Annotated in this window: 55 protein-coding genes and 1 riboswitch (2 of these 56 running past the window's edge); of the genes, 51 read left to right on the forward strand and 4 right to left on the reverse strand. The window is 35.2% G+C overall.

Translation table 11 applies throughout. From position 1 onward, the window contains the following. Window positions 1-394: the 5' portion of a DeoR/GlpR family DNA-binding transcription regulator gene (locus Q2T76_RS04655; protein ID WP_302084361.1), read on the reverse strand. 356 nt of this gene lie to the left of the window's left edge; the window shows 394 of its 750 coding nt (coding positions 1-394); it begins with the start codon at window positions 392-394; its stop codon lies beyond the left edge, outside the window. A gap of 182 nt (window positions 395-576) precedes the next feature. On the opposite strand from Q2T76_RS04655, the gene obgE reads away from it, so the two are divergent. The 6 genes from obgE to Q2T76_RS04685 all read left to right on the forward strand — a co-directional run bounded on the left by obgE (window position 577) and on the right by Q2T76_RS04685 (window position 5,775). Then, window positions 577-1,848 (forward strand): GTPase ObgE, encoded by a 1,272-nt coding sequence (gene obgE, locus Q2T76_RS04660; protein ID WP_302084362.1) that lies wholly within the window; start codon window positions 577-579, stop codon window positions 1,846-1,848. Window positions 1,849-1,862: 14 nt separating this feature from the next. Beyond that, window positions 1,863-2,795 (forward strand): ribonuclease Z, encoded by a 933-nt coding sequence (gene rnz / locus Q2T76_RS04665; RefSeq protein WP_302084363.1) that lies wholly within the window; start codon window positions 1,863-1,865, stop codon window positions 2,793-2,795. Window positions 2,796-2,799: 4 nt separating this feature from the next. Continuing rightward, entirely contained in the window at window positions 2,800-3,612 is an 813-nt protein-coding gene (locus tag Q2T76_RS04670) for an SDR family oxidoreductase (protein WP_302084364.1), read from the forward strand. Beyond that, a complete protein-coding gene (locus Q2T76_RS04675) occupies window positions 3,613-3,885 on the forward strand; it encodes a lipopolysaccharide assembly LapA domain-containing protein (protein ID WP_302084365.1) in 273 nt (90 codons plus the stop codon). Between the two features lie 83 nt (window positions 3,886-3,968). Next, window positions 3,969-4,151 carry a 50S ribosomal protein L32 gene (rpmF, locus tag Q2T76_RS04680; RefSeq protein WP_302084366.1) on the forward strand — a complete coding sequence of 61 codons (183 nt, stop codon included), beginning with the start codon at window positions 3,969-3,971 and terminating at the stop codon, window positions 4,149-4,151. A gap of 235 nt (window positions 4,152-4,386) precedes the next feature. Then, the gene (locus Q2T76_RS04685) at window positions 4,387-5,775 is read left to right on the forward strand and encodes a KxYKxGKxW signal peptide domain-containing protein (protein ID WP_302084367.1); all 1,389 of its coding nucleotides are present in this window, start codon (window positions 4,387-4,389) and stop codon (window positions 5,773-5,775) included. Here the strand turns inward: Q2T76_RS04685 and Q2T76_RS04690 are convergent. Beyond that, window positions 5,772-7,178 carry a hypothetical protein gene (locus tag Q2T76_RS04690; RefSeq protein WP_302084368.1) on the reverse strand — a complete coding sequence of 469 codons (1,407 nt, stop codon included), beginning with the start codon at window positions 7,176-7,178 and terminating at the stop codon, window positions 5,772-5,774. The genes Q2T76_RS04685 and Q2T76_RS04690 overlap by 4 nt on opposite strands. Before the next feature lie 75 nt (window positions 7,179-7,253). Next, a complete protein-coding gene (locus Q2T76_RS04695; RefSeq protein WP_367881610.1) occupies window positions 7,254-9,500 on the reverse strand; it encodes a hypothetical protein in 2,247 nt (748 codons plus the stop codon). 55 nt (window positions 9,501-9,555) lie between these two features. Here Q2T76_RS04695 and Q2T76_RS07920 point away from each other — a divergent pair, with 55 nt between their 5' ends. The 14 genes from Q2T76_RS07920 (at window position 9,556) to Q2T76_RS04760 (ending at window position 25,983) form a co-directional block, all read left to right on the forward strand. After that, window positions 9,556-10,053 carry an LPXTG cell wall anchor domain-containing protein gene (locus tag Q2T76_RS07920; protein ID WP_367881611.1) on the forward strand — a complete coding sequence of 166 codons (498 nt, stop codon included), beginning with the start codon at window positions 9,556-9,558 and terminating at the stop codon, window positions 10,051-10,053. 95 nt (window positions 10,054-10,148) lie between these two features. Continuing rightward, window positions 10,149-12,488 (forward strand): preprotein translocase subunit SecA, encoded by a 2,340-nt coding sequence (gene secA, locus Q2T76_RS04700; RefSeq protein ID WP_302084370.1) that lies wholly within the window; start codon window positions 10,149-10,151, stop codon window positions 12,486-12,488. 22 nt (window positions 12,489-12,510) lie between these two features. Continuing rightward, window positions 12,511-13,533, forward strand: coding sequence for a beta-1,6-galactofuranosyltransferase (locus Q2T76_RS04705; RefSeq protein ID WP_302084371.1), 1,023 nt, complete (start codon window positions 12,511-12,513; stop codon window positions 13,531-13,533). Window positions 13,534-13,543: 10 nt separating this feature from the next. Beyond that, entirely contained in the window at window positions 13,544-14,569 is a 1,026-nt protein-coding gene (locus Q2T76_RS04710; RefSeq protein WP_302084372.1) for a sugar transferase, read from the forward strand. 12 nt (window positions 14,570-14,581) lie between these two features. After that, complete coding sequence (gene gtfA, locus Q2T76_RS04715) at window positions 14,582-16,093, forward strand: accessory Sec system glycosyltransferase GtfA (RefSeq protein ID WP_302084373.1); 1,512 nt, start codon at window positions 14,582-14,584, stop codon at window positions 16,091-16,093. Further along, window positions 16,086-17,420: an accessory Sec system glycosylation chaperone GtfB gene (gene gtfB / locus Q2T76_RS04720; RefSeq protein ID WP_302084374.1), complete on the forward strand. Its 1,335-nt coding sequence runs from the start codon at window positions 16,086-16,088 to the stop codon at window positions 17,418-17,420. The genes gtfA and gtfB overlap by 8 nt, the downstream gene beginning before the upstream one ends. Continuing rightward, complete coding sequence (locus Q2T76_RS04725; protein ID WP_302084375.1) at window positions 17,417-17,599, forward strand: hypothetical protein; 183 nt, start codon at window positions 17,417-17,419, stop codon at window positions 17,597-17,599. Before gtfB ends, Q2T76_RS04725 begins: the two co-directional genes overlap by 4 nt. Before the next feature lie 24 nt (window positions 17,600-17,623). Next, complete coding sequence (gene secY2, locus Q2T76_RS04730; RefSeq protein WP_302084376.1) at window positions 17,624-18,877, forward strand: accessory Sec system protein translocase subunit SecY2; 1,254 nt, start codon at window positions 17,624-17,626, stop codon at window positions 18,875-18,877. Then, complete coding sequence (gene asp1 / locus Q2T76_RS04735) at window positions 18,877-20,457, forward strand: accessory Sec system protein Asp1 (RefSeq protein ID WP_302084377.1); 1,581 nt, start codon at window positions 18,877-18,879, stop codon at window positions 20,455-20,457. The genes secY2 and asp1 overlap by 1 nt, the downstream gene beginning before the upstream one ends. Before the next feature lie 4 nt (window positions 20,458-20,461). Beyond that, window positions 20,462-22,003: an accessory Sec system protein Asp2 gene (asp2, locus tag Q2T76_RS04740; protein ID WP_302084378.1), complete on the forward strand. Its 1,542-nt coding sequence runs from the start codon at window positions 20,462-20,464 to the stop codon at window positions 22,001-22,003. A 1-nt stretch (window position 22,004) separates the two neighbouring features. Beyond that, on the forward strand, window positions 22,005-22,433 hold the full coding sequence (gene asp3 / locus Q2T76_RS04745) for an accessory Sec system protein Asp3 (RefSeq protein WP_302084379.1): 429 nt from the start codon (window positions 22,005-22,007) through the stop codon (window positions 22,431-22,433). A 20-nt stretch (window positions 22,434-22,453) separates the two neighbouring features. Then, window positions 22,454-23,773 carry a hypothetical protein gene (locus Q2T76_RS04750; RefSeq protein WP_302084380.1) on the forward strand — a complete coding sequence of 440 codons (1,320 nt, stop codon included), beginning with the start codon at window positions 22,454-22,456 and terminating at the stop codon, window positions 23,771-23,773. 20 nt (window positions 23,774-23,793) lie between these two features. Next, on the forward strand, window positions 23,794-25,098 hold the full coding sequence (locus tag Q2T76_RS04755) for a hypothetical protein (RefSeq protein WP_302084381.1): 1,305 nt from the start codon (window positions 23,794-23,796) through the stop codon (window positions 25,096-25,098). A gap of 12 nt (window positions 25,099-25,110) precedes the next feature. Next, window positions 25,111-25,983, forward strand: coding sequence for a CatB-related O-acetyltransferase (locus Q2T76_RS04760; protein ID WP_302084382.1), 873 nt, complete (start codon window positions 25,111-25,113; stop codon window positions 25,981-25,983). A gap of 36 nt (window positions 25,984-26,019) precedes the next feature. Here Q2T76_RS04760 and Q2T76_RS04765 read toward each other — a convergent pair whose 3' ends face one another. Beyond that, complete coding sequence (locus tag Q2T76_RS04765) at window positions 26,020-26,208, reverse strand: YjzD family protein (protein WP_302084383.1); 189 nt, start codon at window positions 26,206-26,208, stop codon at window positions 26,020-26,022. Between the two features lie 122 nt (window positions 26,209-26,330). Between Q2T76_RS04765 and dnaE the strand changes: the two genes are divergently transcribed. The 31 genes from dnaE to topA form a co-directional block, all read left to right on the forward strand. Beyond that, entirely contained in the window at window positions 26,331-29,639 is a 3,309-nt protein-coding gene (dnaE, locus tag Q2T76_RS04770) for a DNA polymerase III subunit alpha (RefSeq protein ID WP_302084384.1), read from the forward strand. Between the two features lie 98 nt (window positions 29,640-29,737). Then, the gene (gene pfkA, locus Q2T76_RS04775; protein ID WP_302084385.1) at window positions 29,738-30,697 is read left to right on the forward strand and encodes a 6-phosphofructokinase; all 960 of its coding nucleotides are present in this window, start codon (window positions 29,738-29,740) and stop codon (window positions 30,695-30,697) included. A 31-nt stretch (window positions 30,698-30,728) separates the two neighbouring features. Further along, on the forward strand, window positions 30,729-32,501 hold the full coding sequence (gene pyk / locus Q2T76_RS04780) for a pyruvate kinase (RefSeq protein WP_302084386.1): 1,773 nt from the start codon (window positions 30,729-30,731) through the stop codon (window positions 32,499-32,501). Window positions 32,502-32,580: 79 nt separating this feature from the next. Further along, on the forward strand, window positions 32,581-33,042 hold the full coding sequence (locus Q2T76_RS04785) for a DUF441 domain-containing protein (RefSeq protein ID WP_302084387.1): 462 nt from the start codon (window positions 32,581-32,583) through the stop codon (window positions 33,040-33,042). A gap of 7 nt (window positions 33,043-33,049) precedes the next feature. After that, window positions 33,050-33,916 carry a S1 RNA-binding domain-containing protein gene (locus tag Q2T76_RS04790; RefSeq protein ID WP_302084388.1) on the forward strand — a complete coding sequence of 289 codons (867 nt, stop codon included), beginning with the start codon at window positions 33,050-33,052 and terminating at the stop codon, window positions 33,914-33,916. A 16-nt stretch (window positions 33,917-33,932) separates the two neighbouring features. Beyond that, a complete protein-coding gene (gene xerD, locus Q2T76_RS04795; RefSeq protein ID WP_302084389.1) occupies window positions 33,933-34,832 on the forward strand; it encodes a site-specific tyrosine recombinase XerD in 900 nt (299 codons plus the stop codon). A 9-nt stretch (window positions 34,833-34,841) separates the two neighbouring features. After that, the gene (locus tag Q2T76_RS04800) at window positions 34,842-35,216 is read left to right on the forward strand and encodes a RibT protein (RefSeq protein WP_302084390.1); all 375 of its coding nucleotides are present in this window, start codon (window positions 34,842-34,844) and stop codon (window positions 35,214-35,216) included. After that, on the forward strand, window positions 35,216-35,968 hold the full coding sequence (locus Q2T76_RS04805; RefSeq protein WP_302084391.1) for a ScpA family protein: 753 nt from the start codon (window positions 35,216-35,218) through the stop codon (window positions 35,966-35,968). The genes Q2T76_RS04800 and Q2T76_RS04805 overlap by 1 nt, the downstream gene beginning before the upstream one ends. Beyond that, entirely contained in the window at window positions 35,952-36,545 is a 594-nt protein-coding gene (gene scpB / locus Q2T76_RS04810) for an SMC-Scp complex subunit ScpB (protein ID WP_302084392.1), read from the forward strand. Before Q2T76_RS04805 ends, scpB begins: the two co-directional genes overlap by 17 nt. After that, window positions 36,538-37,269 (forward strand): pseudouridine synthase, encoded by a 732-nt coding sequence (locus tag Q2T76_RS04815; RefSeq protein WP_302084393.1) that lies wholly within the window; start codon window positions 36,538-36,540, stop codon window positions 37,267-37,269. Before scpB ends, Q2T76_RS04815 begins: the two co-directional genes overlap by 8 nt. Window positions 37,270-37,271: 2 nt before the next feature. Further along, a riboswitch (FMN riboswitch) is annotated at window positions 37,272-37,389 on the forward strand. 75 nt (window positions 37,390-37,464) lie between these two features. Further along, window positions 37,465-38,019, forward strand: a complete 555-nt coding sequence (locus Q2T76_RS04820) for an ECF transporter S component (protein WP_302084394.1) — start codon at window positions 37,465-37,467, stop codon at window positions 38,017-38,019. 80 nt (window positions 38,020-38,099) lie between these two features. Next, window positions 38,100-38,828: a LysM domain-containing protein gene (locus tag Q2T76_RS04825; RefSeq protein ID WP_302084395.1), complete on the forward strand. Its 729-nt coding sequence runs from the start codon at window positions 38,100-38,102 to the stop codon at window positions 38,826-38,828. A 66-nt stretch (window positions 38,829-38,894) separates the two neighbouring features. Then, entirely contained in the window at window positions 38,895-39,551 is a 657-nt protein-coding gene (gene cmk / locus Q2T76_RS04830; RefSeq protein WP_302084396.1) for a (d)CMP kinase, read from the forward strand. Window positions 39,552-39,614: 63 nt separating this feature from the next. Further along, a complete protein-coding gene (rpsA, locus tag Q2T76_RS04835) occupies window positions 39,615-40,814 on the forward strand; it encodes a 30S ribosomal protein S1 (RefSeq protein WP_302084397.1) in 1,200 nt (399 codons plus the stop codon). Between the two features lie 52 nt (window positions 40,815-40,866). Then, window positions 40,867-42,180: a ribosome biogenesis GTPase Der gene (gene der / locus Q2T76_RS04840; protein WP_302084398.1), complete on the forward strand. Its 1,314-nt coding sequence runs from the start codon at window positions 40,867-40,869 to the stop codon at window positions 42,178-42,180. Between the two features lie 181 nt (window positions 42,181-42,361). After that, entirely contained in the window at window positions 42,362-42,637 is a 276-nt protein-coding gene (locus Q2T76_RS04845) for an HU family DNA-binding protein (protein ID WP_244087419.1), read from the forward strand. 93 nt (window positions 42,638-42,730) lie between these two features. Further along, window positions 42,731-43,981 (forward strand): lipopolysaccharide assembly protein LapB, encoded by a 1,251-nt coding sequence (locus Q2T76_RS04850; protein WP_302084399.1) that lies wholly within the window; start codon window positions 42,731-42,733, stop codon window positions 43,979-43,981. A gap of 8 nt (window positions 43,982-43,989) precedes the next feature. After that, window positions 43,990-45,195, forward strand: a complete 1,206-nt coding sequence (locus tag Q2T76_RS04855; RefSeq protein ID WP_302084400.1) for a CCA tRNA nucleotidyltransferase — start codon at window positions 43,990-43,992, stop codon at window positions 45,193-45,195. 42 nt (window positions 45,196-45,237) lie between these two features. Next, window positions 45,238-45,699 carry a hypothetical protein gene (locus Q2T76_RS04860; protein WP_302084401.1) on the forward strand — a complete coding sequence of 154 codons (462 nt, stop codon included), beginning with the start codon at window positions 45,238-45,240 and terminating at the stop codon, window positions 45,697-45,699. 82 nt (window positions 45,700-45,781) lie between these two features. Continuing rightward, window positions 45,782-47,662: an ABC-F family ATP-binding cassette domain-containing protein gene (locus Q2T76_RS04865; protein ID WP_302084403.1), complete on the forward strand. Its 1,881-nt coding sequence runs from the start codon at window positions 45,782-45,784 to the stop codon at window positions 47,660-47,662. Between the two features lie 2 nt (window positions 47,663-47,664). Continuing rightward, entirely contained in the window at window positions 47,665-48,615 is a 951-nt protein-coding gene (locus tag Q2T76_RS04870) for a thymidylate synthase (RefSeq protein WP_302084404.1), read from the forward strand. 11 nt (window positions 48,616-48,626) lie between these two features. Then, on the forward strand, window positions 48,627-49,106 hold the full coding sequence (locus Q2T76_RS04875) for a dihydrofolate reductase (RefSeq protein ID WP_302084405.1): 480 nt from the start codon (window positions 48,627-48,629) through the stop codon (window positions 49,104-49,106). Between the two features lie 78 nt (window positions 49,107-49,184). Beyond that, window positions 49,185-50,027, forward strand: coding sequence for a DegV family protein (locus tag Q2T76_RS04880; RefSeq protein ID WP_302084406.1), 843 nt, complete (start codon window positions 49,185-49,187; stop codon window positions 50,025-50,027). Between the two features lie 55 nt (window positions 50,028-50,082). After that, window positions 50,083-50,892 carry an SGNH/GDSL hydrolase family protein gene (locus tag Q2T76_RS04885; protein WP_302084407.1) on the forward strand — a complete coding sequence of 270 codons (810 nt, stop codon included), beginning with the start codon at window positions 50,083-50,085 and terminating at the stop codon, window positions 50,890-50,892. Window positions 50,893-50,900: 8 nt separating this feature from the next. Next, a complete protein-coding gene (locus Q2T76_RS04890) occupies window positions 50,901-51,488 on the forward strand; it encodes a YpmS family protein (protein ID WP_302084408.1) in 588 nt (195 codons plus the stop codon). Next, complete coding sequence (locus Q2T76_RS04895; protein ID WP_302084409.1) at window positions 51,485-51,709, forward strand: YozE family protein; 225 nt, start codon at window positions 51,485-51,487, stop codon at window positions 51,707-51,709. Before Q2T76_RS04890 ends, Q2T76_RS04895 begins: the two co-directional genes overlap by 4 nt. An 11-nt stretch (window positions 51,710-51,720) precedes the next feature. Next, window positions 51,721-53,127, forward strand: coding sequence for a S41 family peptidase (locus Q2T76_RS04900; protein ID WP_302084410.1), 1,407 nt, complete (start codon window positions 51,721-51,723; stop codon window positions 53,125-53,127). 10 nt (window positions 53,128-53,137) lie between these two features. Beyond that, window positions 53,138-53,995 carry a ribosome biogenesis GTPase YlqF gene (gene ylqF / locus Q2T76_RS04905; RefSeq protein ID WP_302084412.1) on the forward strand — a complete coding sequence of 286 codons (858 nt, stop codon included), beginning with the start codon at window positions 53,138-53,140 and terminating at the stop codon, window positions 53,993-53,995. Continuing rightward, window positions 53,982-54,737, forward strand: a complete 756-nt coding sequence (locus Q2T76_RS04910) for a ribonuclease HII (RefSeq protein WP_302084413.1) — start codon at window positions 53,982-53,984, stop codon at window positions 54,735-54,737. Before ylqF ends, Q2T76_RS04910 begins: the two co-directional genes overlap by 14 nt. 35 nt (window positions 54,738-54,772) lie before the next feature. Then, window positions 54,773-55,552 (forward strand): DNA-processing protein DprA, encoded by a 780-nt coding sequence (gene dprA / locus Q2T76_RS04915; RefSeq protein ID WP_302084414.1) that lies wholly within the window; start codon window positions 54,773-54,775, stop codon window positions 55,550-55,552. Between the two features lie 92 nt (window positions 55,553-55,644). Continuing rightward, a protein-coding gene (gene topA / locus Q2T76_RS04920; protein ID WP_302084415.1) for a type I DNA topoisomerase crosses the window boundary here: on the forward strand, window positions 55,645-57,671 show its 5' portion. Its footprint extends 52 nt past the window's final position; 2,027 of the gene's 2,079 nt are visible here — the first part of the coding sequence; the start codon lies at window positions 55,645-55,647; the stop codon falls past the right edge of the window.

Raw genomic sequence — 57,671 nt, forward strand, 5'->3', positions numbered from 1 at the left:
CTGCCAAAATTTCGGCGTTGTCGATACTGTTGGTAACCACTAATAAATTGTTGAAGTTTGTTAAGAAAGGAACAATTTCTTTAGTAGAAGTACCTGAATCTAAGAAAATTACATCACCATCATGAACATATTCAACAGCACGTTTGGCAATCGAAATCTTTTGTGATTGATTAATTGTGGAACGATGTTTGATAGTGGTTTCTTCATTAACCGTAGATAACTTCTTAGCACCACCGTGAATTCGTTGAAGAAGATGTTGATTTTCTAATTCTTGCAGGTCACGTCTTAGTGTGGACTCGGAAGTATTCATGTCTTTCATAAGCTCTTGAATCTTCACAATTCCGTTTGTTTTTAGCTGATTTAAAATGTAATTGTAACGTTCTTCTGTAAGCATTTTCATCACCTCGAAAGATATGGTAACTTATTTATTCTTCAAAAACAACCATAAACATTTAAAAACGTTCAAAAACATTCAAATATAGGCAGAAAATATTTTGTAGAGTCGACTTCAAGCTTAGGAATTTGCCGATAACTGTGGTAAAATGCTTCCAGTGAGTTTTAATTGAGGAGACATAAATGTTTGTAGATAATGTAAAAATTTCCGTAAAAGCTGGTAGTGGTGGAAACGGATCAGTAGCCTTTCGTCATGAAAAATATGTTCCACTAGGCGGACCATCAGGTGGTAATGGTGGAAACGGTGGAAGCGTAGTTCTTGTTGTTGACGAAGGTTTGCGTACATTGATGGACTTTCGTTTTAAGCATAATTTCAAAGCACAGTCCGGTCAAAATGGTATGAATAAGCAAATGTACGGTCGTGGAGCAGATGATCTAGTGATTAAAGTTCCAGCTGGTACAACTGTATATAATGAAGATACTGGTAAAGTTATTGGAGATTTAACCGAGAAGAATCAGCACTTGGTAGTTGCTAGAGGTGGAAAAGGTGGACGAGGAAATATTCATTTTGCCAATTCACGTAATCGAGCTCCAGAAGTTGCTGAAAACGGTGAACCAGGACAAGAAGTAAACCTAAAACTTGAGCTGAAAGTAATTGCTGATGTCGGTCTAGTTGGATTCCCTTCGGTTGGGAAATCTACTCTATTATCAGTTGCTACTTCAGCTCGTCCTAAAATTGCGGCTTATCATTTTACAACTTTAGCTCCTAACTTAGGAATGGTTCAACTTGATAATGGTCAGGACTTTGTTATGGCTGACCTACCTGGTTTGATTGAAGGAGCTTCTAATGGTGTCGGTTTAGGAATTCAATTCCTACGTCACGTTGAGAGAACTAAAGTAATCTTACATTTAGTAGAAATGGATCCTTCAAGTGGACGTGATCCAATCGATGATTATCATAAAATTCGTGAAGAATTAGCTAGTTATGATGAGAAGATTTTACAAAAACCGGAAATTATTGTCCCAACCAAGATGGACATGCCAGGTTCTGATGAACTATTGACTGAATTTAAAGAAGAATTGAACTTAAGTGATGAAGATGTTTATCCAATTTCAAGTGTTCAACAAAAAGGTGTGACTGAGTTATTACGTCATGCTGGTCAAGTTCTTGATGAGTATGTAGAACCAGAGATTGAAACAACCGAAGAAGTTAAAGAGTATAACTTTGAAGAAGAAAAACCTGCCTTTGAAATTGAAAAGACTGAAGATGGTTTTGTGATTTCAGGAGAAAAGGTCGAGAAGTTATTTAAGATGAGTAATCTAGATCATCAAGATGGAATCATGCGCTTTGCAAGACAACTTAAGTCATTAGGAATTGAAGATGCATTACGTGAAGCTGGGGTACAATCCGGTGATACAGTAATCATTGACGACTTCTCATTTGAATTTGTATAGAATGGACAATTAACATGGATTTAGAATTTTTAGGAACAGGTGCGGGTGTTCCTTCAAAGAGTCGCAATGTTACTAGTGTGGCTTTGAAGTTATTAGATGAAAGAAATGAAGTGTGGCTGTTTGATGTCGGTGAAGCTACCCAACATCAAATTCTACGTACTAACATCCGTCCTCGAAAAATTAATCGAATTTTTATTTCACATCTGCATGGTGATCATCTTTTTGGATTGCCAGGCTTTTTGTCGTCACGTTCTAATCAAGGTGGCAATGACCCAGTAACAATTTATGGTCCTAAAGGTGTGGAACAGTTTGTCAAAACAACTTTAAAAATTTCCGAGAGTCATTTAAGCTACAAGATTAACTATGTTGAACTAAAAGATGGTGCAATATTAATTGATGATAAGACTTTCAAGGTGACTTCTTATCTAATGGAACATCGCATTGATTGTTTTGCTTTTCGAATCGAAGAAAAAGATCATGCTGGAGAACTACAAGTTGAAAAACTAAAAGAATTAAAAATTCCAAGTGGTCCAGTCTATGGAAAAATCAAAAATGGTGAAGAAGTAACATTAGATGATGGTCGAGTAATTAATGGAGCAGACTTCATTGGACCTGCCAAAAAAGGTCGTACAGTAGCAATTATCAGTGATACTCGCTATATTGAAAAGAGCATCGAAGTTGCTCGAAATGCCGATGTGCTAGTTCATGAAAGTACTTTTTCCAAGTCAGAGGCTAAGTTGGCTAAGAATTATTATCATTCAACCTGTATGCAAGCGGCCGAAGTTGCAAAAAAAGCACAAGTTGATAAACTATTGTTAACTCATATCTCAGCTCGTTATGCAGGTAAGAATGCAATTGAATTGCAGAATGAGGCACGTGAAGTTTTTGAAAATACAAAAGTAGTTAGAGATTTTTATAATTATGAAATTCCGTTAAAAAAGGAGTGAAAAGATGAATAACTTAACGAATGATGTCGTAGCTATTACTGGTGCATCGTCAGGAATTGGACGCCAAGTTGCTATTGAAGCAGCAAAACGTGGAGCAAGAGTTATCTTGATGGCACGTAGTGTTGATAAACTCAATGAAGTAAAGGATTTTTGTGATCAAATTAATCCTGATTCGGCGACAATTTATCCACTTGATGTTGGAAACACCGACGAAATTGATGAAGTTGTGGGCAAAATCTATGATGACTTTGGTCGAATTGATTACTTATTAAACGCTGCTGGCTTTGGAAAATTCGACAGTGACTTTGTAAATGCTGACTTTGACAGCGTTCAAGAGATGTTCATCGTCAATGTTCTTGGAACGATGTATATGACTAGAGTCGTTGCTGCCCGAATGATTGAACAAAGTTATGGTCATATCTTAAACATTGGTTCCATGGCAGGGAAAATTCCTACGGCTAAATCTGCAGGCTATTCTGCTACTAAAGCCGCAGTAATTGCTTTTTCAGATAGTCTAAGACTGGAATTACGTCCGTTTAATATTAATGTAACTACTATTAATCCGGGACCAGTTAATACAGAATTCTTCAATATTGCTGATCCAGAGGGTAATTACATTAACAACTTGAGAAAACTTCCAATTTCAGGAATGATTTTCTTAGAACCAGAAGACTTGGCAACTGAGATCGTTGATACTTTTGGACAAAACAAACGTGAATTGAATCGCCCAAGAATTATGGCTGCTGCCAGTGTTCTATATAAAGTAATGCCAAGAGTAGGGGATTATTTGAATTCCAGAATTGGGAGTTTGAAATAAATGGATAAGATGAATAAGCGTCAAACCAAGTTCTTTGTTTCGATTTTCTTAGTATTATTAGTAGTTATCTTTTCGGTAATTAACACTGAAGCCGTAACTGTTAACTTATTGATTACTAAGATACAAGTACCATTAATTATTTTAATAACGGTAACTTTTATTTTAGGAGTTGTTGTTGCATATTTATTTTCAGTTCAGAATAAAAACGACGACAATAAGAAACAAATTTCTAAAGAGAATAAAAAAAGCAAAACTTCTAGCGAAAATAAGTAAATTTTCCTTGATAGTTGAGCAATGTGATAGTATTATTGTAAGAGTTAGTTAAACAAAAGAGATTTTAAAAAGGAGTTTTAAATATGGCTGTTCCAGCAAGAAAGACATCAAAACAAAAGAAACGTCAACGTCGTGGACATATCAAACTAAATACACCAAATGTACAATTTGATGCAACTACCGGTGAATACCGTGTGAGTCACCATGTATCACCAAAAGGATTTTACAAGGGTAGCCAAGTAGTTTCAGAAAACAAAGAAGCATAATTATTCATAACCGCCGATAGGCGGTTATTTTTTTGTCATTTTTTAGTAAAAAAAACATTTGTAACACAAATGTAACATTCTGTGAAAACCTTTAATTTACTAAGTTTATAGTTGTCCAAGTCTATTAATTATATCTCTGTATGATTATTAGTATTAATATTTTATTAAAAATATTGTATTATTATAAAAATACTTATTATGAACTTATGAACCGACAATGGGAGTACAGAATATTATGAAAAATAAAAAAAGAGGTTTGACCGAAGAGGTTACACGCTTCAAAATGTACAAGGCCGGCAAAAAGTGGGTAATTGCTGGAATTACCAAGTGCAAATTTATTATTTTTTCTAAAAAAGATGAAGCTAATGTCAAAGTAAACCAAGAATCAAATGATGCACAATATCAAAAGGTTTATGATAATGAAACAGGGGATGGCATTGGCAAAAATTGGAAATTACTATCAGGGTTAGCTGCAGGACTTGGTCTTGGGGCTATTAGTCAGGTCGATAATAAAGTTGACGCTGCTAAACAACCTGCAAATGAGAAAAAAGTTAATGCGAATGCTTTAGCACAAAAAGACAGTGTCGCTATTTCTCTGAAGGGAAGTCAAAATAATTCAACTTCCATAAATGGAAATGATCAGGCTTCAGAGACCATGAAAAAAGAACAGACTATTGGGATTAATCCAACACGAATTGATATAGGTGGTTCTGGTGGTAACTACGCCAGTGTTGGAACACCCGGTGGAGACGTTAAGTTTGGATACGTCAATCCTACTACAGCGTTAGGTAGTATTTATGATGCCAAACACAATACAATTGGAAATATGGATCTTGCCATTACACAATCTGGAGATGTTTATATTTATGTCAAAACGACTGTTACTGTAGATATCTCTTTTGGATTTGCATATTTCGATAAGGCCCTAGGTGCTGATTATTCAACCGTTAAGGAATACATCGAACCAATAACTGCTGTGGCGGGAGAAGAAGTTTATGTTTATCTAAGTAAAGAGCAACTGATAGCTTTATATGAACATATAAATTCACACAACCCAGCATATCGAGATGGTCTTGGATATGTTGCAGCGTTAATCAATGGAGAACTCACTAGCGATGGTGAGTTGAATCCTAAAATGAGTGGAACAACGGCAAGATGGAATACCTTTATTAGTTCATTAAGTAGCTCAGAATCTGCCTCTGAATCAGCATCGACTTCAAAATTGAAGTCAGAGTCTGAGTCAGCATCTAAGGAAAAATCAGAATCCGAGTCTGCATCTAAGACAAAATCAGAATCAGAGTCAACTTCAAGAATTAAGTCGGAATCAGAATCTGCTTCTAAAGCTAAATCAGAGTCGGAATCTGCTTCAAAAGCTAAATCCGAATCCGAATCTGCATCTAAAACAAAATCAGAATCAGAGTCTTCATCGAAGATAAAATCAGAATCAGAGTCAGCATCTAAAGCTAAGTCCGAGTCTGAGTCGTCATCAAAATTAAAATCAGAATCCGAGTCTATGTCTAAGATTGCTTCTGAATCCGAATCTACTTCTTTATCAATAGTTAAGTCAGAGTCTGAGTCCACATCTAAGACGAAATCTGAATCGGAATCTGCATCAAAAGCTTAGTCCGAATCAGAATCCGCATCCAAGACAATATCAGAGTCCGAGTCTGCTTCCAAGGCTAAGTCCGAGTCTGAGTCGTCATCAAATCTAAAATCAGAATCCGAGTCCGCATCTAAGACGAAATCTGAATCGGAATCTGCATCAAAAGCTAAGTCCGAATCAGAATCCGCATCCAAGACAAAATCAGAGTCCGAGTCTGCTTCCAAGGCTAAGTCAGAGTCTGAGTCGTCATCAAAACTAAAATCAGACTCCGAGTCCGCATCTAAGACGAAATCTGAATCGGATTCTGCATCAAAAGATAAGTCCGAATCAGAATCCGCATCTAAGACAAAATCAGAGTCCGAGTCTGCTTCCAAGGCTAAGTCAGAGTCTGAGTCGTCATCAAATCTAAAATCAGAATCCGAGTCTGCATCTAAGACGAAATCTGAATCGGACTCTGCATCAAAAGCTAAGTCAGAGTCTGAGTCGTCATCAAAACTAAAATCAGAATCCGAGTCCGCATCTAAGACGAAATCTGAATCGGAATCTGCCTCAAAAGCTAAGTCCGAATCAGAATCCGCATCTAAGACAAAATCAGAGTCCGAGTCTGCTTCCAAGGCTAAGTCAGAGTCTGAGTCGTCATCAAAACTAAACTCAGATTCAGAGTCCTCATCTAAGACGAAATCTGAATCGGACTCTGCCTCAAAAGCTAAGTCCGAATCAGAATCCGCATCAAAAGCAAAATCAGAATCTGAATCTGCATCCAAGGCTAAGTCAGAGTCTGAGTCGTCATCAAAACTACAATCAGAATCCGAGTCCGCATCTAAGACGAAATCTGAAGCGGAATCTGCATCAAAAGCTAAGTCCGAATCAGACTCCGCATCAAAAGCAAAATCAGACTCTGAATCTGCATCCAAGGCTAAGTCAGAGTCTGTGTCGTCATCAAAACTAAAATCAGAATCAGAGTCTGCTTCAAAAACTAAATCAGAATCTGAATCAGCATCCCAGGCTAAGTCAGAGTCTGAGTCGTCATCAAAACTAAAATCAGAATCAGAGTCTGCTTCAAAAACTAAATCAGAATCTGAATCAGCATCAAAAGCAAAATCAGAATCTGAATCAGCATCCCAGGCTAAGTCAGAGTCTGAGTCGTCATCAAAACTAAAATCAGAATCAGAGTCTGCTTCAAAAACTAAATCAGAATCTGAATCAGCATCAAAAGCTAAATCAGAATCTGATTCTGCATCCAAAGCTAAGTCCGAGTCAGAATCAGCTTCTAAGACTAAGTCAGAGTCCGAATCTGCATCTAAAACTAAATCAGAATCTGAGTCGGCATCAAAAGCCAAATCTGAATCAGAGTCAGCATCTAAGACTAAATCAGAGTCCGAGTCAGCTTCAAAAACTAAATCAGAATCTGAGTCTGCATCCAAAGCTAAGTCCGAGTCAGAATCGGCTTCTAAGACTAAGTCAGAGTCCGAATCTGCAACTAAAACTAAATCAGAATCTTAGTCGGCATAAAAAGCCAAATCTGAATCAGAGTCAGCATCTAAGACTAAATCAGAGTCCGAGTCAGCTTCAAAATCTAAATCAGAATCTGAGTCTGCATCCAAAGCTAAGTCCGAGACAGAATCGGCTTCTAAGACTAAGTCAGAGTCCCAATCTGCATCTAAAACTAAATCAGAATCTGAGTCTGCATCCAAAGCTAAGTCCGAGTCAGAATCGGCATCTAAGGCTAAGTCAGAATCTGAATCTGCATCTAAAGCCAAATCAGAGTCAGAATCTGCATCTAACATGGGACAATCAGAGTCAGAGTCAGTTTCTAAAGCCAAATCAGAATCCGAGTCTGCATCTAAGACAAAATCAGAATCCGAATCAGCTTCTAAGACGAAGTCAGAATCCGAGTCAGCATCCAAAGCTAAGTCAGAATCGGAATCAGCTTCGAAAGATAAATCTGAATCTGAATCAGCATCCAAAACTAAATCAGAATCCGAATCAGCTTCTAAGACGAAGTCAGAATCCGAGTCAGCATCCAAAGCTAAGTCAGAATCGGAATCAGCTTCGAAAGATAAATCTGAATCTGAATCAGCATCCAAAACTAAATCAGAATCCGAATCAGCTTCTAAGACGAAGTCAGAATCCGAGTCAGCATCCAAAGCTAAGTCAGAATCGGAATCAGCTTCGAAAGATAAATCTGAATCTGAATCAGCATCCAAAACTAAATCAGAATCCGAATCAGCTTCTAAGACGAAGTCAGAATCCGAGTCAGCATCCAAAGCTAAGTCAGAATCGGAATCAGCTTCGAAAGATAAATCTGAATCTGAATCAGCATCCAAAACTAAATCAGAATCCGAATCAGCTTCTAAGACGAAGTCAGAATCCGAGTCAGCATCCAAAGCTAAGTCAGAATCGGAATCAGCTTCGAAAGATAAATCTGAATCTGAATCAGCATCCAAAACTAAATCAGAATCCGAATCAGCTTCTAAGACGAAGTCAGAATCCGAGTCAGCATCCAAAGCTAAGTCAGAATCGGAATCAGCTTCGAAAGATAAATCTGAATCTGAATCAGCATCCAAAACTAAATCAGAATCCGAATCAGCTTCTAAGACGAAGTCAGAATCCGAGTCAGCATCCAAAGCTAAGTCAGAATCGGAATCAGCTTCGAAAGATAAATCTGAATCTGAATCAGCATCCAAAACTAAATCAGAATCCGAATCAGCTTCTAAGACGAAGTCAGAATCCGAGTCAGCATCTAAAGCTAAGTCAGAATCCGAATCTGCATCTAAGACGAAATCTGAATCAGAATCGGCTTCTAAGGCTAAGTCAGAATCCGAATCTGCATCCAAGACAAAATCAGAGTCCGAGTCCGCTTCTAAGACTAAGTCAGAATCCGAGTCAGCATCTAAAGCTTTGTCAGAGTCCGAATCTGCATCTAAAACTAAATCAGACTCTGAGTCGGCATCAAAAGCCAAATCTGAATCAGAGTCAGCATCTAAGACTAAATCAGAGTCCGAATCAGCTTCTAAGACTAAGTCAGAATCCGAGTCAGCATCTAATACTAAATCAGAATCCGAATCAGCATCTAAGACTAAATCAGAGTCCGAATCAGCTTCTAAGACTAAGTCAGAATCAGAATCGGCATCTAAGACTAAGTCCGAATCGGAATCTGCATCTAAAGCCAAATCAGAATCTGAGTCTGCATCCAAAGCTAAGTCCGAATCGGAATCAGCTTCTAAGATGAAGTCAGAATCGGAATCAGCTTCTAAGACAAAATCAGAATCCGAGTCTGCATCTAAGACAAAATCAGAATCCGAGTCTGCATCTAAGACAAAATCAGAATCCGAGTCTGCATCTAAGACTAAGTCAGAATCCGAATCTGCATCTAAAGCCAAATCAGAATCAGAGTCAGCCTCAAAAGCTAAATCAGAATCAGAATCTGCATCAAAAGCTAAATCAGAATCAGAGTCAGCATCTAACATGGGACAATCTGAATCAGAATCGGCATCTAAGGCGAAGTCAGAATCCGAGTCCTCATCTAAGACTAAATCAGAATCCGAATCTGCATCAAAAGCTAAATCAGAATCAGAGTCAGCTTCTAAGATGAAGTCAGAATCTGAATCCGCATCAAAAGCTAAATCAGAATCTGAGTCGGCATCAAAAGCTAAGTCCGAATCTGAATCAGCATCTAAGACAAAATCAGAGTCCGAGTCAGCTTCTAAGACTAAGTCCGAATCTGAGTCCGCTTCTAAAGCCAAATCAGAATCAGAGTCAGCATCTAAGACTAAATCTGAATCAGAATCAACTTCTAAAATGAAGTCAGAATCCGAATCTACATCTAAAACTAAGTCCGAATCTGAATCAGCATCTAAGGCAAAATCAGAATCCGAATCGGCATCAAAAACTAAGTCCGAGTCAGAGTCAGCATCTAAGACGAAGTCAGAATCAGAATCCGCATCTAAGACGAAATCAGAGTCCGAATCTGCATCTAAAACTAAATCTGAATCAGAGTCGGTATCAAAAGCCAAATCTGAATCAGAGTCGGTATCAAAAGCCAAATCTGAATCCGAATCAGCATCAAAAGCTAAATCCGAATCTGAATCTGCTTCGAGAGAAAGACTACAGTCTGAAGCTCCAATCGAATCAACAGTAGCAGATCCTGTGGTTGAACATCGTTCCGAAACTCGTCTTCCACAAACAGGATCAGATGATAATACTGCAGCGCAATCAGTTGGAATTGGTCTACTTGGACTAACCGCAGCTGCTGCAGCATATCGTCGCAAACGTAAGAAGGACGAATCCAACGAATAGGTTTCTACAGATTAACCTTAAAATCCATATTTGATTTGAAACATCTTGTATGGATTTTTTGTGTATTGTCAACAAGAAAGGGGGAGAATATTTTAATGGGTCACAAAAAGATTCTAAAACGAATTAATAAACTAGCTCCAATAATGGCAAAAATGACTGATTCAGAGTTACAAGCTCAAGTTGCTATTATTCGTGGAATGCTCGCTAACAACGAAGATGAGAATCAAATTCTTGCTACAGCTTTTGCTCTGGTCCGAGAAGCCGACAAGCGAATTATTGGATTATTTCCAAATGATGAACAAGTTCTAGGAGCCATCACGATCTATTACGGTGATATTGCTGAATTAAAAACCGGTGAAGGAAAAACTCTGGTGGCGACCATGCCCTTATTCCTACGAGCTCTTAGGACAAACGGAGTATTTCTCGTTACGACTAATGAGTATTTAGCTCATCGTGACTACTTAAAAAACCATAAATTGTTTGAATGGTTAGGACTGACAGTTTCTGATGGAGTAGCTGATAATGATGAAGAATTTCTCCATAGTGAAGTTAAAAAGAAAGTCTATGAAGCCGACATTATCTACACTTCAAATTCAGCCTTAGGCTTTGATTTCTTAATTGATGGACTAGCAGCAAACGAAAAAGGACAATTTCTTTGCGAATTGAATTACGCGATTTTGGATGAAGTTGACTCAATTCTTTTAGATCAAGCACAAACACCACTGTTAATTTCAGGAGCACCAACGATTCAATCTAACTATTTCATTATCTGTAATTCGTTTGTTCTTACATTAGAAGAAGATATCGATTACGAATATGACGAAGAGAAGCGCAGTGTCTGGCTAACTGAGCGTGGAATTGAAAATGCAAAAGATTATTTCTCAGTTCCTGAAATAATGAATATAGAGCACTTTGAATTATTTCAACATATTGTCTTAGCTCTAAAGGCGAATTTTGTTCTTAAAAAAGATCGTGACTATATAGTAGATGGCAATGAGATTAAACTTCTTGATTACAAGAACGGTCGTATTATGAAAGGAATGAATCTTCAAGCTGGCCTCCAGCAGGCTGTTGAAGCTTTTGAGAATCTTCCTATTACAGCAGAAACTCAGACGATATCATCGGTTACTTATCAGAATTTATTCAGAAGTTTTAAAAAACTTTCCGGAATGACGGGAACTGCCAATACTAATAAGAGTGAGTTTATCGAAACTTACAACATGACCGTTAAAAAAATAAAGACTCATAAAAAAGATATTCGAAAAGATTATAAACCCGAACGCTATGTGACTTTTGATGCCAAGATGGAAGCTTCGTTAAAGAAAGTTCTTGAGTTACATAAAGTTGGACGGCCGGTGTTACTAATCACTGGTTCGGTTGATATTTCGGAATTATATTCAATGCATTTACTGAACTTAGGAATTCCTCATAATGTCTTGAATGCCAAGAATAGTGCTAAAGAAGCAATGATAATTAAAGAAGCCGGGCGAAAAGGTTCGTTAACCGTGGCAACGGCTATGGCTGGTCGAGGGACAGACATTGTTGTCGATTCTGAAGCAGTTGAATTAGGTGGCTTGGCAGTAGTGATTGGTGAATTAATGTCGAGCTTAAGAATTGAGCTTCAAGCAAAAGGAAGAAGTGGCCGACAAGGGCTACCAGGGGATACCTATACTTATGAATCATTAGAAGATGATGTAATCAAAGCGAATGTCCAAGAAAACATTCAAAAATACTATGATCGACATAAGAACAAAACAGATAAAATTCGTTCATTTAAAATTAACCGAGAATTTTCGAATGCTCAATCAAAATCTGAAGACAATAGTTATTCCGCTCGTTTTAACAATTTACAATACGATGAAGTTCAACGATTGCAAAAAGGATTTATCGATGAAATTCGCAGTACAATTTTGAAAATCAATGAAGTAAGTAAATTAGAAAGAATTTTTATTTCGATTGCTAAAGATACTATCAATGAAAATTTTCAAACTAAGCAGCAAATTTCTCGAGCTGAATTGAAACGCTATATTTTTGACAGAGTTGATTATAACTTCAAGGAAAATATGTTTGAGAATCAGCCGGAAATGTTCACTTCGAAACAAGCAATTGAATTTCTAATGAAATTATTAGGTGAGAATTTACAAAATCGTAAGAGTGAATTAGATGATGAAGAAGCTTTTATTGAATATATAAAAATAGCTATGTTAAAAGCAATTGATGATTGTTGGAGTGGTCAAGTAGATTCCTTAAATCAATTACGAATGGTTGTTGCACAAAGAGCTTCAGCCCAACGTGATCCAGTTTTAGAGTATGAAAATGAAGCACGGCAATCGTATGAATTATATCGAGATATTTGTCAAAGAAATATCTTAAAAAATGTTGCATTGAGTCTGTTTGAAATTCATAAAGGAGAGTTAATAGTTACTTTTCCTTAGACTATTAATAAATTCAAAAACCATGGAAAAATATATTACTAATCTGTACGGACATGACGTCAACAGTACAGCTATGAATGCACAACATCTAGTTTCAGATATTGGTAAAAAAGAAGGATATCGGGAGTTAGCCATCCCTTCATTTCGAACAGCTGATGATACTGACATTGAAATCGAAAAAAGAGTCGACGGTATTTTGACTCCCTTATGGCCTGAAAATTTGGTAGTGGCTCAGATGCCAACCTGGAACGGAATAGCCTTTGATGAAGTCTTTTTAACTCGACTTAGTGAACGTGTGGATAAGCTAGTTGTTTTTATTCATGACTTCGTGCCCTTAATGTTCGAGAACAATTATTATCTGATGGAACGCTATCTAGCGGCCTATAATAGGGCTCAATTGGTAATAGTTCCTACTGAAAAGATGGCGCAAAAATTAGTATCTGAAGGGCTAACGACACCTTATATCATTCAAGGAATCTGGGATCATTTGACTCCGTTAGTTCAACTAGGTAAGCCAGAATTTGAACGTCGTCTGAATTTTGCTGGTAATATTAATCGTTTTCCGTTTGTTAATGAGTGGGATAAAGAGATTCAACTGGATATTTTTAGTGATCCAGTTGGAAATGACGGAATTATTTTGGACACTGAAGTTCGCAAGATGAAGGGATTTATGCGTGATGATTTACTACTTCACGAATTGAATAAGGGTGGTTTTGGACTTGTTTGGAGTGAAGATATTGAAAACCAAGCCGAACGTGAATATTCCACTATGAATGTTTCGTTTAAATTCAGTGCCTATCTGGCGGCCGGAATACCGCTTATTGTTAATGAAGGACTGGGTAAACAAGCATTTGTTGAGAAGAATCAAATTGGTTATGTCGCAAAAACTTTGGATGATGCGGTTAATTACGTAAAAAATATCTCGGAAACTGAGTATGAGCAGTTAGTTCTAAACGTCAGCCAGGTATCTTGGTTAGTTCAAGATGGATTCTTTACTAGGAAACTCTTAGTTGAAATTGAAGAATACTTACTTTTGAAACATTAAAGGGGGAACTATGAAAAAATTTATTACTAATTTGTATGGACACAGTTATTTCAGTACTGCCAAGAATGCCCAACAAATGGTTACTAAAAGTGCTCTAGAACAAGGCTATATCGAATTAGCTGTTCCAACATATGGGACAGCTGATGATAGTGAAACTGAATTGAGTAAGCGAATTGATGCAATCCTAGCTCGAGTAGAAAGAGACGATTTACTTATTCTACAAACCCCAACTTGGAACCAATTTGAGTTTGAAGAAGCCTTCATTGACCAGGTATTAAAACGAGAAATACATTTGGTTGTTTTTATTCAAGATTTAATTCCTTTAATGTTTGAGAACAATTATTATTTGATGCCTCGTTTTGTTGAAGCATATAACAAGGCTGAATTAGTAATTGTTCCTTCGGAAAAAATGGGTAATAAATTAATAGCAGAAGGCCTAAAAGTTCCTTACGTAGTTCAAGGAATCTGGGATCACTTAACCAAGACCGATGATTATTCAAAACCTTATTTCCTGAAAGAAATTAATTTTGTTGGTAATTTCATTCGGTTTCCGTTTTCAATAACTTGGAACAAAGACATCCCTTTGAATGTCTATTGTCGACCAACAGGACCCAATGAGGAAACAGTTGAAAGTACAAATCACATGAATGTGAAAGGCTACTTGGAAGATGAATTACTATTACATGAACTTAATAGAGGCGGATTTGGCCTTGTCTGGAGTGAAGACATTGAAAATCAAGCCGAAAGAGAATACTCAACTATGAATGCTTCATTTAAGTTTAGTACTTATTTAGCAGCTGGAATTCCAATTATTGTTAACAAGGGATTGAATAAAGAAAACTTTGTAAAAAAATATGGAATTGGTTATGTTGCTGAATCTCTTGATGAAGTTGCAAAAATTGTAACCGAGGCAACTGAACCAGAATATGAGGTGTTGGTACAAAACGTGAAGAATATCTCACAGTTAGTTAGAGAGGGCTTCTTTACTAAGAAACTATTACTTGAGGTTGAAGAACGAATACTATTAGAACACTAAAGGGATGATAATATGACAATTTATAATCTTAATATTGGTATTGGTTGGGCAAGTAGTGGTGTTGAATATGCTCAAGCATATCGAAGTAATATTTTTAAGAAAAATAAGCAAAAGGCAAAGTTTATTTTCACTGATTTATTTGATGAAAATCTCGAACCAATGACCAAGAACATTGGTTTTGATGATGAGGAAATCATTTGGATGTATCAGTTCTTTACTGATGTCAAAATTAGTCCAACTACCTTTACATATAGTGATTTAGAAGCAACCTTTGGAACCGAACCTGAAGAAATAAAAGATGAAGGTTATGGGAAATACTATAGCTTTGACAACAATAAAACAGTTATTAAAGCTTTTCATGATACCCACTGCGGCCCAGATGCTGTTCATCTGGTTCATACCTATGTAAATGGTGATTTAATTCAAAAGGATAACTATACCTACGTTAAAACATTCTCTGAGTACTATAAGCCTAATGAAAATAGCGATAATCTCTATCAACGTCGTTTCTTTAACGAGAATGGTTCGGTTGCCTATGATGAACTATTAAATGGTGAACAGAGTTTGTATATTTTTGAAGATCGGACAATTTACTCCAAAGAAGCATTGTCAGAGTACTTTTTAAGATCATTAGGAATGAATGAGAATGACATTTTGATTATGGATCGTTCAACTGACAATGGACCGTCAATTATTAAAACCAAGGACTATACACGAGTTAAAGTTGGCGTAGTGGTACACGCAGAACATTTCAATGAGCCAATTACCACTGAAGATCATATCCTTTGGAATAATTTTTATGAATACCAATTTGAAAATGCAGATAGTATCGACTTCTTCATTACAGCAACAGAATTACAAAAACAACTTATCGAAGAGCAATTTGTTAAATATCACAAAGGTAATATCAAAATTTATGCAATTCCGGTTGGAAGTATTGATAAATTAACGGTTGGAAATAACCGCCAGAAGCACTCATTAATAACTGCTTCACGTTTGGCAGGCGAAAAACATGTTGATTGGTTAGTCGAAGCTGTTATTAAAGCACATGAACAAATTAATGACCTTAGTCTGGATATCTATGGACTTGGTTCACAGATGATGAAATTACAACAAATGATTGAAGCAGCTAATGCCGGTAGTTATATCAGAGTCATGGGACACCGGGATTTAACCGATATATATTGCGAATACGATGGTTATATTTCGGGATCAACAAGTGAAGGTTTTGGACTAACTTTACTGGAAGCTGTTGGTTCAGGTCTACCTTTGATTGGCTTAGATGTTAAGTACGGTAATCAAACATTTATTGATGATGGTGAGAATGGTTATTTACTTGAATACTACAAAAATGACACCCCGCAAAACATTCAAGATTTAGCAGATGCCATAGTCAAGATGATGTCTGATGATGAAAAAATGGAACAAATGCGACAGCATTCTTATGAAATTGCAAAAGATTATCTTACGCAAAGAGTTCAAGAGAAATGGATTCAATTAGAAAAGGAGCAAGTCAATGATTAACTTATTTGATAAATATGACGCGAAATCATCTGATTTGAAGAATTCTTTGGAAGCTGCGGGGATAAAAAATACAACGGTAATTCTTAATGATGATGGTTTCTTATTTGATGGAGCTACATCACCAATTGCTTTTTTCACTGGGATGTACGATGTTCAGGAAAAAACACCACCAAAGTTTTTCAATGAAGTACCTACACCTAATTATTGGGAGATTCGTGGCAGTTCTCAAAGTGGTGAGATATTTGAAGGGTACAAAAAACGTGCTGAGATAGTTTATTCCGATCGTGACGAAGACTATCGAATTATTAAAGAGGTTAAATGGTTCAATGATTTGGATCGAATTCGACAAGTTGATTATTACAATAAATACGGAAATCTCTTTGCGAAGAAGACCTTCAGTGATGGGGAAGTTACATTAACGACTTTCCTTAATCTAGAGAAGCAAGAAGTAATCTTGATGAATCATATTACTAAGTCGATTCAAGTGACCTATGAAGACAAGAATTACATCTTTGATTCATATATTGATTTTGTGATTTTTTACTTCAAGTGTGCAGAATTTAACCTTAATTCTATTTATTATAATTCGCTAGCCGATCCGTTCTTCATTGTGGATGCCTTGGAGAAATTTCAAGATAGCAACAGCACTTCTCACGTACTATTTTGGCAGGAAGAATCACAAGAAATGCCGGGAAATATGCGCTCAATTATTGACAGTGATAGTTCAATAACCAAAAAGATTGTTGTTCAGGATAGAGATGAATTTGTAAGACTACAAAATCAAACAGACGATCAAAATATCTTGAACTATCTGGGATTCATTTATCAATACAATGAGAACACTGATATGAGTAAATCAGCATATATTCTGACTAATTCTGATAATGTTGAACGTCTTCAAGAGATAGTCAATGGGTTGCCTGATTGGAAGATATATGTAGCAGCTTTAACAGAAATGTCAGACAAATTAATGGCATTCGAAAGATATAACAATGTAGTACTTGAACCTTCGACGACAATCGAAGATGTTCATCAGAGATGTGAGGAATGTTCATTCTATCTAGATATTAATCACAATAATGAAGTGTTAAATATCGTTCGGCGAGAATTTGATTCCAATAAACTGATTTTCGCCTTTGATAATACCATCCACAATCGTTTATTTATTAATGAAGACAACGTAATTAATCATGAGTCACCAGAACTATTAATTCACAGACTAGAAGCTGCTTCAAGAGATTATGCGACCTACAAGCAAGAGCTTACCAAACAAAGAGATTCAATCGGTCAAGCAACCGTTGCAGAATATAGAAGGATTTTGATATGACAAAGAAAAACCCAATTGAAGAAGAGATAGCAAAAAAAACCGAAAAAGTTCATACAGAAACTAATTTAATTAACAAAAAAACCAAGCGAAATAGCTTGGCAATTATTACTTCGGTATTACTTTTCTCAGGAATTATGGCGAGTCTTATTCTGATAATAATTAATATTCTTTCAAAATAAGTCACAAACGAGAGTAGTTAAATTATGAATTTAAAAAGAATGTATCAAAAAATGGCATATAAAAAAGCGTTATTCACTTTATCAATAACGGCTATTTATATTGTGGGAACAACCATTACTCTTCCTGGCGTGAATGTTCAACCATTGCTGGCATTAATGGCTAAGAATCCCAACGCTTCGTTTGCTTTGCAAATGGCAGGGATGTCAATTGACAGACTGTCACTTTTTTCTATTGGGATTGGTCCTTGGATGTCGGCATTGATTCTTTGGCGTGTATTGACAGCAATTAAGCTTCCAAGAATTCAGAATTTGACAATTAAACAAGCTTATCAAGCAAAATTCATTGCTGCCATGATTTTTGGGGCAATTCAAGGAGCAGGTTTGATATTACAAGCTAATATGAATAATGACTCTAGTCAGCGTTTTTTCTTATTACTGTTGATTTTGGAAGCCGGTGTCGCATTACTAATCTGGTTAGGAAACATGAATCTTGTTTATGGAGTTGGTGGGTCGACAATTATTGTCATGGCAGCTATGTCACGAGGATTTATTCAAAGAATCAAGACAGAAGTGACGTTTTTGAATTTCAAAGATACCAAAACAATTCTAATTGCAGTTGGTGTGATTATTGGAGTGATCATTTTCTCGGTTTTCACTTTAATCTTTATCAACGGACAACTTAGATTACCAGTCATGAGGGTCTTGTTGGACAACCGATATGAGACGAAGTCATATTTTCCCATTCCTGTTAATCCAGCGGGGGGAATGGCATTTATGTACGCATTTACAATTATTGCTTTGCCACAATACATAATTAATATTATTCAGGTTTATCATCCCGAGCTGAAGTTCTTGAATACAATCGATAAATCTCTATCGCAAGATAATATTGTAGGAGTTTCATTCTTAATTGTTATGGTTATTCTTTTAAGTTTTGCCTTTGCTTACGTCAATGTTGATACCGAACAAGCAGCCGAGAATATGAAAAAAAGTGGCGATTATTTTCCTAATGTCTATCCCGGGAAGAATACTGAGAAATACTTGTCTGATAAGTTGTTAAGATTGGCATTTGTGGGAGCACTTTATAGTGCAGCAGTTATGGGATTACCACTGTTAATAGGAATTGCCTATCAACCGATTCAACAATGGACGTTTATTATTACGATGTGGAGCATGTGGCTTATCTTAATTCAACAAGTACTGATTCAATTTTCTTCTCTATATCGACGAGGAATTTATAGTGATTTTGTAAAAATAAAAGATAAGAGAGGCAGCTAATGATTACTTTTATTCCGGCTTGGAATGAGAACAGTATCCAAGAAGTTTCCGCAGATGATTTAATCAGTCAAATAAAAGCTTTTATGCATAGTGATGACCCTTATCAACTGTTGATAAGTAATTACATGCCGTCCTTGAGATATTTCTTACATCGTTATGAAATTCTTGAGAGCAATTATTGGAATGCCTTTGACGTCTTACAACAGGCAACTGATTTTGAACAGAAAAGAGTTGAACTAAAGGATGTTTTTCTTGAAGACGATCTTTATTTCATTAGTTCTCCTTTTGAAATATTGGCTCGACGAAACGGCAAGACAATTACCGAGATTAGAATTGCCGATGCTGGACCAATTTCGAGTGTCACTTATCGAAACGATGAAGAAGAAATTCAATATGTCGATATTTATGATGATCGAGGGTTTATTTCGTCTCGTGAAATTTACCAAAATGGAACAAAACTTTATACAAGTTACTTTGACGTGTTTGGAGATTGGGTGATACAAGAACAAGCCGCAGATAACTCAGTTAAGGTTAATCCGATTAACAACAAGTTGTTATCAAAACTAGAATATAACAATATCAAAGAAATCGAATTTGAATTATTGGATTATAAGTTAAAACAAACTCCGCTAGATAATTCGGTCGTGCTTGCTATGAATGAGTTTAACCTTGAATACTTGAAGAACTCTGCTTTCAAGTCAAGAATAACTGCATCTTTTTTCAATAATCGGCTAGCTTTTAATAATGAAAATAAAGAAAATCTGAGTGAAGTTTTGCCTCAAATTAACGCCAGTATTGTTGATTCCGATAAGAACTTTGAACATTTAAGTGAATTAGTTTCTGAATCTAATTCAATCTTCAAAATCAGTCCCTATGATACAAGGTTTGACTTTGGAATCAGTCAAGAAATGAAGGAAGAGATTATTTTTCTTGATACGAGAAACCTCAATTCAACCGATACTTATGACGTAATTAATGAGATTTTGCAATACATCTTCAAGAGTATGAAAAAAACGGGTGATGAAAAAGAAGACCGCCAGATTAATTTAACTATTCGTGGAAATCAAGAAGATGAACAAGAATTAAAAACCATGGTGGACAAGATTGTTAATAAAATTGCTCCTAATATGTTGGAATTACTAAATTTAATAAATGAAGCTGAAAAGAGTGAGAATCCTGTTGATAAGAGATTTGCACTCAAAAAAGATCCAAGAGTAATTCTTTTTACTGAAGTAATGAATGGTATCACTTTCGAAACCATTGATACTGATCACGAATTAATGAAAAGTTTGAATAAAGCACGAATTATTGTTGATTTGGCAGAGACACCGGATTTATTTACGCAGATTGCAGCGATTAGTACGGGAATTCCTCAAATTAATCGAGTAGAGACCGAATATGTTGAACTGAATAAAAATGGTGTTGTGATTTCAGACATTTCCGATTTAAAAAAAGAATTAAGGCACTACTTAGACCAATTGAAGTATTGGCAAGAAGCACGGGCTTATTCAGCACAGAAAATATTGAAGTATTCAGGTGAAGCGTTAAAGAATTATTTGTTGGAAATAACAGGAGAATAAGGTCATGGCAACGGACACAAAGATAAACGTTTTGCAGATAGGTCAACAAGACTGGCAACCTGAGATTAGTAACTTGGATAGTTTTGCGAGTCTCAAGTGGCAATTCTTAGATTTGAATAAATTTACCGATTCAGAGATTAAGCTAATTAAGAAGCAACCAGCTAATGTCACTATTTTTTCTGATGAAATTCCAGATGATTTGTTCAGAAGACTTGAGCCAGCAATCGATGCTTATTCATTAGTTATTGATAAGCAGCAGGTTGAAAAAATTGACCAAAAAGTTCTAGATTTGAAGTTGCCGCAAATTTGGAATTTGGATGATAAAACATGGGTTATCGAAACAATTGCCAGAGATTTCTTCACCGGACAATTCGGTGCCTATCTGGGTAGCTATAACATTAATGTTAGTTCAGAGTTTACTGGAACTGTCAAACAAGATGGTGAAGCTTTTCTTGAACTAGTTGGTGATTTTTCTCAATTCGAAGATAAACCAGTGATTAATTGGGAATATAATGTTTCGCTGGATGTGAAGAACTTGAGTCTAGTTCTACAATATGAACACGATGAAGGAATTGAGATTTCTATGATTCTTGAGAAATACTATTCCGGAAGTAATGTCATTTCTGAAACTTTGAGTTTTTCTGAAGATGAAATTAATAAAGGAATTACTGTTGACGGCAAAGATAATGAGTCATACATTTCGGTTTCACTCGTAGTAAAAGGCCAAGGAGTTCTAAAACTTGGTCCACTACATTATCGAATGAATCGCCATGGCTATGGCGAATTTCTGTTAGGTGGCAAAAAGGTAGTAGATCCCAAAAATAAAGATGAGTTGTTTTATTTATATAATCCCGGCAATTTAAAGCCACCGTTAACCGTTTATTTTTCTGGTTTTAAAGGAGCTGAGGGCTTCGAGGGTTATTTCATGATGAAAGGATTAGGCACACCATTTCTGTTGATTGCCGATCAAAGAATGCAAGGTGGTTCCTTCTATCTGGGAAGTGAATCCCTAGAGCAACAAATTACTCAGGCAATTCAAGATACTTTGGATCAACTTGGTTTCACCAATGAACAGTTAATTTTGTCTGGATTATCAATGGGTACCTTTGGTGCAATGTATTATGCAATTAATCTTCAACCAAAATATGTTGTGATTGGGAAGCCTCTAGCTAGTATCGGTAATATCGTTAAAACTCAAAGAATTGAGCGACCAATAATGGATTTTGTTTCCGTGCTTGATATGCAGAATTTGTTAGAGGGAGATTTGTCGGAAGCTAGTAGTAATCGATTAAACGAACGTTTTTGGCAACCATTCAAGGAAGCTGATTTTTCAAATACCGAATTCGATATTGCTTACATGAAAAATGATGATTATGACGGGACAGCCTATCATGACTTACTTGAAGTACTATCGAAGTCAAATAGTAATGTCATCAGTAAAGGTATCTTGGGACGCCATAATGATAATTCCGAGGCAATCGTTGATTGGTTCTATTCTCAATACAAGCGGATTTTACGAAAAGACTATGGAAGAAGGGTGAACTAGAATGAATTTCAAACTTAAGTGGGAACAAACTTCTGGTTTTTTCTTCTATTATGGATCGAAGATCAAATACAATCACGATGAAACAGTTAGCTTCGAAAATGACCTCATGTCTCCGGGATCAGTTATTGTTGGTTGGGATTCAAGTCTACCGTTTCAAACAACACGAACGACATTAGTCTTACCACTATTGAAGAGAAATTCGGAATATAGTATTCAAATAAATGCTACCAGTATTCCAGAAAATAACTTTTTTGTGATGGTAACATTTTTAGATCGATTCGATAAGCGGGTGGGAATGAAAGCAATCAAACACAGTAATGATAAGTTTGTTTATCCTGACGATGCTTATAACTACCGAGTGGAGTTAATTAATAAAGGTGCAAAAATAATTGAATTCGATAGTTTGATTATTTCTGATTCTAAAAATTGATTAGATAAGAGGGATTGAAAATGAATATTTGGTATGGAGAAGTAGTCAGCGCAGATCGAAATGTGCCATTTAGAAACTATGGTGCGGCTGGTAAAGCACGACAAGATGCCCACAAATTTCTTAAGCAAATAGGTGCCAGACCAATTCCTATGTATGCTTATGATTGGGATGATGAGCCAGATGAATCAATCAGTGCCAGAATGGATGGAATTCTAGCTGGTGTTAAGAAGGGTGACGTCATTATTCAGACATATCCTAATGGGACGAATTCACCAAAGTATCTAGATTATTTCTTCAACAGGGCACATACATTTGGTGCAACAGTTGTTGGATATATTCATGATATAAATTTATATCGTGGTGATTTTTATGATTGGAAGAATGAAGAAGTAAATCCAGCATATAGCTATTATTTAGCGTATATTACGTTAAGAGAATTCGATGCTTTGATTTGTCCAACAGAGAATATGGCTGTTCAATTACGCCACGATATTGGATATGCTGGTCCAATTGCTATCTCAGGTCCGCATGGATTCGATACACCAATGATTCCTGATCGTTGTCAGAAATCCAATACTGTGGTTTTTGCGGGAAGTTTTGAAAAAAACCGAAGCCTTAATTCACTAATGGATAATTCACCTGAAATTAATTTCAATATTTACGGTGGTTCTGTGGGAGAAAATGAAGGCGAAAATGGAGTCAGAGTCTATCTTGATGAACATCCTAATGCTGATATCAAAGGAAAATATGACCCTGATGCATTAATAATGGCTCTTGAAGGCTCGTATGGATTGGTGTGGGATTCATTGGATTATCCTGACGTTATTGGCGGTAAGGGATTATATGAAATCTTAAATACACCTCACAAGTTCTCGATGTATATTGCTGCCGAGATTCCACTAATTGTCTGGTCAAAAATCGGATTGGCTGATTATGTTGTTGAAAATAATATCGGTTGGATTATAGATGACTTAACTCAATTACAGGATTTGGTTTTAAGTATTACTGAAGAAGATTATGAAGAGAAGCTCAACAGTCTTGAAGTAATTGGGGCAATGATTCGTTCAGGAATGCAGCTCAAAAAGTCAATTTTTGAGGTGGTTTCAATGCTTAATGAAAAAGCTTTGTATGAAGTGGCAACAGATGATAAGAATCCTGCACCTGATTTGGGAATAGATAAATGGATTATTGATATGTACGAAAAAGAACTTGAGGGCTTGAAGGATGTCTATCTTTCGGATGAATTCTTAAACTATTTCCGTCAGAATCTATATCTTGATGAACCAAATTATGTCCGAGCAAAAGAAATCTTGATAGAAATGGGAAAACTTGAAGCATAAATTTTTAGGAGAAAATTCAAATGACTATTTGGTATACGAAGATTGTCAGTTCACAACGCAATACACCGTATCGAAAATATGGAGCAATCGGAAAATCAAGGCAAGATGCTTATCAATATTTTGATGAAATAAATGCTCGAGCAATGCCTTTATTTGAGTATGATTGGGATGATGAACCTACTGATTCTTTAAATGCTCGTTTTGATGGGATTATGAGTGCAGTTAAAAAAGGAGATACAATAGTTCAGTTGTATCCTCACTTACATAATTCACCTGTTTATAATGAAAAATTTTTCAATAAGGCAAATTTCTTTGGGGCAAAAGTAGTTGGATACGTTCATGATATTGAATTTTTCAGACATAATATTGATAATTTTGGTGAAGATAGTGGCAATGATTCAATGTGGAGAATGCCTCATGAATATGATTTAGCCAAGAACTATATTAATAAGTATGATGGCTTGATTGTACCTACTGCCAATATTAAAGAACTTATTCAACATGACCTTGAATTTAACGGTCCAATTGCTGTGGCAGGACCTTATGGATATGTCACGCCGATGATTCCTGATAGAAGAGAATTGACCAACGAAATTGTTTTTGCAGGGAGTTTTGATAAGAATCCATCACTCAATGAAATAGTCAAGAAGACAACTAGCTTGCAATTTAATGTGTATGGAAAAGCAGACTACGAAAATAACCAAGTTCAAAATCGCGAGAATGTTAAGTTAATGGGGAGTTTCGATCCTGATGCGTTATTGATGAGCTTGAAAGGCTCATTTGGGCTGGTTTGGGATTCAATTGAGTATCCAATTGTCAAAGGTGGTGTAGGAACCTACCAACGTGTTAACGGACCGTTCAAGTTTTCTATGTATGTTGCTGCGGAGTTACCACCAATTGTCTGGTCAAAAATGGGCTTTGCTGATTACGTTGTTAAAAATGATATTGGTTGGGTGCTTGACGATCTAACACAGTTGGAAGAATTGGTTAATAATATTAGTGAAGAAGAATATGCACAGAAGTTAGATAATCTTCAACAAGTAGGTAATATTATCCGTTCTGGTGAAGGTTTGAAACGGGCTACTTTTGAAGTTATTACACAGCTTCATGAAAATCCAACTTTCCAAGAAACAAGCATGAGTCTTGAAGAAATCAACTTAGGACTTGATCGCTGGATTATTGAGTTAGATAAGCAACATTCAAGTGATATTGCCAATTATGATTTTCCTGAATTGATTACTAGTTATTATGAACGGAATCTTTATGATAATTCTAATTATCAACAAGCACGAGAAATTCTTATTAAATATAACAAGTTATCTTAACTGAGGCCAAATATGAATGAAAAATTATATCAAGAAATAATCCATAGTTTATACCGTTTTGGACAGATTAATGGTAATGAATACAGTCAAGAAATGAGATTTTGGGAAGATGGTCGAATCAGTGGCTATCATAATAACAATGAAGTTTTTTGGGAATTAAATGATAATGATGAATTATTAATATTCAATATCGATCAGAAACTTACTCATGTATTCACTCTGACTCAAACTGATCCCCAAGAGTGGAAGGGTTTATTTAAGTTGTACTCGTCTGAGGTTAAACATTATTTAGTCCAACAACCAGTGGATTTTGTTTCAACGAATTCTCGTTCAGTGACAGACATGCCTTTTCAAAAAGTTGGCAAGCACACTTACGGTAATATCAGATTTTTAATGACTGCTTACGATGAAGTGCCTGATACAATTGAGATTGGAAATTTTGTCTCAATTGGACCGAATGTTTCAATGGTTGCAAGAAATCATGATATGACTCAGATATCCATTTATAATTTCATGTCGACTACTTGGGATGATACTTGGAAAAATTATGGTGGTGATCCTCATCTCGATCATGTCTATTTGCCAAAAACGACTATCGGTTCAGATGTTTGGATTGGTGAAAATGTGACCATTATTGGTGGTGTAACAATTGGTGATGGGGCAGTTATTGGAACAGGAAGTATTGTGACTAAAGATGTCCCACCTTATGCGATTGCAGCTGGTAATCCGGCACGAATAGTTAAATACCGTTTTTCAGAATCTCAAATAAAAGAATTGTTGAAGATTAAATGGTGGAATTTTGATGATGAAAGAATTAATCAGAATCTCATGGATTTCAATGGTGGAATCTCAATTGATGAATTTATTGAAAAATATAAAGAGTAAATAAAAAAACCTAATTCGTTTGAATTAGGTTTTTGTTTATTTATTTTCATGTTTTGGTGAAGAATTAGCGAGAATAGCGGGCACGAGACTAATAATCACTCCAAAAATAACACTCACGATTAAAGTTACAATAGGATCGTATTGTGCATGTGTAAGTGCTGAACCAATAAATCCAGCAACTTGACCAAGAACTACTGCCCAAAATAATACTGCTAAATATTTCATTTTCTTCATCTGCCTTTCGATTTCTACAGTAGTTTATCACAGTTTAAAAAATTAAATCAAGAATCCTGTTAGTTTTTTTCAACTTTGATATAATTTACTTATGAGAAAAAGGAGGTCTCTTTATGCAAACACAATTACAAGTTTTTTCTAGCTATAGTTTGTTAAAGAGTCCCACAAAAATAAATGAACTAGTTGATGAAGCTAAAAAAAGAGGTTACACGTCGATTGCTTTGACTGATATGAACAATCTTTATGGCAGCATCGACTTTTTTAAATACGCAAAGAAACAAGAAATAAAGCCAATTATTGGTTTAACAATTGAAACTCTAGGAATAATCAATAAGGACGACTTGAGTCGTCATGTTCTACTAGCCAAGAATCATGCTGGTTATCAAAACCTTTTGAAAATTTCTTCAACTATTCTAATGAGTGAGTCACCAATATCATTTACTGACCTTCAAAACTATCTAAGTGATTTATTTGTCATTACCACAGCCGATCATAATGAAATCTATCAATTAGATGAAAGCCACAAAAAAGATTATTTTGATAAATTAAGTACACTGGTAGATGAGAGTAGTTTATTCATTGGAATTTGTACTAATGGAACGTTAAAAAATCGGGTTAAGGAACAGTTACAAATCAGTAATCAATTTAATATTCCTACAGCTTTTGTAGAGAATATTGAGTATCTGAACAGTAATCAGGCATTTGCTACAGAAGTATTGCATGCCATTGATGCTGGTGATGTCATGGAAAACCCTCTTGAAGAGTCACAAAAAGAAGGACAATTCTATTTACGTGATTCTGTTGTACAAAACCAAGTCTATGATGAATTGAATTTAGCTAACACCAAAAGTAATACTCAAAAAATAGCTGATAATTGTAATGTAGAAATCGAATTTAACCGTACACAATTACCTGAATTTTCAACACCTGAAGGAGTTGATTCAGTTACCTATTTGAAGCAATTAGTTGTTGCTGGATTGAAGTATAAGTTTAAAAACAACGTACCTCAGGAATACCAAAAACGAGCTCTTTATGAACTAAGTGTTATTGAAAAAATGGGTTTTGCTGATTACTTCTTAATTGTTTGGGATGTTATCAAGTATGCTCATGAAAATAATATTATTACTGGTCCTGGGCGAGGCTCAGCCGCTGGGTCATTAATTGCGTATGCTTTACGAATCACTGATGTTGACCCAATTGAATATGATTTACTCTTTGAACGTTTTTTAAACCCTGAACGTGTTTCTATGCCAGATATTGATATTGATATTCCCGATATTAGGCGTGATGAGATGGTGCTTTATATGCAAAAGAAGTATGGTTCTGAACATATGGCACAAATCATTACCTTTGGAACATTAGCTTCTAAGATGGCAATTAGAGATGTCGGACGGGTTTTTGATCAAAGTCAGATGGAAATGTCTAAATGGTCGAATACGATTCCTAACGTATTAAAAATTGACCTGCGGACGTCTTATCAAGAGTCGAAACCTTTACAAGAAATAGTAAAGAAAGACTTATTGAATCAATTGTTATTTGAAACCGCCTTGCAATTAGAAGGATTGCCACGTCATTTTTCTACTCATGCAGCGGGAATTGTGTTGAGTAATGATGATTTGACTAATACGGTTGCTCTAAGAATGGGTTCCAATAACATCGCCTTAACTCAACAAACTAAAGATAATGTTGAAGACATGGGACTCTTGAAAATGGATTTTCTGGGTCTAAGAAATCTAACCATCCTTGGTAATGCGGCCCAAAATGTTTCTAAACAAGTAGGGAAGAAACTTCTATTTGAAAAGATTAATTTGAATGATGCGAAGACACTAGAATTATTTCAAGCTGGGGACACCGATGGAGTTTTTCAGTTTGAATCGAGTGGAATTCGGAATGTATTAAGAAAAATTCATCCCGATAGTTTTAATGACGTGGTTGCTACTAATGCTTTGTATCGACCAGGTCCAATGCAAAACATTGATAGTTTTGCCGCTAGAAAAAATGGTGAAGAGCCGGTTACTTATCCGGATGACTCATTAGTTGATATTTTGAAACCTACGTATGGAATTTTGGTTTACCAAGAGCAAGTTATGCAGGTTGCTTCTAAGTTAGCTGGTTTTACATTGGCCGAAGCTGATAGTTTGCGACGAGCCATGGCAAAGAAACATAAAGATGAAATTGATGCCATGAGGGGCAAATTCATTACTGGAGCAATTGCCAAGGGACATCCAGAAAAGACCGCGATTGTGGTTTACGATTATATTGAGAAATTCGCTAATTACGGATTCAATAAATCACATGCGGTTGCTTATAGTAAGATTGCGGTTTGGTTGGCCTATATTAAAGTTCATTTCTCAGCAGCATTTTACACTGCGTTGTTGAATTCAAATATTCATAGTGATAATAAGATACGTTCTTACATCCAAGATGCCAAAATCAAAAAGAATCAGATTCTGCCACCAGACATTAATGAATCAGGTTATCTTTTTGAAAGTACTAATAAGTCGATTCGTTTTGGATTGTCATGTATCAAAGGTATTAGAAGAGATTTTGCTAAGCATATTTTAGAAGTTAGAAAAGATGGTAAGTTTACTAATCTCGTAAACTTCTTGCAGAGAATTGATAGCAACTTTGTTAAAGAAGACAATATTAAGCCTTTAATCTTGAGTGGTGCCTTTAATTTTGTTTCAGATAACAAGCGAGCATTACTAATGGATGCTCAAGATTTGATTGAAAGTATTCAACTTGCTGGTAATAATGTTTCATTGTTTGATATTCTAGCACCAAAGAAAAACATTGTTGAAGATTTCACAGACACTGAAAAATTGAACCAGGAAATTGAGTATCTTGGAACCTATGTTTCAGGACATCCGGCAGAAAGATATCGTGATGCAACTTTTACCTTTATTAATCAATTGAAGGAAAACATCAATGTTGCAATTCTTCTTTATCCAAAACGAATTAAGAAGATTCGTACAAAAAAAGGTGACCAAATGGCGTTTGTCGATGGTGAAGATGAGACTGGTGAATTATCAATCACGGTCTTTCCAGAAGCCTATCGCCGTTACGAAGGTTTGTTAAAAGAAGATCAGATAATTGGTATTAAAGGGAAATTATCCAGAGATCGTAAGAATAATTTCAGTTTTGTAGCAGATGAAATTTTCATTCCAACCGAAAAAGAAAATGATTTGAAGGATGCATTGTACATTAGAGTTCCTGAAGAGTTAGATAACCAGGAACAAAGAGAAGAGCTTACTAAAATATTGAGTAAGTTCAAAGGTGAACAAAGTGTCTTGGTTTTCTATCCTAAAACGGATGAAAAAGTTTTGTATAATGATCAATTTGGAGTGAACTTTTCTGATGAGTTAAAAGCAATTTTGGTCAAAAAATATGGCGTAAAAAATATTATTAACAAAAAAATGTGAATTATTTTACTATAAAGCGTTTTCAACGCTACAATAAAAATTGGAAAAATGGTATTCTCTTAAAGGATGTTATTTAGATATATAACAGGAGAGTGAAAATGAAGCGAATTGGTATTTTAACTAGTGGTGGCGATGCACCTGGTATGAACGCAGCTATTCGTGCTGTGACAAGACATGCAATTGACAAAGGACTAGAAGTATACGGAATTAACTATGGTTATGCTGGATTAGTTGCTGGGGATATCTTCCCAATGACTGAACAAACTGTATCTGATCGTATTTCTAGAGGTGGTACTTTCTTGTACTCAGCTCGTTATCCTGAGTTTGCTCAAAAAGAAGGGCAACTTAAAGGAATCGAACAATTAAAGAAATTTGGAATTGAAGCTTTAGTTGTTATTGGTGGTGATGGTTCTTATCACGGTGCTCTACGTTTAACTGAACATGGTTTTAACGCCGTTGGACTACCAGGAACAATTGATAATGATATTCCTTATACAGATTTTACAATTGGATTTGATACAGCTGTTTCAACAGTTGTTGAAGCCATTGATAAGATTCGTGATACTGCTACTTCACATGCTAGAACTTTCGTTGTAGAAGTTATGGGACGTGGAGCAGGTGATATTGCTCTTTGGTCTGGTGTTGCTGGTGGTGTTGAACAGATTGTTGTTCCTGAACATCAATTTGATATCAAAGCAATCGCAGAAAAAATCAAACTTGCTCGTGAAAAAGGCAAGAAGCATATCATTGTTGTTTTAGCCGAAGGTGTTATGCACGCCGACGAATTTGCTGAGAAACTATCAGAACATGGTGATTTCTCAGTTAGAAGTACTGTTTTAGGACATGTACAACGTGGTGGTTCACCAACTGCTAGAGATCGTGTTTTAGCATCAAAGATGGGTGCTTATGCGGTTGATTTACTTCTTGAAGGTAAAGGTGGTATTGCCGTAGGAATTTTGGACAACCAATTGACTTACCACAATATGCTTGATCTCTTTGATGGTAAACACAAACCAGATATGTCATTGTTTGATCTCAATGAATCAATGAGTCGATAATTTTAAATATTAGATTAGGGAGAATTAATTCATGAAAAGAACAAAAATTGTTAGTACATTAGGACCTGCAAGTAATACTGTTGACATCGTAGTTAAATTAATTGAATCAGGAGCTAATGTTTTCCGTTTCAATTTCTCACATGGTGACCATGAAGAACATGCTGGTAGAATTGCTAATGTTCGCGAAGCTGAAAAAATCACTGGTAAAACAGTTGGTTTGATGCTTGATACAAAAGGTGCTGAAATCCGTACAACTGACCAAGAAGCTGGTAAGTTTGAAGCTAAAAAAGGAAGTACACTTCGTATTTCTATGGATACTTCAGTTAAAGGTAACGAAGATAAAATCGCTGTTACATACCCTGGATTGTTTGATGATACTCATGTTGGTGGAACTGTTTTAATCGATGATGGTGAAGTTGGTTTGAAGATCACCGAAAAAGACGAAGCTAACAAAGAATTAGTTACAGAAGTTATGAACAGTGGAATGATTGGATCTAAAAAAGGTGTTAACGCTCCTGGTGTTGAAATTCGCTTACCAGGTATCACTGAAAAAGACGCTGATGATATTCGCTTCGGTTGTGATCAAGGTGTTAACTTCATCGCTGCATCATTTGTTAGAAAAGCTAAAGACGTTTTGGATATTCGTGAAATTCTTGAAGAAAAGAATGCTACAAACATTCAAATTTTCCCTAAGATTGAATCACAAGAAGGTATCGACAACATTGACGATATTCTAAAAGTTTCTGATGGTTTAATGATTGCTCGTGGTGACATGGGTGTGGAAATTCCATTTGAAAATGTTCCTTTCGTTCAAAAAGCTTTGATTAAGAAATGTAACTCTCTTGGAAAACCTGTTATTACAGCTACACAAATGTTAGATTCAATGCAAGATAACCCACGTCCTACACGTGCTGAAGTAACTGACGTTGCTAACGCTGTTATGGATGGTACTGATGCTACAATGCTTTCAGGTGAAAGTGCTAACGGTGATTATCCTGTAGAAGCTGTTGCTACAATGGCTCGTATCGACCAAAGAACTCAAGAACAAATGGAAGAGGGAACTAACACTCTTGCATTACAAAGATTTGAAGAATATAAAGGCTCAAACATCACTGAATCAATCGGTGAATCAGTTGTTAGATCAGCAGAAGAATTAAAAGTAAAGGCAATCGTTACTGCTACAAACTCTGGATATACAGCAAGGATGATTTCTAAGTATCGTCCAAGTACAGATATCTTAGCTGTTACTTTTGATGAAAAAACTCAACGTAGTTTGACAGTTAACTGGGGTGTTTATCCAGTTGTTGCTGAAAGACCAGCTAATACAGATGACATGTTTGATTTAGCTGCTAGCCAAGCTCAAGAAGCTGGATTTGCTTCAGAAGGTGATTTGATCATCGTTGTTGCTGGTGTTCCAGTTGGTGAAAGTGGAACAACTAACGTGATGAGAATTATCCGTATCGGTTCACAATTAGTAAGTGGACAAGGTGTCGGTGATGAAGCTGTTGTTGGTAAAGCTGTCGTAGCTGAATCAGCAAAGGAAGCTGTTCAAAGAGTTAACAAAGGTGACATCTTGATTGTTAAGAATACTGATAAAGACTTCTTACCAGCAATTGAAAAAGCTTCAGCTCTAGTTGTTGAAGCTGGTGGATTAACTTCACACGCTGCTGTAGTAGGAATTGCTATGGGTCTACCTGTTGTTGTTGGTGCTGAAGGTGCTACTACAGCTGTTAAAGACGGTGATACAATTACTGTTGATGCTCGTCGTGGATCTGTATACCATGGTGCTTCAAGTACTCTTTAAGAAGATGTTATAATAAATAAATAGATTAATTTAAAAAGCTGAGAATATTTTCTCAGCTTTTTTTAAAGGAGAATTACGCATGGAAAGTTGGTTGTTTTTATTAGGAATTTTTGTGATTTCTGTTTTAGCAAAGAATCAACCATTAATGATAGCCTCAGTCTTGGTTTTATTAATTAAACTAGTTCCGAACTCAACAGCAATTTTTGATTTCTTAACTAAACAAGGAATGAATATTGGTATCACGATAATTTCATTAACAATTTTGATTCCAATTGCGACTGGAGAGGTAAATTTTTCGGACCTTTTAAATGCTTTGAAGACTCCAGTTGGGGTAGTAGCAGTTATTTGTGGAATTTTGGTAGCAATTTTGTCACGACATGGAATTAATTTACTTTTTGGTCAACCAGAGATTACTGTTGCCTTGATATTTGGTACAATAGTTGGGGTAGTTTTATTTAAGGGAGTTGCTGCCGGTCCAGTAATTGCAGGCGGCATGACATATATAATAGTATCTTTACTAAGTACAGTAGGAATAAAATAGGTGCATAATGAGTGAAATAGAATACGGTTCGATTCAAACAGGAAATATTTCTGATGAAAACGATGAAAAATACTTTGTAAGTTTAAATGGAACGACGTTTGAATTAAACAAATCAGAATTAAAAAATGAATATCACATTGATGACCAAGTAACTGGGTTTATCTATGAAAATATGAGTCACAAAAATGTTATTACCACAGTAGTTCCTGATGCTCAGATTGGTAAATATGGCAAAGGGACAGTTGTTGACTCAAGAAGAGACTTAGGAGTATTTGTTGATATTGGTTTACCTGACAAAGATATCGTGGTTTCTTTAGATGATTTACCTTTGGAAAAAGATGAATGGCCTAAAAAAGGCGATGTTTTGTTATTGAAGATTGTTAATGACAATAAAGAACGAATGTGGGGAAAACTTGCTGATATTGACCTTGTTGACCAGTTAGTTAGAACTGCTCCAGAAAACGACAAGAATCGTTTTGTCGAAGGCCAAATTATTGCCAATCGCCTTTCTGGTAGTTTCTTATTAACTGACGACTACTATCTAGGCTTCATTCATCCTAATGAAGCAACTGGCGCTTTGAGAATTGGCCAAAGGGTTAAAGGAAGAACAATCGGGACAAGTCACTATCGCTACAATGTATCTTTTAAGCCTTTTGCCTATGAAGAAATCAGTGAAGATGCCCAAATGATTTTGCAGATTTTAAAACATGCCAAGGATAACAAAATTCCTTACACAGATAAGAGTAGTCCAGAAGATATCATGAATTATTTTGGAATTAGTAAGGCCAGTTTCAAGCGTGCTATTGGAAATCTATTGAAGAATAAATATATTAAGCAAGTTGATGGTTATACGGAATTAATTAAGAAAGATTAGATGGGAGTGAATAGTTATGGATCGAGCAAAAATGTTAGATATTATTAATGACTATTCACGCTATTTACGCCTTGATCGTGGTTTATCCAGAAATACAATTACTTCTTATCAACAAGATATTGTTGAATTTGTAGACTATTTAGAATCAAAGAAAATCAAAGATTTTCCGCAACAAAGAAACCAAATTCTAGAATTTTTCACCCAGTTGAAGACTAATAAAGCCGAGAATTCGATTTTGAGAATGTTTTCTTCATTGAGAAAATTCTACCAATGGTTAATGAGAAATCATTTGATTCAAACTGATCCAATGGTTGATATGGATTCACCTAAAAAAGGAATTCACCTACCAGCTGCATTGTCAATGCAAGAAATTGATCGTTTACTAGAAGCGCCAGATACTAGTCAGGCTCTAGGAATACGAGATCGAGCAATTTTAGAAACGATGTATGCCACTGGACTTCGAGTTTCTGAATTAATTAATTTGAATTTAGATGATTTACATTTGGATTTAGGATTAATCAAAACGTTGGGAAAAGGTGACAAAGAGCGATTAATTCCAATTGGCGATACAGCCGTTAAATGGATTAATAAGTATTTCGAAGAAGTACGCGATTTGCAGGTTGAAAAATATGGCTCGAATCGGGCAGTATTTTTGAATTTTCGGGGAAAGAGATTAACTCGGCAATCAATTTGGAAAATGATAAAGAAATATATTCTTCAGATTGGAATCAAAAAAGATATTACTCCTCATACATTACGTCATTCTTTTGCCACGCATTTGTTGGAAAATGGAGCTGATTTGCGAGTAGTACAAGAGCTATTAGGCCATTCCGATATTTCTACTACCCAAATTTATACACATATAACTAAACAAAGATTGAGAGACGTGTATAATAAATCACATCCCAGATCTTAGGAGAGAATTATGCTGGTACCGTATATTGATGAATATAAAAAAATTGCGATGGGATTTTTGTCATATCGTAAGGATTTGAAAGATGTTGATTTTTTAAATAAAGAACTAGAATTATTTCAAACTAAAAATCATCAGTTGTATTTATATCGTCGTCAAAACGATACCGATTTCGTTGGTATCACAGCAGTTAATACCGGCGAAGACTTTGTTTATATTCGATATATTTGTTTGAATCCAGCTTATCGAACTGGGAAGAATATTCATCATATTTTTGAGGACATTGAGAACTTACATAGTGATAAACACATCTTGGCTTCACGTGAATTATCTAGTATGGTAAATAATTGGAAACGTGATAAGAAGATACAAGGAACGAAACAATAATGGAAGAACTAAAAATTGTTCTGACTGATTTTGAAGGGCCTTTGGATTTGTTGTTACATTTAATCAAAGAATCTAAGATTGATATTTACGATATTCCAATCGCAGAAATTACCAGTCAGTATATTAATTTTTTAAATAGTATGAAGACTTTGCAGCTTGATATTGCAGGGGATTATTTAGTTATGGCTTCAACTTTAATGTCTATCAAGAGTAAACTATTGTTGCCAAAGAATTCTTATGACGAAGAAGATCAACTAGATGACAGTGATCCACGTGATGATTTGGTAGCTCAATTGTTGGCATACCAAACCTTCAAAAAAGCTAGTGAGTATTTTGGTGAAAGAGAAACCGGACGTCGCTTGTCATTTGCTAAAGAAATTAGTGTTCCTGACCATGATATTAAACCGTTCTTACAACCAGATTCGGTTTTAGTTTCTGACTTAGCTTTGACAATGGCAGATATTTTGAAGCGACAAAAATATCGTGAGCCGGTTATTGAAACAGTTCAAAATGAAACTCTTTCGATTGAAGAGGCTCAAATAAGTATTCTTGATAAATTGAGAAATAAAGTTCAAAAGAGTAGTAAATTCCGAGAACTATTGAATAATCAGCATTCAATTGATGAAGTCGTGACAACTTTTATGGCTACCTTAGAATTAATGAAAAGCCATCAAGTTAGTTGTGAACAACCAACAATCAATGATGATTTACTAATTATTTGGAAGGGAGATTCCGATGCAGTATCAAGCTGAATTAATGGCACTTTTATATACGAGTGGCGACCAAGGTTTAGAGATTGGTATTATTGCCGAGCTCTTAGAAATTTCAACGTCTGCTACTAGACAGTCAATGGAAGCTCTTAAAAACATTCTGGATGAAGATGAAAATAGTGGACTTACTATCAACCAATTTGAAGACACTTATAAATTAGTCACTAAGCCAGAATACGGACCATTATTGAATCGTTACTTTAAAAGCGGGCTATCAACGACCTTGAGTCAAGCGGCTCTAGAAATTCTGTCAATAGTCGCCTATAAGCAACCCATCACTCGTGTTGAAATCGACGAAGTTCGTGGAGTACAGAGTTCAGGGACTTTACAGACTTTGATGGTTCGTCAATTAGTTAAAGAACAAGGACGTAAAGATGTTCCTGGAAAACCAATTCTTTATGTTACAACGGATCAATTCTTAGACTATTTTGGTCTTAAAGACTTAAAAGAATTACCTGATATAAGTGAATTTGAAGATACTGACTTGGATCGAGATGGCAACTTAGATTTGTTTTATGGTAAATTCCAAGAATTAGAAAATGAGGAAGCAAATGACTAAACAAGAACGTCTTCAAAAAGTAATGGCCAATGCTGGAGTTGCCTCCAGAAGAAAATCTGAAGAACTAATTCAACAAGGATCTGTGGAAGTAAACGGTGAAGTGGTTAAAGAATTAGGGTTCAAGGTTTCCGGTGGTGACAAAATAAAAGTTGATGGGAAACTAATTCATCAACAAGAAAAGAGATATCTCTTATTCTATAAACCCCGTGGAGTTATTTCATCGGTTAAGGATGAAAAAGATCGTTCAGTTGTTACTGACTATATCAAAGACATCAACGAGCGACTATATCCAGTTGGACGTCTAGATTATGATACTTCTGGATTATTGATTCTAACTAACGATGGCGATTTTGCTAACAAAATGATGCATCCACGGTACAAAGTAAATAAGACCTATATTGCGAAAATAAACGCTATTCCTAAAAAAGAAGATATTGCAAAACTTGAAAAAGGAATTAAGTTGAAGAAGTATAAAGCCGCTCCTGCAAGGGTAAAAGTTCTCTCAGAAGATCGGCTTAAAAATAAGGCTATCGTTAGAGTAACTATCCATGAAGGGCACAATCATCAGGTTAAAGATATGTTTGATGCCATTGGAGCAAAAGTTGATAAACTTTCTCGAGAAAAATATGACTTCTTAACTCTTGACGGATTAAATTCTGGAGAGTATCGTGATTTAAGTAATACGGAAGTAAATTTACTTCTTAAAAATACAAAAAATTTATAATAGTTGGTTTTCAGGGCAGGGTGAAATTCCCGACCGGCGGTGACAGCCCGCGACCCAGAAATGGTTGATTCGGTGAAACTCCGAAGCCGATAGTTAAAGTCTAGATGGAAGAAAACAAGTTGAGAGACCTGTTTTTTTGCGTATGCTAAAAAACAGTTTTTTTATTGGAAAACCAACGGAAAGTTGGTAATTATTATGAGTACTAAGTTTTTCAGCACCAAGAAGATGGTGACAATCGCAGTTTTGTCTGCTTTAGCAACCATCGTGATGTTTTTTGAGTTTCCAGTTTTGCCTACAGCACCATTTTTGAAAGTTGATTTTAGTGATGTTATCACGATTGTGGGCGGAATTTCTTTTGGACCAATTGGTGGAACGTTGATTGCTTTCATTCGTTCAATTGCTAATTGGTTGATTAAAGGAAGTGGAGTTATCGGTTTAGTTGGTAATTTTTCTGGCTTCTTAGGTAGTTTGGCAATTATGTTGCCGATTGTTTTGATTAAAAGTAATCGCAAAATTATCAAAGCAATTATAAGTATTATTTCTTTAACTGTTGTCAGTGCTTTAGTGAATTATTTCTTCTTAATGCCAATCTATATGAACTTGGCAGGAATGAACATCAATATGCCATTATCACAATATATTTTGACAATTGTGATACCCTTTAACTTAATCAAAGGGTTCTTAGTTACAGCAGTTACATGGGTTGTATATCAACGGTTAGCTGACTTTTTGAAACGACAAAGTTTTTAAGAAAATTCTTTAAAACTATTTAATACTTTCTTAATATCTGTATGATAGGATTATCAAGATAAGATAAGGAGGATCATGCCGTGAGCGATAAAAATGATTCTGATTTAAAGAATAAATTACCTGATTCAGTTTCAGGTCTGAATGGATCTGTATCACCAGAGGATTTAGAAAAAATAAATACTAAATACGATACCAAAATAGATACCAAAACAAATGGTTATCATCCATGGGACAAACAATTCGATACTGAAGTTACTCCTGAGCCTACAGTTACTAATGAGGAACAGGAACAACAACCAACTTCACGTGTTGCTAAGAAGCAAAAGAAACGTGGAGTAAAAACTTTAGTTATGGCCTTGTTCGCCGTCCTAGTTATCTTGATGTTTATTCCGGTATTTAATTGGATTTCTGATTCAAAGGCTAACTCACAGCCTAATACTTCAAAAGTTGCCAAAAAATCTTCTAAGTCTGATAGTTCATCAAAGAAGAAATCTGCTGATAAGAAAAAAGAAGCAGATAAGAAGAAGGCTGAAGAAGAAGCAGCTGCTAAGAAAAAAGCTGATGAAGAAAAAGCTGCCGCTGATGCTAACAACGAATCACAAGCAAATCAACAGCAAGAAAGTAATACTCAACAACAAAGTACAGCAGCTAACACTCAAGCTGCTGATACATATTACACCGTTAAAAACGGTGACAACCCATTTAGAATTGCTTATAATCACAATCTAACAACTGATCAATTATATGCAATTAATGGATTAGCACCTGGAACTGTTTTACAACCAGGAATGCGTTTAAGAGTAAAATAATGTAGAATAAAGAGCGAAAGTTTTTTCGTTCTTTTTATTTTGATTAATTTAGGAGTTCTGATAGTTATGCAAATTGCAATTGATGGACCTGCTTCGGCAGGTAAAAGTACTATTGCGAAGTTAGTCGCAAAACAACTTAATTTTATCTACTGTGATACTGGAGCCATGTATCGTGCGGTAACTTTGATGGCCAAGAAAAATGGTGTTGCCTACGGAGATGAGAAACAGATCATTGAGTTGATGAAGAAGTATCAAATCAATTTTAAAAATGAAACTGACGGACAAAAAGTCTTTTTGAATGATGAAGATGTCAGCGAACAGATTAGAAGTGTAGATATTACTAATAATGTTTCTGAAGTTTCAGCTTTGAAACAAGTTCGTGAAGACTTAGTTAAACAGCAACAACAAATAGCATCCGAAAAAAGTGTCGTTATGGATGGGCGTGATATTGGAACGACGGTATTGCCTAATGCTGATGTCAAAATATTTATGATTGCCAGTGTTCATGAACGGGCAGTTCGTCGTTTCAAAGAATATGAGGCAAAAGGAGTTTCTGTTTCTTTAGAAAAATTAGAAACCGAAATTGCTGAACGTGACTACAAAGACTCCCATCGTTTGATATCACCATTAAAAAAAGCTGATGACGCGATTGAACTTGATACAACAGGACTTTCAATCGACGAAGTAGTGCTAAGAGTTATAAATATAATAAAAAATAATTAAAATACTAGTTTTTAGAAGTTTTTTCCATTAGTATTAATATAGAATGCAAAAGAGGTGTGAATTATGACGAATTCTTCAAGTGATGAAATGAATCAAGAACTATTATCTGCATTAGACAGTATTGGTAATGTGGGTATTGGGGATAAAATAACTGGAGAAATCCTAGCTATTGATGACAAAGAAGCAATTATTGGAATCGATGGAGCAGGAGTTGAAGGAGTTTTAACTGCCAAAGAATATTCTAATGATAAGAATGTTGACTTGAGAGACGAACTAACTCGTGGAGATAAAATTGAATTAGTTGTTGTTTCAAGATTAAATCCTAATAAAGAAAATGGTAGTTTCTTATTATCTAAGAAACGTATTGAAGCTCAAAAAGTTTGGGAAGATTTACAAAGTGACTTTGATAATAAGGCTCGTTTTAACGTGTCAGTTATTCAGACAGTTAAGAATGGACTATTAGCCGATGTTAAAGGAATTCGTGGTTTCATTCCTGCATCTTTAATTTCTACTAGTTTTGTAAAAGACTTAGATCAATATGTTGGTCAAACATTTATGGTAGAAATTTCTGAAGTCGATAAATCTAAGAACAGATTAGTTCTAAACCATAGAATTATTGAAGAAGAAGAAAGAAATGCAGCCAGAGAAGAAATCTTCAGTAAGATTTTACCCGGTGATGAAATTGATGGAACAGTTAGAAGATTAACTAACTTTGGTGCCTTTGTTGATGTTGGTGGAGTTGACGGACTTGTTCATATTTCTGAGATTTCATACGACCATATCGACAAACCATCTGATGTTTTGAAAGTTGGCCAAGAAGTTAAAGTTAAAGTGCTAAGTCTTGATAAAGAAAAAGACAAACTTTCATTATCAATTAAAGCATTACAACCAGGACCATGGGACAAAGTTAAGACCGATCTAAGCGTTGGTCAAACGGTTACTGGAAAAGTTAAGAAATTGACTGACTTCGGTGCTTTCGTAGAAATTCTTCCAAATGTCGAAGGATTAGTTCATGTTTCAGAAATTTCATGGGATCATATCAAGGTTCCAGCTGATGTTCTTGAAGCTGGCCAAGATGTCGAAGTTAAAGTTATCAGCATTGATGTTGATAAAAAACGTATTGGACTTTCAATTAAACAATTAACTGAAAATCCTAATAAGGAAGAAATTCAAGAAGAAACAGATTTTGAACTTCCTGAAGAAAGCCACGGTTTCAATATGGCAGATGTCGTTAAGAACGACGAAGAAGACAATAAAGAGTAATTGAAAAGAGCTGGGGAACCAGCTTTTTTGCAGTTAAAAAAGGATAATTTATATGGTAGTGCCTGTAGTTGCGTTAGTTGGACGCCCCAATGTTGGGAAATCAACAATTTTTAATCGAATAATAAATGAACGACTATCGATTGTCGAAGATACTCCTGGAGTAACACGTGATCGAATTTATTCGCGTGCCCATTGGTTGGGAAAAGAATTCAGACTGATTGATACCGGTGGAATTGAAATCACTGGAGAAAAAATGTCTGAAATGATTAAGCAACAAGCTGAAATTGCAATGGAAGAGGCAGATATCATTGTATTTATTGCTGATAGTCGAACAGGAATTACCAAAGAAGACGAAGATGTTGCGAAGATTTTATACAAGACCAACAAACCGGTCGTTCTAGCCGTTAATAAAGCCGATAATCCGGAACAAAGACAAGATATTTACGACTTTTATTCTCTTGGTTTTGGTGAGCCAAATCCAGTGTCAGGAGTACAAGGAACTGGTATTGGTGATCTTCTTGATAATATTGTTAAAGAATTTCCTGCTGATGCGGAAGAAATTGTTGATGATTCAATCAAATTTAGTTTTATTGGACGCCCTAATGTAGGTAAATCTTCATTAGTGAATGCCATCTTAGGTGAGAATCGAGTAATTGTGTCTAATGTCGAAGGAACAACAAGAGATTCAATTGATACTAAGTTTTATGACGAAGACATTGACCAAGAATTTACCATGATTGATACAGCCGGAATCCGTAAAAAGGGGAAAGTCTATGAGAATACTGAGAAGTATTCGGTTCTGCGTGCTTTAAGTGCAATTGACCGTTCTGATGTTGTCTGTGTGGTTTTAAATGCTGATGAAGGTATTCGTGAACAAGATAAGCATGTTGCTGGCTATGCTCATGATGCTGGACGTGGAGTAATTATCTTAGTTAATAAATGGGATTTATTGACTAAGACTGATAAGACAATGAAAGACTTCGAAAATAAAATTAAAGAAGAATTTCAATATCTTTCATATGCTCCAATTATTTTTACATCCGCTACTAAGAATCAACGTTTGAGCAAAATTCCTGAAGTTGTGCAACAAGTACATGAGAATCGTCAGATGAGGGTACAATCATCCTTACTTAACGATATCTTGCTACAAGCTACTTCAATTGCACCGACACCAATCATTAATGGAAAAAGGCTACGTATTTACTATATGACACAGGTGGCAATCGCTCCGCCAACGTTTGTTGTCTTTGTAAATGATCCACAATTATTGCATTTTTCCTACGAAAGATTCTTGATAAATCAATTGAGAGAAACCTTTGACTTTACTGGTACGCCGATAAAGATCATTGCTAGGATGAGAAAATAGAAAAAAAAAATTCAATAAAATGATTTTTATCAAAAAAAACATCAAAAAAACAACTTTAGGCTTGTCCTAATAACAATCAATATGGTAATTTAGTCTTTGGGATGATGATATGCCATTGTCATTGTTCGAAAAATAAATGCATATTGTTCGAAACAATATAATATTCTGGAGGTTTTAGATTATGGCTAACAAAGCAGAACTTATCGATAGTGTTGCAACAAAGACAGGTATCACTAAAAAAGATGCTACAGCTGCAGTAGATGCAGTATTTGGTGCAATCCAAGAAAAACTTGCTAAAGGTGAAAAAGTACAATTAATTGGCTTTGGTAACTTTGAAGTACGTCAACGTGCAGCTCGTAAGGGTCGTAACCCACAAACTGGTGCAGAAATTAAGATTCCTGCATCAAAAGTTCCAGCATTCAAACCTGGTAAAGCTTTGAAAGACGCTGTTAAATAATTAGAATGATTATTTACTAGACAATCAACTTAGTTGATTGTCTTTTTTTTGTTATAATGGGTTTACTGTCAATCAAAGAGGAAATTTGAAAATATGAGCTATTCACAAGAAGCATTAGATGAATTTTATAAAGGTAATTTAGATAAAACCGACGAGTTAATTAAAAAAGCACAAGAATATGACGATGATGATACGTTATTTAACTTAGCTGATAATTTGCTTGAGATGGGACAATCAATTCAAGCTAGAGAAATTTTTGAAGATTTATTAACCAAAAATCCAGATGCTGACGAGTTAAGAACTCGATTGGCAGAAATTGCGGTTTCTGACGATCAAATGGATTTGGCAATTAATTATTTAGCAGAAGTGAAGCCTGACTCTTATGCTTATGGACAAGCGTTGATAACCTCAGCTGATGTCTATCAAGCCATGGGATTATATGAAGTTAGTGAGCAGAAACTTTTGGAAGCCTTGAAACTATTTCCAGATGAAGAAGTTATTAAATTTGCTTTAGCTGAATTGTACTTTGCGCAAGCTAATTTTGAAAAGGCAATTAGTTTCTATGAAGTCTTATTAGATGATAAACAAGAAGAGTTTTCTGGTATCTCAATTCATGAACGTATTGGTGATGCACTAGCCGGCAATGGAAAATTTGAAGAGGCGATTGAAGTCTACGAGAAGATTAATCAATTAATGATTAATGAAGATATCTTGTTTAAAAAAGCAACTCTTTATTACCAAACTCATGAATTAAAAAAAGCTCAACAAAACTTAGATGAATTGATTGAACTAAATCATGATTATATTCCGGCATACAGTTTGTTAGCCAATGTGTTATATGAACAAGAGCAATATGAAGAAGCTTATCGAACTGCGATGAACGGAATCAATTTTGACGAATATAACTATGAGTTATACAAAGTCTTGTTAAAAGCTGCCAAGAAGACGAAGCATTTAGCTGAAGCAATCGAATTGGCTAAAAAAGGCATTAATCGGGTAGAGGAATCTAACGAGCTGGTTAAAGAAATTACTGATTACTATCAAAGTATCGGTGATTATGATCAAGTTATTAGTTTAATTAAAAAAGTTCAAAAAAATGAGGACGATGATCCATATCTTTTCTGGAATTTGGCCAAGGCATATAGTGAACTTGATGAAATTAGTGCAGCCAGAGACAATATTTTACTTGCGTATAACGACTTACAAGACAACGCAGATTTCTTAAGAGATTTAGTATTAATTTTACGTGACTTTGGCGACTTAAAGACTGCCAAAGATGCTCTACAGAGATATTTGAAGTTAAATCCAGATGATGAATATATGAAGACACTATTTGATAATTAAGGAGCATTATGAGAATCACAAAATGGCCAGAAATTTTTGAAAGTTCTTTGCATATCTTAAATTCATTGCAAGATGCAGGATTTAAGGCTTATTTTGTTGGCGGTAGTGTGCGTGATTATCTATTGAACTTGCCAGTTCATGATGTTGATATCGCAACTAGTGCTTATCCAGAAGAAATAAAGAAAATTTTTCCACAAACAATTGATACGGGAATTCAACATGGAACTGTCACGGTGATGGACCATGGAACTAGTTATGAATTGACGACTTTTCGAACTGAGAGTGGTTATCAAGACTATCGTCGTCCGGATAAAGTAACCTTTGTCAGGTCTCTAAAAGAAGATCTACAACGCCGAGACTTCACAATAAATGCTTTGGCTATTGCTCCAGATGGTGAAATTATTGATGAATATGAAGGACTTGCCGACTTAGACAATCACGTTATTCGTGCCGTTGGTAGGGCTCAAGATCGCTTCACCGAAGATGCTTTACGGATGATGAGAGCCGTTAGATTTCAAAGCCAGTTAGATTTTGAAATAGAAACTAATACCTTAACTGCTATCCGTGAGAATGCAGAACTATTAAAAAAAATATCGATTGAACGAATTAACACTGAATTTACTAAGATGTTATTGGGAAAGAACTGGCAACGTGGATTTGAACAGTTTTTAAAGACAGGACTAGCTTTAAATTGTCCAGAATTTTCTAATCAATCACAAAATTTAGAAAAGATGTTGTCACTAAAAAACACTCGAATTACTTCAGCTCGTTCCTTATGGGCATTAGTCTGTCAGTTATTGAACATCAAAGATACAAGAAGATTCTTAACTATTTGGAAAGAATCTAATCAAATCAAAGATGATGTTCAAAAGATTAACTTTTTAACTGTCGATATTGAGAATTCGAATTACGATGTTTGGGATTTCTATCAAATTGGCGAAAAATATTTTGCTGACTTAGTCAATGTTTGTGATGTAAGAAAAATCGAAATAGATACTTCTCAGATTAAACAAATCTATGCTACGTTACCGATAACCAATAAAAAAGACCTAGCAATTAATGGTGATATCCTCTTGAAAGAATTAAAAATAGCACCAGGGCCAAAGCTTGGAAAGATTTTATTAGATATCGAAAAACAAGTGGTTTATGGTAAATTGGAAAATGAAAAAAGTGAATTAATCAAATATTGTAGAAAAAATTATGAAGTGTGCTAAGATAATTTTGTAAGCAATTTCAAAAAAAGGAGCTTTTGCTGTATGGACACAACACGTGTATTTAAAGAAATAAAATTTTATTTTAGAAATGGTGACACTTGGACTGTTAACCACAAAGAAATGGATGATATTTGGTTGGCCCGTGTAACAACTAGTTATGGACGAATCAACGGTGGAAAAATGCAAGAAATTAATCCTTGCAAGAGTTTCAAAATCGAAGTTTTGAAAGAAGCCGATTATCTAAAAGATACTGACAACATCACAGCCACAACTGCTGCTGGTATGTTCGATCGTGTTATCAGTTATCAAGATATTGAAAAATGTGATTTAATCTTTGATGATGAAGGAGATTCAAAACAAATCTACTTCCCATACAAAGCTAAAGATTCAGAAGGCTTAGACAACATTTATCAAACAAGTGCTGTTTCTAAGAAGAATGGTAATTTATATATTGTTATCGATGCACAAGCTAGTGTTGTTGATAAATATCGTGATAGTCTTTAAGAAAAAAGCTGACGTGAGTCGGCTTTTTTTAATGCTCTAAAACTTGTATAATGGACATATTAAACACAGTTGGAGTAATAGTTTGAAAACTTTTATAGCGAATGATTTAGCAAAAAATGTTGGTGAAAGAACACTCTTCAAAGATGTTAACTTTCTTATCAATGAAGGGGATAAAATTGGTTTAGTCGGTATGAATGGTTCGGGGAAAAGCTCATTGTTGAATTGTCTAGTAGATAATAGTGAACTATCGAGTGGCTCGATTGATACTCCCAAAGACTATAAGATTACTTATCTACGTCAACAACCAAATTTAGATGAAGAAAAAACCATTCTTGATGCGGTTTTGTCAGGTGACAATGCAATCTTCAAACTAGTCAGCGACTACGAAAGACAACTTGAGGTCTATAATAAAGACCCAGAAAACGAGAAAAATAAGACCAGATTATTTCAACTCCAAGAAAAAATGAGCTCAGAAAATGGTTGGCAAATTGAAACTGATGTCAAAACCATTTTGACCAAACTAGCAATTACCGAATTTGATAAACAAATTAAACATCTTTCTGGCGGTCAAAAAAGAAGGGTCGCTTTAGCCCAGGCATTAATGTCAGAAGCTGATTTACTAATTCTGGATGAGCCAACTAATCACTTGGATTATCAGGCAATTAAATGGCTAGAAACATATTTACAAAGACTTAAAAATGCCGTGATTTTCGTAACTCATGATCGTTATTTCTTAAATACTGTAGCTAATCGCATCTTTGAAATAGAATTTGAAAAAATTAGTGAATATTCCGGAAACTACGAGAAATATCTTCAACAAAAAAATAAAAACGAAGAGATTCAAGCTGCAACTTTAAAGCATAAACAAAAACTCTACAAGCAAGAATTAGAGTGGATGAAGGCGGGTGTTAGAGCACGAGGAACCAAGCAGAATGCTAGACAAGCTCGATTTAAAGACTTAAGTGAAGACTTGAAAGATCAACCACAAGAAAGCAGTGATATTGAGATAAATATTGCTAAAAAACGTCTGGGAAAAGATGTTTTCGAATTGAAAAATGCTAACTTGGCAATTGACGGAAACATTATTTTAGATAATTTTTCTTACTTAATAAACAAAAAAGAAAGAATTGGAATTGTCGGCGTTAATGGAGCAGGTAAAACCTCATTTCTGAACGTTTTATCGCAAAGACTTCCACTTGACTCGGGAATTCTAGAAGTGGGACAGACGGTTAAAATTGGCTTCTATACGCAATACAGTGAAGATATGGATCCAGATGTTCGTGTAATTTCCTATCTTGAATCAATTGGTCAAAATGTTGAAGCCGAGGATGGATCAAAATTAACGGCAACGACACTTTTAGAAACTTTTCAATTTGATAATCGCTTGCAGGGAGCATTTATTCGAGAACTTTCTGGTGGAGAAAAGAGACGGTTGTTCTTATTAGCAATTCTGATTAGACAGCCTAATGTTTTGTTATTAGATGAGCCAACAAATAATTTAGACATTAAAACTTTAACCATTTTAGAAGATTATTTGTTGCATTTTTCTGGAACAGTGATTGCTGTAGCCCATGATCGTTATTTCTTAGACAAGATTGCTCAGAAATTATTGATTTTTAAGGGCAAAGGTGAAATCAGCCAGTATTTTGATACTTATTCAAATTATTTAGAAGATGAGCAAAATCAGACGCACGATACTGTTAAGGAACGAAAAACTACTGAGCAGAAACCGGAGCCGAAGAAGAAACAAAAATTGACCTATGCTCAAGAAATTGAATTGAAAGAAATTGAACCAAAAATTGACAAAATTGATGAGAGAATTAATCAGTTAAATGAGTTATTATTAGATGAAACGGTTGATTACCAAAAATTAATGGAATATCAATCTGAATTAGAAGAAAAGAAACAAGAATCAGAAGAATTAATGAATCGTTGGGAAGAATTAAGCGAATTGGGAGAATAGTTATGAATGAAGACAAGTACCTTGAATTAGCTAAGTATATTTTAGAAAACGGTCATGATAAAACTGACCGTACTGGTACAGGTACCAGAAGTATTTTTGGATATCAAATGCACTTTGACTTACAAGAATCATTTCCATTATTAACTACTAAAAAAATTCCGTTTGGACTAATTAAAAGTGAACTTTTATGGTTCTTGCACGGGGATACTAACATTCAGTACTTATTACAACATAACAATCATATTTGGGATGAATGGGCATTTAAGAAGTATGTAGAAAGTGATGCCTACACAGGACCTGACATGACGGATTTTGGACGCCGTTCATTAGTTGATGAAGATTTTAATCAACAATACAAGGAACAAAAAGATCTCTTTTGTAAAAATATTGTTGAAGACGATGACTTTGCTAAGAAATGGGGAGATCTTGGGAATGTCTATGGAAGCCAATGGCGTCACTGGTTGAAGCGTGATGGTGGGTTCATTGATCAAATTGCCAATGTAATTGAACAAATTAAAGAAACTCCCGATTCCAGAAGATTAATGGTAAGTGCTTGGAACCCAGAAGATGTTCCTAGCATGGCTTTGCCACCTTGTCATACCATGTTCCAGTTTTATGTTAATGATGGCAAATTGTCATGTCAGTTGTATCAAAGAAGTGGTGATGTCTTCTTAGGAATCCCATTTAATATAGCTAGTTATGCTTTATTAACTCATTTGATTGCTAGAGAAGTTGGTCTCGATGTTGGTGAATTTGTTCATACGATTGGTGATGCACATATTTACAGTAATCACATGGAGCAAACTAAAGAACAATTGGCCCGCACCCCTAAAGCTGGTCCGAAATTAGAAATTACTGCTGATAATAAGAGTATTTTTGATTTAGATGTCGATGATATCAAAGTTGTTGATTACAACCCTGATAAGCCAATCAAAGCACCAGTGGCGGTTTAAAGGAGAAAGTTATGATTAGTTTTGTATGGGCAGAAGACGAAAACCGAGTAATTGGCAAGGATGATACTTTGCCTTGGAAATTACCAGATGATATGAAACGTTTTAAAGAAGTTACAACGGGTAATCCTATCATTATGGGACGAAAAACCTTCGAAAGTTTTCCAAATGGGCCTTTACCAAACCGCGAAAATATTGTGATTACACGAAACAAGAATTTTTCCTACCCAGGAGTGACGGTTGTTAATGCGATTAGTGACATACAAATGGATACGCAAAAGAATTATTGTGTAATTGGTGGAGCTCAAATTTTTGAACTTTTTAAGGACTTAGTTGATCGACTTTATGTGACCAAGATTCATCATGAATTTTCAGGTGATGTCTTGATGATTGATTTACCATGGGAAAACTTCAAGCTTGTTTCAAGCGAAGAAGGTAAGGTAGATGAGAAGAATCTCTGGCCACATACATTTGAAGTTTATGACCGTAAATAAAGGTTAGAGAGTGAAAATATCTCGTTTTATTGATATACTTATTATTATCTATTATTAAAGAAAGTTGAGTTTAGTCATATGGCTAAGGTACGTATCGTAACTGACTCATCAGCTCAATTAAGCAATGATGAAATTAAACAAAATAACATCACTATTGTTCCGCTTGATATTGTAATTGATGGAAAAGAATATATTGATGGTGTGGATTTAACGCGTGATGAATTTATTGAGAAAATGAAGTCATCCAAGGATTTACCAACAACTTCGCAACCTTCTTTGGGTAAGTTCACAGAGATTTATGAACAAATCTTAAAAGAAGACGATGATGTTGAGATTATTTCAATTCACATGTTAGAAGGTATTTCAGGAACTGTTAATGCCGCTCGTCAAGCCGCAGATATGGTAGACGGTGATGTTGAAGTAATCGATAGTGAATTCACAGATTGGGGCTTGAGTTTTCAAGTTCTAAAGGCTGCTGAGTTAGCTGCTGCCGGTGCTAGTGTTGAAGATATTTTGACTGAAATCAAAAAAGTTAGAAATAAGACCTTCTTAGGTCTTGGTGTTTCAACCGTTGAAAACATTTTAAAAGGTGGTCGTCTAGGAAGATTTGCCGCTACAATTTCAACAGTTTTGAACATTAATTTGGCTCTAGAAGTTGCTGATGGCAAATTGTCAGTTGTAAAACGTGGCCGTGGTAAGAAAACTCTTGACCGCTATGTAGATGCAATTATCGAAAAAATTAAAGAAGACAAGGAAATTTCTTTTGTAGGAATTTCAGATTGTGACGCTAAACAATATTGTGCAGAAATTAAAGAAAAAATTGCCCAAGTTGTACCCAATGTACCAGTAGAAATTAGAACTACAAGCCCAATAATCTCCACCCATACTGGTGTTGGTGCTTTTGCCATAATCTTTTATTAGCAAGTAAAGTAGATGGAGATAGACATCTACTTTTTTTAATTGGAATGAGGAGTCTATGATGAAAAGAACAATTGGAATTATTACTTTAGTAGTAATAGTTTTAGCAGTCCTGGGGGGATTTTATTTAAATCAAAAACAAACGCCCAAGCAATCAATTGACGATAATTTGAAATCCGAGATAAAGCTTGTCGCTGTCGGAGATTCACTTACTGAAGGTGTTGGAGATACCACCAAAAAGGGTGGATATGTAAATTTAATCAAAGAAAAAATTCAAAAAAATTATGACACCAAGGTCAAAACTGAGAATTTCGGTATTGCTGGAGAGACTAGTCTGCAAATTAATAAGCGAGTTACTAAGGATCCGAAACTTCAAAAAAGTTTGAAAGATGCTGATGTAATTACGTTAACAGTTGGTGGTAATGACCTTATGCATATTTTAAAGGCTAAGGGATTAGCATTATCAAAAAAAGATGTCAGCTCTGGAACCGATACGTTTGAAGATAACTTGAATGATTTGATTGTCAATATTCGTCGTTATAATAGTAAATCACCAATCTATCTCTACAGTATTTATAATCCTTTCGGTATCTCGATAAAAGAAGTAAAATACATGAATACAGCTGTGAAGAATTGGAATAGTTTCTCGAAACAAACCGTCAGCGAGAACTATAATGTTCATTTTGTAAATGTTGATAAGCTGCTTTCTAATCCCAAGAAAACAATTAAGAATAAAGATGGTGAAGCTCAAAATCCATATCTGTCAACTGATGATTATTTTCATCCTAATAACAAAGGATATCAGTTAATGACGGATGAGTTGTATAAGCAAATGATGAAATCCCGTGAGGATTGGCTAGAAAAATAGGAGTTTCTATGAAGAACAGGAATTGGTGGAAAATTAGTTTTATTACACTACTGACAGTTGTAGTTATAACCTTAGCTTGGTTTGGTTATACGATTATGCGTCCGGTCTCAATTCAAGAAAATACTACCCAATTAAATGCTAAAGATTCAGTGTTTACGGTATCCTTGAGACGAGATCAAGTTAATAATCTTTCCCGAAATTACTTGAATGAGTTATTGGAAAATGACGATATTAAATATCAAGTAACAGTTGATAAGAAGTACGTTAATATTAAGGGTAATGTCGCCTTCTTAGGGTCAAAAGTCGGCTTCAAATTGAAGATGCTACCAAAGATGGAAAAAAATGGCGACGTACTGTTAACTGCTAAACAATTGAAAATTGGTAGTTTGGATGTACCGATGAAGTTTGTAATGGATTATATTGGCAAGGAATATCATTTGCCAAGTTGGGTACAATTAGACAGCAAGAAAAAAGTCTTTGATTTACAAATTACTAAATTTCAATCAAAAACTGGTTTTTCTTTCAAAGCAAAAAAAATTGATTTAAAAAATGATTCAATAAAAATAGAAGTGTTTAAAAGGGCAATCAAAAAATGATTAGAAGCTTTTATCAGTATTTGATGACATTAAGAAATCCAGATGGCAAAGATGAGATTTCACATTTTGCGAATTCAGCTTTTTACGATTTAACCTTTCCGAAGCAAGCTGAGGAATATGCAGAAATTTCAAATTATCTAGAATTAAATGGATCGTACTTGCCAAGTATGGATGTTTTTGATGAAGTATATCGAATGTATTTGGAAAAAAATACCAGATAGGATTTTAAATTATGAAAAAAAGATTTAATACGATAGTTTTAGTTGTATCAATTATAAGTGCCTTTGTAGTGGGATTCTGTTCGGCTACGGGAATTTTTGTCTGGCGTACAGTTAACGTTAGCAATAGTTCAAGCAAGTCAGCTGATTTTCAGAGATTCAACACGGTCTACAATAATATCAATCAGGGATATTATAAGAAAGTTGATCGCGAAAAGCTCATGGATGGCGCAATCAATGGAATGCTTGCCTCATTAGATGATCCATATACTCAATACATTGATGCCAGTCAAATGGAATCATTTAACAACAGTATTTCTGGAAATGTCTCAGGAATTGGTGTTGTGGTAGCTTTGAAACAGAATCAAGTAACAATTGATTCCGTTGTTGCTGACTCACCAGCACAAAAGGCTGGTCTAAAAATTGGTGATGTGATTTATAAAGTCGACGGTAAATCAACCAAGAATATGACTATTAATAAAGTAACTGACATGGTCAAGGGCCAAGAAAATACTAAGGTTACAATCACTATTAAACGAGGAACGCAAGAATTTGATAAGACCATTGTTCGTAAGAAACTTGCAGTAACTTCAATTAACTACCACGTTGATCCAAGCAAGAAAGATGTCGGTTATATTCAAATTACTGAATTCACTGACCACACTGCTAAGGATTTGAAGAATGCTCTTCAAGAATTGAATAAGAAAAAGGTAAGTCGGGTAATAATTGATTTACGTTCAAATCCAGGAGGAGAGTTGGACCAAGCCATTTTGGCTTCAAGTATCTTCTTGAAAAATGGGGATACAATTGTTTCCACACAAGAACGTTCAGGTAAGAAAGTCAGCTATAAAGCAAAATCATCAGACAATGGTGGTTACAAATTCCACAAAGAAGTTTCACTCTTAGTTGATGGAAATACTGCTAGTGCCGCTGAAATATTCACTGCCGCTTTGAATGAAAATATCGGTAGTCAGATAATTGGTTCCAAGACCTTTGGTAAGGGAATTGTTCAATCAGTTGTTCCAGTAGATGCAAATTCAGAAATGAAGTTTACTTCATCCAAATGGTTAACACCAAAGGACCATTGGATTCATCTAAAAGGAATTAAACCAACAATCTCTGTTAAGGAAGATAGTTTGGCATCACTTACTTTCAAGGACGAGAAAACCTATAAATTAGGTGATCGAAGTGATGATATTGAAGCCACACAAAAAATCTTGAAACGCCTTGGCTCTGATGTGAATGAAGATGGTTACTTTGACGGAAAAACAGAAGCAGCTTTGAAGACCTATCAACAAAAGAATAATCTAACTGCAGATGGTAAATTGACAGAAAAAACCAAGGAAACTTTATATTACAACTTGGCAGATATTCTTCGCGATAAAGACGTTGTTTATCAAAAAGCATTAAATCTAAAATAAGGAGATAATTATGGCATTACAATGGTTCCCAGGACATATGAATAAGGCTAAAAATCAAGTTCAAGAACGCTTGAAGCTGGTTGATGTTGTCATTGAAATTGTTGATGCTAGACTTCCTTATTCATCGAGAAATCCGATGTTAGATTCAATTATTAATAATAAAAAACGTGTCGTTATTTTGAACAAGGCTGATTTAGCTGATGAGAAGATGTCAAAGAAATGGCAAGAGTATTTTCAAAAGCAAGATATTAGTACTTATATTGTTGATTCAAAGCATGCTAATAATATGAATAGTTTAATTAACAATATTAAAAAAGAAGTTCAAGCAAAAATTGATAAATACAAAAAAGCTGGAGTGAAAAACTACCGCATTAAGGCTATGTGTATTGGGATTCCTAATGTAGGAAAATCTACTATTTTGAATCGATTTGCCGGTAAGAATATTGCTGTGACAGGTAACAAGCCAGGTGTGACGAAGAATCAAAACTGGATTAAAACTAATTATGATATTGATATTATTGATACTCCAGGAATTTTGTGGCCTAAAATCGATGATCAAGCTGTTGGATTGAAACTTGCCCTAACAGGAGCAATTAAAGATAGTATTTTCCATGCTGATGATGTGGCTTTATTTGCTTTAGATTACTTCAAGAAACATTATTCAGAAAAGCTTAAGAAAGCTTATCAAGTAAGTGATTCAGGTTTAGAATTAGATAATCCTGATTTGTTGTTATTCTTAACCAAAAAAATGGGATTCAAAGATGATTTTGATCGAATGTCTGAAAAATTGATGCAAGATATCAGAAAAGGTGTTTTAGGAAAATATACACTGGATCAAATAGAAGAGGTCGATGATGCAGTCAATTAAAGAAATTCAAGACATTTTAAGCACTTTAGATGTTTCTGATGACCAACTAGCCCAGTTTCAACAAGATAAACGTAAAGGCGTTCAAAATGCGTTAAACAAGTATCGAAAAAAACTCCTTAAGCAAGAAGAACTGCGACAGGCTTTTCAAGAACGAATGAAATATGAAAAACCTCTGTGGCAGCAGCAACAAATTGTAGCAGGAGTAGACGAAGTTGGGCGAGGACCTTTAGCAGGTCCAGTAGTATGTGCGGCGGTTGTTTTGCCAAACAATAATACTTTATATGAAGTAAATGATTCCAAACAATTATCAGACAAAAAAAGACGCAAATTATTTCAGGATATTTGTGAGCAAGCTCTGGATATTTCTATTGGCGTTGGTTCTGCAGAATTGATTGATAAAGAAAACATCTATCATGCAACCGAATTGGTGATGAAACAAGCAGTCGAAAGTTTGAATCTCAAACCTACATATTTATTAGTTGATGCAATGACCGTTCCAGTTGATATCGCTCAACAAAAAATAATCAAGGGCGATGCTAATAGTGTTTCGATAGCTGCTGCAAGTATTGTTGCTAAAGAAATTCGAGATGATTTAATGAAAACATACGATCAAGTATATCCTGGTTATGATTTTAGTCACAATGTGGGTTATGGAACGAAGAATCATTTAGAAGGATTGAGAGAAATGGGTGCTTGCCCAATTCATCGAAAAACTTTTGCCCCAATTAAGGATATTTTATAAGCCTTTACGTAATTAATACGTGGAGGTTTTTTATTTTGAATAATTTGATAATAAGAATAGCAGCGACAGAAGTTTTGACTAATCATGAATTATTGCGATTAATAAAAATAGATGACTTAACGGAGGATAAATTACAAAGAATTTTTCCAGGAAAGTTCTGGAAAATAATCAATCATTCTAATTACTTAAATTTTGATCAATTAAATATCCACGCAATAAGTTTCTTAGATGATTTATATCCTGATAAATTAAGTGAAATCTATAATCCACCAGCAGTACTATTCTATGAAGGGAAAATTGAATTGCTTAATCAAACGGGAATTGGTATTGTCGGCGCTAGGATTGGTACTAACTATAGTAGAGTTGCGATTGAAACAATTTGTCTGCATTTAAGTACTGACAAAGTTATCGTCAGTGGAATGGCAAATGGTGTTGATTCAATGGGTCACGTTAGTGCATTGAAGTATGGATTAGGAACAATTGCTGTTATGGGAACGGGAATTGACGATTGTTATCCGAAAAATAATTTTAATTTAAAACATCAAATAATTGAGTCGGGACTTGTTATCAGTGAATATCCACCTAATCACATCACAAAACCATATAATTTTATACAGAGAAATAGAATTATTGCTGGTTTGTCAGAAAGTTTAATTGTGACTGAAGCCAAGAAAAAAAGTGGCTCACTTATTACTGCAAGTTTGGCACTCGAAAACAACCGGAATGTCTACGCACTGCCTGGTGAAGTAGGGTCAGCATTGTCGGTTGGAACAAACGAATTAATTAGAGATGGAGCGAATATTTTATTATTTTAATTTACGATTTCTTAATTAAAAGTTTGACAAAAGTTATTTTCCTATTTTATTATGGCTAAAGTTTGAAATTCAAAAGATGAAAGAGGAAAATTGTGCCAGCAAAAAATCTTGTTATTGTAGAGTCTCCAGCAAAAGCCAAAACAATTGAAAAATATCTAGGACGAAATTATCACGTTATCGCTAGTATCGGACATGTACGTGACTTGCCAAAAAGTCAGATGGGTGTTGATATTGAGCATAACTACGAACCTAAATATATTTCTATTCGCGGTAAGGGTCCGGTTATTAAAGATCTAAAAAAAGAAGCTAAAAAAGCCAAGAAAGTCTTTCTGGCAGCCGATCCGGATCGTGAAGGAGAAGCAATTGCTTGGCATGTTTCGCATCTTTTAGAATTAGATCCTAAAGGTAAAAATCGTGTAGTCTTTAACGAAATTACTAAAGATACTGTTAAAGAAGCTTTCAAAGAACCACGTGATATTGACATGAACTTAGTTGATGCACAACAAGCAAGACGTGTCTTGGATCGACTAGTTGGTTATTCAATTAGTCCTATCTTGTGGCAAAAAGTCAAAAAAGGACTTAGTGCCGGACGTGTTCAATCGATTGCTTTGAAACTAGTAATTGACCGCGAAAAAGAAATCAAAGCCTTTGTTCCTGAAGAATACTGGACTATCGATGCTAAGTTCAAACATAACAAATCAGCGTTCGATGCTAAATTCTATGGTGAAAATGGTAAGAAACTTCCATTAGAAGATAATGCAACTGTCCAATCAGTTCTCAAGAAGATTGATAAGAAAAAAGATTTTCTTGTCACTGATGTTCAAAAGAAAGAACGTCGACGTTCAGCTGCTGATCCTTTTACCACCAGTTCTCTACAACAAGAAGCTAACCGTAAACTCAACTTCAAGACTCGTAAGACAATGATGTTGGCACAACAACTATATGAAGGAATTAAGTTAGGCAAGGGTGAAGGAACAGTTGGTTTAATTACCTATATGCGTACTGATTCCAAGCGTATTTCTTCAGTAGCTAAAGCTGATGCTGCTAATTTCATCGTTGATGAATATGGTGAAAAATATTCATCACACAAAGTAAAAAAAGTTAAGAATCAAGAAGGGGCACAAGACGCTCACGAAGCTATCCGTCCTTCATCAGTGTTTAGAACACCAGAAGCAGTTAAAGAATATCTAAGTCGTGATCAATATCGACTATATAACTTGATTTGGTCACGTTTCGTTGCTAGTCAAATGACACCGGCAGTATTTGATACAGTTACTGCAACAATTGAACAAAATGGTGTGACATTCAAAGCTAACGGAGCACAATTGAAATTTGCTGGATATCAAAAAGTTTACAAATCAAATGCAGAAGACGATGATAAAAACAAGAAGCTTCCCGATTTGAAGACAAATGATACTGTTAAATTGGATTCAACTAATCCAGAACAACATTTCACTCAACCACCAGCACGTTATTCTGAAGCTTCACTAGTTAAGGCGTTAGAAGAAAACGGTGTTGGTCGTCCTTCAACATATGCTCCAACTATTGATACTATTCAAAGAAGATATTATGTAAAATTGAATGGTAAGAGTTTCGAGCCAACTGAAATGGGTGAAATCGTTGATGGTTTGATTGAGAAATACTTTCCAGACATCGTAAATATTGAATTTACAGCTAAATTAGAAGATCAGTTAGATGAAATTGAGGTTGGTGATGAAAACTGGGTTCAAGTTGTTGATGAGTATTACAAACCATTTGCAAAAGAATTAACTGTAGCTGAAAAAGAAATTGAAAAAGTTCAAATCAAAGATGAGCCAGCTGGTATCGATTGTGATATCTGTGGTGCTCCTATGGTTATCAAAATGGGACGTTTTGGTAAATTCTATGCATGTAGTCGTTTCCCAGATTGTCGTAACACAATGGCAATTACTAAGGAAATAGGTGTAATTTGTCCTAAGTGTAAAGAAGGACAAGTCATTGAAAGAAAATCAAAACGTAACCGAATTTTCTATGGTTGTTCTCGTTATCCAGATTGTGATTTCGTAGATTGGAACAAACCAGTTGGTCGTGATTGTCCAAAAGATGGTCATTATCTAGTTGAAAAGAAAGTTAAAGGTGG

The organism is Lactobacillus sp. YT155 (assembly GCF_030504545.1).
In the GTDB taxonomy this organism is placed as follows: Bacteria; Bacillota; Bacilli; order Lactobacillales; family Lactobacillaceae; genus BQUT01.

What these genes read in the sequence shown, in the direction of transcription:
- Q2T76_RS04765 (WP_302084383.1), bottom strand. Translation starts at nt 26,208, where the DNA reads ATGAAATATTTAGCAGTATTATTTTGGGCAGTAGTTCTTGGTCAAGTT.
- Q2T76_RS04750 (WP_302084380.1), top strand. Translation starts at nt 22,454, where the DNA reads ATGAATATTTGGTATGGAGAAGTAGTCAGCGCAGATCGAAATGTGCCA.
- Q2T76_RS04875 (WP_302084405.1), top strand. Translation starts at nt 48,627, where the DNA reads ATGATTAGTTTTGTATGGGCAGAAGACGAAAACCGAGTAATTGGCAAG.
- Q2T76_RS04685 (WP_302084367.1), top strand. Translation starts at nt 4,387, where the DNA reads ATGAAAAATAAAAAAAGAGGTTTGACCGAAGAGGTTACACGCTTCAAA.
- Q2T76_RS04800 (WP_302084390.1), top strand. Translation starts at nt 34,842, where the DNA reads ATGCTGGTACCGTATATTGATGAATATAAAAAAATTGCGATGGGATTT.
- gtfA (WP_302084373.1), top strand. Translation starts at nt 14,582, where the DNA reads ATGACAATTTATAATCTTAATATTGGTATTGGTTGGGCAAGTAGTGGT.
- rnz (WP_302084363.1), top strand. Translation starts at nt 1,863, where the DNA reads ATGGATTTAGAATTTTTAGGAACAGGTGCGGGTGTTCCTTCAAAGAGT.
- gtfB (WP_302084374.1), top strand. Translation starts at nt 16,086, where the DNA reads ATGATTAACTTATTTGATAAATATGACGCGAAATCATCTGATTTGAAG.
- Q2T76_RS04725 (WP_302084375.1), top strand. Translation starts at nt 17,417, where the DNA reads ATGACAAAGAAAAACCCAATTGAAGAAGAGATAGCAAAAAAAACCGAA.
- Q2T76_RS04890 (WP_302084408.1), top strand. Translation starts at nt 50,901, where the DNA reads ATGAAGAACAGGAATTGGTGGAAAATTAGTTTTATTACACTACTGACA.
- Q2T76_RS04805 (WP_302084391.1), top strand. Translation starts at nt 35,216, where the DNA reads ATGGAAGAACTAAAAATTGTTCTGACTGATTTTGAAGGGCCTTTGGAT.
- pfkA (WP_302084385.1), top strand. Translation starts at nt 29,738, where the DNA reads ATGAAGCGAATTGGTATTTTAACTAGTGGTGGCGATGCACCTGGTATG.
- Q2T76_RS04675 (WP_302084365.1), top strand. Translation starts at nt 3,613, where the DNA reads ATGGATAAGATGAATAAGCGTCAAACCAAGTTCTTTGTTTCGATTTTC.
- Q2T76_RS04845 (WP_244087419.1), top strand. Translation starts at nt 42,362, where the DNA reads ATGGCTAACAAAGCAGAACTTATCGATAGTGTTGCAACAAAGACAGGT.
- Q2T76_RS04790 (WP_302084388.1), top strand. Translation starts at nt 33,050, where the DNA reads ATGAGTGAAATAGAATACGGTTCGATTCAAACAGGAAATATTTCTGAT.
- Q2T76_RS04705 (WP_302084371.1), top strand. Translation starts at nt 12,511, where the DNA reads ATGGAAAAATATATTACTAATCTGTACGGACATGACGTCAACAGTACA.
- Q2T76_RS04900 (WP_302084410.1), top strand. Translation starts at nt 51,721, where the DNA reads ATGAAAAAAAGATTTAATACGATAGTTTTAGTTGTATCAATTATAAGT.
- asp2 (WP_302084378.1), top strand. Translation starts at nt 20,462, where the DNA reads ATGGCAACGGACACAAAGATAAACGTTTTGCAGATAGGTCAACAAGAC.
- Q2T76_RS04670 (WP_302084364.1), top strand. Translation starts at nt 2,800, where the DNA reads ATGAATAACTTAACGAATGATGTCGTAGCTATTACTGGTGCATCGTCA.
- cmk (WP_302084396.1), top strand. Translation starts at nt 38,895, where the DNA reads ATGCAAATTGCAATTGATGGACCTGCTTCGGCAGGTAAAAGTACTATT.
- Q2T76_RS04850 (WP_302084399.1), top strand. Translation starts at nt 42,731, where the DNA reads ATGAGCTATTCACAAGAAGCATTAGATGAATTTTATAAAGGTAATTTA.
- secA (WP_302084370.1), top strand. Translation starts at nt 10,149, where the DNA reads ATGGGTCACAAAAAGATTCTAAAACGAATTAATAAACTAGCTCCAATA.
- asp1 (WP_302084377.1), top strand. Translation starts at nt 18,877, where the DNA reads ATGATTACTTTTATTCCGGCTTGGAATGAGAACAGTATCCAAGAAGTT.
- asp3 (WP_302084379.1), top strand. Translation starts at nt 22,005, where the DNA reads ATGAATTTCAAACTTAAGTGGGAACAAACTTCTGGTTTTTTCTTCTAT.
- Q2T76_RS04815 (WP_302084393.1), top strand. Translation starts at nt 36,538, where the DNA reads ATGACTAAACAAGAACGTCTTCAAAAAGTAATGGCCAATGCTGGAGTT.
- ylqF (WP_302084412.1), top strand. Translation starts at nt 53,138, where the DNA reads ATGGCATTACAATGGTTCCCAGGACATATGAATAAGGCTAAAAATCAA.
- Q2T76_RS04870 (WP_302084404.1), top strand. Translation starts at nt 47,665, where the DNA reads ATGAATGAAGACAAGTACCTTGAATTAGCTAAGTATATTTTAGAAAAC.
- Q2T76_RS07920 (WP_367881611.1), top strand. Translation starts at nt 9,556, where the DNA reads ATGAAGTCAGAATCCGAATCTACATCTAAAACTAAGTCCGAATCTGAA.
- Q2T76_RS04820 (WP_302084394.1), top strand. Translation starts at nt 37,465, where the DNA reads ATGAGTACTAAGTTTTTCAGCACCAAGAAGATGGTGACAATCGCAGTT.
- Q2T76_RS04710 (WP_302084372.1), top strand. Translation starts at nt 13,544, where the DNA reads ATGAAAAAATTTATTACTAATTTGTATGGACACAGTTATTTCAGTACT.
- Q2T76_RS04785 (WP_302084387.1), top strand. Translation starts at nt 32,581, where the DNA reads ATGGAAAGTTGGTTGTTTTTATTAGGAATTTTTGTGATTTCTGTTTTA.
- Q2T76_RS04755 (WP_302084381.1), top strand. Translation starts at nt 23,794, where the DNA reads ATGACTATTTGGTATACGAAGATTGTCAGTTCACAACGCAATACACCG.
- xerD (WP_302084389.1), top strand. Translation starts at nt 33,933, where the DNA reads ATGGATCGAGCAAAAATGTTAGATATTATTAATGACTATTCACGCTAT.
- secY2 (WP_302084376.1), top strand. Translation starts at nt 17,624, where the DNA reads ATGAATTTAAAAAGAATGTATCAAAAAATGGCATATAAAAAAGCGTTA.
- Q2T76_RS04860 (WP_302084401.1), top strand. Translation starts at nt 45,238, where the DNA reads ATGGACACAACACGTGTATTTAAAGAAATAAAATTTTATTTTAGAAAT.
- rpsA (WP_302084397.1), top strand. Translation starts at nt 39,615, where the DNA reads ATGACGAATTCTTCAAGTGATGAAATGAATCAAGAACTATTATCTGCA.
- Q2T76_RS04880 (WP_302084406.1), top strand. Translation starts at nt 49,185, where the DNA reads ATGGCTAAGGTACGTATCGTAACTGACTCATCAGCTCAATTAAGCAAT.
- obgE (WP_302084362.1), top strand. Translation starts at nt 577, where the DNA reads ATGTTTGTAGATAATGTAAAAATTTCCGTAAAAGCTGGTAGTGGTGGA.
- Q2T76_RS04910 (WP_302084413.1), top strand. Translation starts at nt 53,982, where the DNA reads ATGCAGTCAATTAAAGAAATTCAAGACATTTTAAGCACTTTAGATGTT.
- rpmF (WP_302084366.1), top strand. Translation starts at nt 3,969, where the DNA reads ATGGCTGTTCCAGCAAGAAAGACATCAAAACAAAAGAAACGTCAACGT.
- der (WP_302084398.1), top strand. Translation starts at nt 40,867, where the DNA reads ATGGTAGTGCCTGTAGTTGCGTTAGTTGGACGCCCCAATGTTGGGAAA.
- Q2T76_RS04760 (WP_302084382.1), top strand. Translation starts at nt 25,111, where the DNA reads ATGAATGAAAAATTATATCAAGAAATAATCCATAGTTTATACCGTTTT.
- pyk (WP_302084386.1), top strand. Translation starts at nt 30,729, where the DNA reads ATGAAAAGAACAAAAATTGTTAGTACATTAGGACCTGCAAGTAATACT.
- dnaE (WP_302084384.1), top strand. Translation starts at nt 26,331, where the DNA reads ATGCAAACACAATTACAAGTTTTTTCTAGCTATAGTTTGTTAAAGAGT.
- scpB (WP_302084392.1), top strand. Translation starts at nt 35,952, where the DNA reads ATGCAGTATCAAGCTGAATTAATGGCACTTTTATATACGAGTGGCGAC.
- Q2T76_RS04855 (WP_302084400.1), top strand. Translation starts at nt 43,990, where the DNA reads ATGAGAATCACAAAATGGCCAGAAATTTTTGAAAGTTCTTTGCATATC.
- Q2T76_RS04895 (WP_302084409.1), top strand. Translation starts at nt 51,485, where the DNA reads ATGATTAGAAGCTTTTATCAGTATTTGATGACATTAAGAAATCCAGAT.
- Q2T76_RS04885 (WP_302084407.1), top strand. Translation starts at nt 50,083, where the DNA reads ATGATGAAAAGAACAATTGGAATTATTACTTTAGTAGTAATAGTTTTA.